Origin of the sequence: Vibrio hepatarius (assembly GCF_043642085.1) — a bacterium.
GTDB classification, from domain to species: Bacteria; Pseudomonadota; Gammaproteobacteria; order Enterobacterales; family Vibrionaceae; genus Vibrio; species Vibrio hepatarius_C.
Genome location: NZ_JBHZSA010000001.1, coordinates 533,600 through 591,270, shown reverse-complemented (window position 1 = coordinate 591,270; position 57,671 = coordinate 533,600). Strand labels below are relative to the sequence as shown.

Annotated in this window: 47 protein-coding genes (2 of these 47 running past the window's edge); 29 read left to right on the top strand and 18 right to left on the bottom strand. The window is 45.3% G+C overall.

Annotated elements, in window-relative coordinates:
• Nucleotides 1-1,021, bottom strand: the 5' portion of a protein-coding gene (locus tag ACHUFZ_RS02610) for an ATP-binding protein (RefSeq protein ID WP_394125750.1). The gene continues 932 nt to the left of window position 1, outside the view; 1,021 of the gene's 1,953 nt are visible here — the first part of the coding sequence; the start codon lies at nucleotides 1,019-1,021; its stop codon lies off the left edge, out of view.
• Between the two features lie 173 nt (nucleotides 1,022-1,194).
• Here ACHUFZ_RS02610 and ACHUFZ_RS02605 point away from each other — a divergent pair, with 173 nt between their 5' ends.
• From ACHUFZ_RS02605 to ACHUFZ_RS02550, 12 genes are all read left to right on the top strand, one after another.
• Complete coding sequence (locus tag ACHUFZ_RS02605) at nucleotides 1,195-2,460, top strand: DUF945 family protein (RefSeq protein WP_394125749.1); 1,266 nt, start codon at nucleotides 1,195-1,197, stop codon at nucleotides 2,458-2,460.
• 124 nt (nucleotides 2,461-2,584) lie between these two features.
• On the top strand, nucleotides 2,585-3,667 hold the full coding sequence (serC, locus tag ACHUFZ_RS02600; RefSeq protein WP_394125748.1) for a 3-phosphoserine/phosphohydroxythreonine transaminase: 1,083 nt from the start codon (nucleotides 2,585-2,587) through the stop codon (nucleotides 3,665-3,667).
• Between the two features lie 129 nt (nucleotides 3,668-3,796).
• Nucleotides 3,797-4,384, top strand: a complete 588-nt coding sequence (locus ACHUFZ_RS02595; RefSeq protein WP_394125747.1) for a hypothetical protein — start codon at nucleotides 3,797-3,799, stop codon at nucleotides 4,382-4,384.
• Between the two features lie 9 nt (nucleotides 4,385-4,393).
• Entirely contained in the window at nucleotides 4,394-4,759 is a 366-nt protein-coding gene (locus tag ACHUFZ_RS02590; RefSeq protein ID WP_134833918.1) for a response regulator, read from the top strand.
• Between the two features lie 12 nt (nucleotides 4,760-4,771).
• Entirely contained in the window at nucleotides 4,772-5,041 is a 270-nt protein-coding gene (locus tag ACHUFZ_RS02585) for an STAS domain-containing protein (protein WP_394125746.1), read from the top strand.
• Between the two features lie 8 nt (nucleotides 5,042-5,049).
• Nucleotides 5,050-7,155: a chemotaxis protein CheA gene (locus ACHUFZ_RS02580; protein ID WP_394125745.1), complete on the top strand. Its 2,106-nt coding sequence runs from the start codon at nucleotides 5,050-5,052 to the stop codon at nucleotides 7,153-7,155.
• 70 nt (nucleotides 7,156-7,225) lie between these two features.
• Complete coding sequence (locus ACHUFZ_RS02575) at nucleotides 7,226-9,211, top strand: methyl-accepting chemotaxis protein (RefSeq protein WP_394125744.1); 1,986 nt, start codon at nucleotides 7,226-7,228, stop codon at nucleotides 9,209-9,211.
• A 16-nt stretch (nucleotides 9,212-9,227) separates the two neighbouring features.
• Entirely contained in the window at nucleotides 9,228-9,713 is a 486-nt protein-coding gene (locus tag ACHUFZ_RS02570; RefSeq protein WP_394125845.1) for a chemotaxis protein CheW, read from the top strand.
• Complete coding sequence (locus tag ACHUFZ_RS02565; protein WP_394125743.1) at nucleotides 9,706-10,236, top strand: chemotaxis protein CheW; 531 nt, start codon at nucleotides 9,706-9,708, stop codon at nucleotides 10,234-10,236. The genes ACHUFZ_RS02570 and ACHUFZ_RS02565 overlap by 8 nt, the downstream gene beginning before the upstream one ends.
• Nucleotide 10,237: 1 nt before the next feature.
• On the top strand, nucleotides 10,238-11,041 hold the full coding sequence (locus ACHUFZ_RS02560; protein ID WP_394125742.1) for a CheR family methyltransferase: 804 nt from the start codon (nucleotides 10,238-10,240) through the stop codon (nucleotides 11,039-11,041).
• A complete protein-coding gene (locus tag ACHUFZ_RS02555) occupies nucleotides 11,038-12,111 on the top strand; it encodes a protein-glutamate methylesterase/protein-glutamine glutaminase (protein WP_394125741.1) in 1,074 nt (357 codons plus the stop codon). The genes ACHUFZ_RS02560 and ACHUFZ_RS02555 overlap by 4 nt, the downstream gene beginning before the upstream one ends.
• Entirely contained in the window at nucleotides 12,108-13,730 is a 1,623-nt protein-coding gene (locus tag ACHUFZ_RS02550; RefSeq protein WP_394125740.1) for an EAL domain-containing protein, read from the top strand. Before ACHUFZ_RS02555 ends, ACHUFZ_RS02550 begins: the two co-directional genes overlap by 4 nt.
• A 39-nt stretch (nucleotides 13,731-13,769) precedes the next feature.
• Here the strand turns inward: ACHUFZ_RS02550 and ACHUFZ_RS02545 are convergent, their stop codons facing one another.
• Complete coding sequence (locus ACHUFZ_RS02545) at nucleotides 13,770-16,079, bottom strand: YgiQ family radical SAM protein (RefSeq protein ID WP_394125739.1); 2,310 nt, start codon at nucleotides 16,077-16,079, stop codon at nucleotides 13,770-13,772.
• A 182-nt stretch (nucleotides 16,080-16,261) separates the two neighbouring features.
• Between ACHUFZ_RS02545 and ACHUFZ_RS02540 the strand changes: the two genes are divergently transcribed.
• From ACHUFZ_RS02540 to ACHUFZ_RS02525, 4 genes are all read left to right on the top strand, one after another.
• Entirely contained in the window at nucleotides 16,262-18,745 is a 2,484-nt protein-coding gene (locus ACHUFZ_RS02540) for an EAL domain-containing protein (protein WP_394125738.1), read from the top strand.
• A gap of 53 nt (nucleotides 18,746-18,798) precedes the next feature.
• Nucleotides 18,799-21,273: an EAL domain-containing protein gene (locus ACHUFZ_RS02535; RefSeq protein WP_394125737.1), complete on the top strand. Its 2,475-nt coding sequence runs from the start codon at nucleotides 18,799-18,801 to the stop codon at nucleotides 21,271-21,273.
• Between the two features lie 55 nt (nucleotides 21,274-21,328).
• Nucleotides 21,329-22,009 (top strand): hypothetical protein, encoded by a 681-nt coding sequence (locus ACHUFZ_RS02530; protein ID WP_394125736.1) that lies wholly within the window; start codon nucleotides 21,329-21,331, stop codon nucleotides 22,007-22,009.
• 86 nt (nucleotides 22,010-22,095) lie between these two features.
• Nucleotides 22,096-22,296 (top strand): DUF4250 domain-containing protein, encoded by a 201-nt coding sequence (locus ACHUFZ_RS02525; RefSeq protein WP_134833763.1) that lies wholly within the window; start codon nucleotides 22,096-22,098, stop codon nucleotides 22,294-22,296.
• 37 nt (nucleotides 22,297-22,333) lie between these two features.
• Here the strand turns inward: ACHUFZ_RS02525 and metR are convergent, their stop codons facing one another.
• On the bottom strand, nucleotides 22,334-23,245 hold the full coding sequence (gene metR / locus ACHUFZ_RS02520) for an HTH-type transcriptional regulator MetR (protein ID WP_394125735.1): 912 nt from the start codon (nucleotides 23,243-23,245) through the stop codon (nucleotides 22,334-22,336).
• Between the two features lie 276 nt (nucleotides 23,246-23,521).
• Here metR and metE point away from each other — a divergent pair, with 276 nt between their 5' ends.
• The 3 genes from metE (at nucleotide 23,522) to ACHUFZ_RS02505 (ending at nucleotide 27,970) form a co-directional block, all read left to right on the top strand.
• On the top strand, nucleotides 23,522-25,813 hold the full coding sequence (metE, locus tag ACHUFZ_RS02515) for a 5-methyltetrahydropteroyltriglutamate--homocysteine S-methyltransferase (RefSeq protein ID WP_394125734.1): 2,292 nt from the start codon (nucleotides 23,522-23,524) through the stop codon (nucleotides 25,811-25,813).
• Nucleotides 25,814-25,974: 161 nt separating this feature from the next.
• A complete protein-coding gene (locus ACHUFZ_RS02510; protein WP_394125733.1) occupies nucleotides 25,975-26,445 on the top strand; it encodes a TetR/AcrR family transcriptional regulator in 471 nt (156 codons plus the stop codon).
• A 178-nt stretch (nucleotides 26,446-26,623) separates the two neighbouring features.
• A complete protein-coding gene (locus ACHUFZ_RS02505; RefSeq protein WP_394125732.1) occupies nucleotides 26,624-27,970 on the top strand; it encodes a YadA C-terminal domain-containing protein in 1,347 nt (448 codons plus the stop codon).
• Nucleotides 27,971-28,131: 161 nt separating this feature from the next.
• Here the strand turns inward: ACHUFZ_RS02505 and ohr are convergent, their stop codons facing one another.
• On the bottom strand, nucleotides 28,132-28,554 hold the full coding sequence (gene ohr, locus ACHUFZ_RS02500; protein ID WP_394125731.1) for an organic hydroperoxide reductase Ohr: 423 nt from the start codon (nucleotides 28,552-28,554) through the stop codon (nucleotides 28,132-28,134).
• A gap of 124 nt (nucleotides 28,555-28,678) precedes the next feature.
• Here ohr and ohrR point away from each other — a divergent pair, with 124 nt between their 5' ends.
• Nucleotides 28,679-29,137, top strand: a complete 459-nt coding sequence (gene ohrR / locus ACHUFZ_RS02495; RefSeq protein WP_394125730.1) for a transcriptional regulator OhrR — start codon at nucleotides 28,679-28,681, stop codon at nucleotides 29,135-29,137.
• A gap of 19 nt (nucleotides 29,138-29,156) precedes the next feature.
• The gene (locus ACHUFZ_RS02490) at nucleotides 29,157-29,711 is read left to right on the top strand and encodes a GNAT family N-acetyltransferase (RefSeq protein WP_394125729.1); all 555 of its coding nucleotides are present in this window, start codon (nucleotides 29,157-29,159) and stop codon (nucleotides 29,709-29,711) included.
• A gap of 23 nt (nucleotides 29,712-29,734) precedes the next feature.
• Here ACHUFZ_RS02490 and ACHUFZ_RS02485 read toward each other — a convergent pair whose 3' ends face one another.
• From ACHUFZ_RS02485 to ACHUFZ_RS02455, 7 genes are all read right to left on the bottom strand, one after another.
• On the bottom strand, nucleotides 29,735-30,424 hold the full coding sequence (locus tag ACHUFZ_RS02485; RefSeq protein ID WP_394125728.1) for a DNA-3-methyladenine glycosylase I: 690 nt from the start codon (nucleotides 30,422-30,424) through the stop codon (nucleotides 29,735-29,737).
• A 136-nt stretch (nucleotides 30,425-30,560) separates the two neighbouring features.
• On the bottom strand, nucleotides 30,561-31,160 hold the full coding sequence (locus ACHUFZ_RS02480; RefSeq protein ID WP_394125727.1) for a thiol:disulfide interchange protein DsbA/DsbL: 600 nt from the start codon (nucleotides 31,158-31,160) through the stop codon (nucleotides 30,561-30,563).
• Between the two features lie 82 nt (nucleotides 31,161-31,242).
• Entirely contained in the window at nucleotides 31,243-31,587 is a 345-nt protein-coding gene (locus tag ACHUFZ_RS02475) for a hypothetical protein (protein WP_394125726.1), read from the bottom strand.
• A 110-nt stretch (nucleotides 31,588-31,697) separates the two neighbouring features.
• Complete coding sequence (locus ACHUFZ_RS02470; RefSeq protein ID WP_394125725.1) at nucleotides 31,698-31,961, bottom strand: hypothetical protein; 264 nt, start codon at nucleotides 31,959-31,961, stop codon at nucleotides 31,698-31,700.
• Between the two features lie 100 nt (nucleotides 31,962-32,061).
• Nucleotides 32,062-34,884, bottom strand: a complete 2,823-nt coding sequence (locus ACHUFZ_RS02465) for an Hsp70 family protein (RefSeq protein WP_394125724.1) — start codon at nucleotides 34,882-34,884, stop codon at nucleotides 32,062-32,064.
• Nucleotides 34,885-34,961: 77 nt separating this feature from the next.
• Nucleotides 34,962-36,893 (bottom strand): Hsp70 family protein, encoded by a 1,932-nt coding sequence (locus ACHUFZ_RS02460; protein WP_394125723.1) that lies wholly within the window; start codon nucleotides 36,891-36,893, stop codon nucleotides 34,962-34,964.
• Nucleotides 36,893-37,525: a DUF2760 domain-containing protein gene (locus ACHUFZ_RS02455; RefSeq protein WP_134833751.1), complete on the bottom strand. Its 633-nt coding sequence runs from the start codon at nucleotides 37,523-37,525 to the stop codon at nucleotides 36,893-36,895. Before ACHUFZ_RS02455 ends, ACHUFZ_RS02460 begins: the two co-directional genes overlap by 1 nt.
• 322 nt (nucleotides 37,526-37,847) lie before the next feature.
• On the opposite strand from ACHUFZ_RS02455, the gene ACHUFZ_RS02450 reads away from it, so the two are divergent.
• Both ACHUFZ_RS02450 and ACHUFZ_RS02445 read left to right on the top strand, forming a co-directional pair.
• Nucleotides 37,848-39,377 carry a sensor domain-containing diguanylate cyclase gene (locus ACHUFZ_RS02450; RefSeq protein ID WP_394125722.1) on the top strand — a complete coding sequence of 510 codons (1,530 nt, stop codon included), beginning with the start codon at nucleotides 37,848-37,850 and terminating at the stop codon, nucleotides 39,375-39,377.
• An 88-nt stretch (nucleotides 39,378-39,465) separates the two neighbouring features.
• A complete protein-coding gene (locus ACHUFZ_RS02445; RefSeq protein WP_394125721.1) occupies nucleotides 39,466-39,996 on the top strand; it encodes a 3'-5' exonuclease in 531 nt (176 codons plus the stop codon).
• 66 nt (nucleotides 39,997-40,062) lie between these two features.
• Here ACHUFZ_RS02445 and ACHUFZ_RS02440 read toward each other — a convergent pair whose 3' ends face one another.
• The 3 genes from ACHUFZ_RS02440 to ACHUFZ_RS02430 all read right to left on the bottom strand — a co-directional run bounded on the left by ACHUFZ_RS02440 (nucleotide 40,063) and on the right by ACHUFZ_RS02430 (nucleotide 42,863).
• Entirely contained in the window at nucleotides 40,063-40,515 is a 453-nt protein-coding gene (locus tag ACHUFZ_RS02440; RefSeq protein ID WP_394125720.1) for a tellurite resistance TerB family protein, read from the bottom strand.
• Nucleotides 40,516-40,592: 77 nt separating this feature from the next.
• Entirely contained in the window at nucleotides 40,593-42,494 is a 1,902-nt protein-coding gene (locus ACHUFZ_RS02435; RefSeq protein ID WP_394125719.1) for an alkaline phosphatase D family protein, read from the bottom strand.
• A gap of 3 nt (nucleotides 42,495-42,497) precedes the next feature.
• Nucleotides 42,498-42,863, bottom strand: coding sequence for a VC1380 family protein (locus ACHUFZ_RS02430; protein WP_394125718.1), 366 nt, complete (start codon nucleotides 42,861-42,863; stop codon nucleotides 42,498-42,500).
• A gap of 118 nt (nucleotides 42,864-42,981) precedes the next feature.
• On the opposite strand from ACHUFZ_RS02430, the gene ACHUFZ_RS02425 reads away from it, so the two are divergent.
• The 6 genes from ACHUFZ_RS02425 to ACHUFZ_RS02400 all read left to right on the top strand — a co-directional run bounded on the left by ACHUFZ_RS02425 (nucleotide 42,982) and on the right by ACHUFZ_RS02400 (nucleotide 52,935).
• On the top strand, nucleotides 42,982-44,307 hold the full coding sequence (locus tag ACHUFZ_RS02425) for a MipA/OmpV family protein (RefSeq protein ID WP_394125717.1): 1,326 nt from the start codon (nucleotides 42,982-42,984) through the stop codon (nucleotides 44,305-44,307).
• Between the two features lie 140 nt (nucleotides 44,308-44,447).
• Nucleotides 44,448-48,377 (top strand): ATP-dependent RNA helicase HrpA, encoded by a 3,930-nt coding sequence (hrpA, locus tag ACHUFZ_RS02420; protein ID WP_394125716.1) that lies wholly within the window; start codon nucleotides 44,448-44,450, stop codon nucleotides 48,375-48,377.
• 104 nt (nucleotides 48,378-48,481) lie between these two features.
• A complete protein-coding gene (locus tag ACHUFZ_RS02415; protein WP_394125715.1) occupies nucleotides 48,482-48,973 on the top strand; it encodes an outer membrane beta-barrel protein in 492 nt (163 codons plus the stop codon).
• A 172-nt stretch (nucleotides 48,974-49,145) separates the two neighbouring features.
• Nucleotides 49,146-50,936 carry an ABC transporter ATP-binding protein/permease gene (locus ACHUFZ_RS02410; protein WP_394125714.1) on the top strand — a complete coding sequence of 597 codons (1,791 nt, stop codon included), beginning with the start codon at nucleotides 49,146-49,148 and terminating at the stop codon, nucleotides 50,934-50,936.
• A gap of 74 nt (nucleotides 50,937-51,010) precedes the next feature.
• A complete protein-coding gene (locus ACHUFZ_RS02405) occupies nucleotides 51,011-52,324 on the top strand; it encodes an ABC1 kinase family protein (RefSeq protein WP_394125713.1) in 1,314 nt (437 codons plus the stop codon).
• A 161-nt stretch (nucleotides 52,325-52,485) separates the two neighbouring features.
• Nucleotides 52,486-52,935, top strand: coding sequence for a GNAT family N-acetyltransferase (locus tag ACHUFZ_RS02400; RefSeq protein WP_394125712.1), 450 nt, complete (start codon nucleotides 52,486-52,488; stop codon nucleotides 52,933-52,935).
• A gap of 69 nt (nucleotides 52,936-53,004) precedes the next feature.
• Here ACHUFZ_RS02400 and ACHUFZ_RS02395 read toward each other — a convergent pair whose 3' ends face one another.
• The 4 genes from ACHUFZ_RS02395 to trpCF all read right to left on the bottom strand — a co-directional run.
• Nucleotides 53,005-54,264 (bottom strand): dicarboxylate/amino acid:cation symporter, encoded by a 1,260-nt coding sequence (locus tag ACHUFZ_RS02395; protein WP_394125711.1) that lies wholly within the window; start codon nucleotides 54,262-54,264, stop codon nucleotides 53,005-53,007.
• A 338-nt stretch (nucleotides 54,265-54,602) separates the two neighbouring features.
• Nucleotides 54,603-55,409 carry a tryptophan synthase subunit alpha gene (trpA, locus tag ACHUFZ_RS02390; protein WP_394125710.1) on the bottom strand — a complete coding sequence of 269 codons (807 nt, stop codon included), beginning with the start codon at nucleotides 55,407-55,409 and terminating at the stop codon, nucleotides 54,603-54,605.
• A complete protein-coding gene (gene trpB / locus ACHUFZ_RS02385) occupies nucleotides 55,409-56,599 on the bottom strand; it encodes a tryptophan synthase subunit beta (protein WP_053438132.1) in 1,191 nt (396 codons plus the stop codon). Before trpB ends, trpA begins: the two co-directional genes overlap by 1 nt.
• A gap of 54 nt (nucleotides 56,600-56,653) precedes the next feature.
• Nucleotides 56,654-57,671 carry the 3' portion of a bifunctional indole-3-glycerol-phosphate synthase TrpC/phosphoribosylanthranilate isomerase TrpF gene (gene trpCF, locus ACHUFZ_RS02380; RefSeq protein WP_394125709.1) on the bottom strand. It continues 410 nt past the right edge of the window, so 1,018 of the gene's 1,428 nt are visible here — the last part of the coding sequence; its start codon lies beyond the right edge, outside the window; the stop codon is at nucleotides 56,654-56,656.

The window sequence follows — 57,671 nt, the reverse complement described above, 5'->3', positions numbered from 1 at the left end:
GCATCGCCATTTTCTCACGCTCAATCAGTTGCTGATGAGCATCTTCCAGTGACTCAAGGGTTTTTTGCAGCTCTAACTTGGTGTTGATACTGCGTTGTAAGCGGCGGTTAAAATGACGTAAGAGTAGGTTAGTGAACAGAGGCAGCAGCGAGGTGTCCGAATGCATCACCTTGGCAAATACTTTACGGTCGAGCTTAATGACTTCAGTTTCGGTAAGCGTTACTGCGGTAGAAAAAGAGGGCTCACCGGTGACAAACGACATACCACCAACAATGTTACCTTGCGAGTGGCGTACTACTTCTCGTTGGACACCTATGTCATCTTTCTTATATAGCGCGACCGTTCCCTTGGTAATGAACCACAGAAACTGGTTTTCTTCGCCTTCTGTGGTCAGGAGGTGGTCTGAAGAATAGGTCCGTTTCGCGCGGGTTTCGTCTTCTTTAGCAAAGAATTCTAATAGTGCTGTGGTGACTTGTTCCACTAACTGCTGATCGGAAAGGCTGTGATGGTCAGTGATAAATCCTTCACGATAGTGACGCATTTTTTGGTCAATATGAGTGCGAAGTAATCGGTGTTGGTCGAGGATTTGGCTGTAGGAAAGCAGATTCTCTTTGTCATTTTCAATGATAAAAGTGGTCAGTTCTTTCTGCGCGGTTTTGTGAACCAAGTTATCTTGCAAAGGTTTGGTCAAACAATGATCGAGTCTGCCGTCGTTGACCGCTGACAAAATTGCTTGGATGTCTTGGCCGCAACTGATCAGAATCTTTCGCGCCGTCTTAGTGTGTTGGTTTTTATCGAGTTGAATTAGGAAGTCGGCGCCGTTGAATGACTCATGATGACTGGCGATGACCAAGGCGACGGTCTGCTTTCGTTCGGTGCAAAAGGCTAGAGCGGCGTTTGCTTCCTCGATACATTCGGCACTATGCAAGTCGAACTTAGCGGCGAAAGGGCTAAGTTCGCGACGTAGTTGCTCAATACTAATCGGGTTACTGTCTAAACAGAGTACGGAAAATTGATTCACAAGTAGGCTACACTTTAAACACTGACACTAGTTACAGTAACAAGTATTCAAGGTAGGGACTGGGAGCTAGATATGAGATTTTTGATTGTTTTTGCTTGAAAGCCAATACACTGATTTATCTCAATGTTTTTTCGTGTAGACTGAAACAAATCTTAATATAAGAAATGAATACCATGGAACTAAAAAAACTCGGTGCCATCGGCGGTGCCATTGCGCTTGCATTGTGTTGGCCTCTCGCGGTTGGCCAAATTGGTCAGTCTGTGATTAAAGACGGTATTACGAACCTTTCTTCGGACTCAGTTAAAGCTGAAATTGTCGACTATGATCGCGGCTATCTATCTTCGACAGTCACCACGCGTTATACCGTGCTCGACCCAGTGTTAGCAGAACAACTGGCGATTGACGGCATACCTTCTGAGATTGTAGTAAACAGTGATATCAGCCATGGCCTATTTAGCTTAAGCGCTGAGTCGGTTTTACAAGACATGCCCGAGTTTCCTTTGACGCTGAATACCACTACCCAGCTCAACGGTAATACCGACTTCGACTTACAACTGAGTGCTTGGAACCAAGTCAGCGAAGGCGTGGATGGTGCAATTGTGTCAGTGACCCCATCGACACTGAAAGGCCACGTGAGTGTGTTAGGTGATATTACCTACGACTTAGACGTCCCATCGGTTGAGATTGATTTTAACTCAGGCGAAAAAGTCTTGATGTCTGGTCTGAGCGGTCAAGGCACAGGCAAGAAAATGAACAGTTTTTGGCTGGGCGAACAGACCCTTAAAGTCACCGAAGCTTCTGTAGTGAATATCGACCAAACGCCGCTATTTAGCATGCATGACAGCCAGTACACGTTCCGTAGTTCATTCGATGAAATGGCTAAGACGGTCAGCAGTCAGCACCAAGTTGATCTTAATGATCTACTCACAAGCGATGGTAAGGTGGATAGTGTTTCTATTGACCTTGCATTTGGCGACTTAGATAGCGAGTCGTTCGAGAAGCTGGTTAATCTGTATCAAAATAACCCAATGCTCACCAGTGCTGATATCGAAACGGCAATTCCATATGTAGAAAACTTATTCTCGAAAGGTTTTTACCTAGCGATGAATAAAATGGCGGTGAAGCTTAGTGAAGATAGCGAGTTTGAGTCTAAGTGGAAAATTACGGTTCCTGAAGGCACAAGCAATGTTACCCAAAATCCAGCAATGATATTGCCTGCATTAACGGGCGACTTAAATACCTTTTTCTCTAGTGGGTTGGTAACAGAATACCCATTTATCAAGCAAGGTATTGACGAAGCGATGGTGATGGAGCTGATTCAAGAGACCGAGCAGGGCTATCAAATCCAAGCTGAGCTAAAAGAAGGTAACTTGGTGTTTGAAAATGGTCAGCAAATTCCATTGATGGCATTACTTCTACCAGCATTAATGCAACCATAATTGCCACATTTGGCGGCTTAAAGTGAAAAGAGGTCTTAAGACCTCTTTTCTTGCTTTTTATAAGCAGTAAAACATGGTATTAATCGGGTAATTAGTTTATTGAATCATCTGCAAGGAAAGACAAATGGGCAATGTGTTTAACTTTAGTGCGGGTCCGGCGGCCCTACCTAAAGCTGTGATGGAAAAAGCGCAAAAGGAATTGGTTGATTGGAACAACCTAGGCACTTCTGTCATGGAGATCAGCCACCGTAGCAAAGAGTTTATTCAGGTGGCAGAAGAAGCAGAGCAAGATCTGCGTGACTTACTCAATATTCCTGACAACTACAAAGTTCTGTTTTGCCAAGGTGGTGCGCGCGCTCAGTTTGCGGCGGTTCCACTAAACCTATTGGGTGGCGCTAAAAAAGCAACGTATGTTGACGCGGGTTACTGGGCAGAAAGTGCAATTGATGAAGCAAGCAAATATTGTCAGGTTGATACCTTCGTAGCCAAAACGGAGATTGATGGTAAAGCTGCTGTTATCAATGCGTCAGATTGGAAAATTGACCCGGAAGCGGCCTATGTTCATTTCTGTCCAAATGAAACCATTGATGGTATCGAAATCTCAGAACTGCCTCAGACTGATAAACCAATCGTAGCGGACATGTCATCAACCATTCTGTCTCGTGAGATTGATGTTGCCAAATATGGCGTTATTTATGCGGGCGCACAGAAGAACATCGGTCCTGCGGGCATTTGTATCGCCATCGTTCGAGATGACTTGCTTGAGTTAGCTAACGACTTACTGCCTAGCTTTATGAGCTATAAAGTTCTGGCTGAGAAAGACTCCATGTTCAACACTCCACCAACGTTTGCTTGGTACCTTTCTGGCTTAGTGTTTAAGTGGCTGAAAGAGCAAGGTGGCGTGGCTGCGATGGAAAGCGTTAATAAGCAGAAAGCAGAACTTCTTTACCAACAGATTGATAACTCAGACTTCTATATTAACAACGTTCACGCTCAGAACCGTTCGCGTATGAATGTACCATTCCAATTGGCTAAGCCTGAGCTAGACGCTGCGTTCCTTGAGCAAGCAGCGGAGCGAGGATTGGTTTCGCTAAAAGGCCACCGTGCAGTCGGAGGCATGCGTGCATCAATTTACAACGCGATGTCGCTTGAAGGCGTACAGGCTCTTGTTGAGTTTATGAAAGAGTTTGAAGCAGCAAACGCTTAATTTTCTCTCTTCATATCAATGTAAAGGTCTAGCTCTCTCGGGCTAGACCTTTTTTATTGCTAAATCGCGCTCACTATTTATTTATGAACTAGGCTTATTTACTAGGTTATTGATAAAAGGGTCGTTAAGTTGGGGCGCTTTCCACTTTTTATTGGCCTTGGGGCCGCTATTTTTCTTATCCAAGTTGTGCTGGTGGGGTTTACTGTACCGGCGATGTTCTCTGCTGGCTTCATCACCGCTCTGTTCTATTTTCTACTGGTTGGATTCAACTTTACTACGAACAGCGCTTACCAAAAATCGACTCAATCTCTTGCCAGTGTGCTGCTGCCCAAAGTTCGCCAGCAGGCTGAAACCTCATGTGATTTTTCCCATCAAGCGATCAATGAATTGAGTACCAAAGTTCAATCGATGAGAACGCTTTCGAGCCGCATAAAACAAATTGATGACGCTCCAAGTGATGAGGTCAAGCAATACAGAGAGCAAATGGAGCAGGTTTATAAAGAAGTATTGGTGTTACTGCAATTTGGCGACCGCCTTCATCAACAACAAAGCGGAATCGTTGAAGGAGTACAGATCATTGAAGCTGCGATCGAACGGCTAGATAGCTGTGGCTGGGATGAAGATGAAATTCGTGAGGCGCTTGATGTCATCGAGCAAAAAACGCGAGTCGAGAGTAATAAGTCGCCTCATGATGAGGGTAGCTTAACGTTTTTTTAGGGATGGATGATGCAGAAAACAATCATGGTAGTCGATGACTCTGAATCGTTAAGACAGGTGGTCAGCATTGCTTTAGAAGGGGCAGGCTATCGAGTTATTGAAGCGAAGGATGGTCTTGACGGTTTAGCGCAGTTAACCGGCGATAAGGTGCATCTGATTATTAGTGACGTCAATATGCCCAACATGAATGGTATCGACTTCGTCAAACAACTAAAAACCTTACCTAAATACAAGTTTACCCCTGTCATTATGCTTACAACGGAGAGTCAGCAGTACTTAATGGAAGAAGGGAGAAAAGCGGGCGCCAAGGCATGGATGGTCAAACCGTTTCGCCCTGAGCAGATGCTAGAAGCTGTCAGTAAGCTATTGAGTTAGTGAGGGGTAGTAATGTCAATGCACGTCTACGTATTGCCAGCAGAGCTAACCATTTATGAGGTGGAGCAGACTCATAGTGAAATGGTCGCGGCCTTACATGAACATGAGGATGTCTCACTAGATGCGCAATACGTGACGGAAATGGATTCTGCTGGCTTTCAATTGGTTATTTGGTTTATCTGTCACCAAAGTCGGGTTGAGCATCAAACCAAGCTCCTAAACCTTGCCCCCGCAGTATGTGTTTATCTCGAGTTGTTTGGCATCACGGATCTCATTGAGTAGGTGGCAAAATGGCAGAGTTTGACCGAGCAATTCAAATCTTTATCAACGAGTCCTTAGAGCTAACGGATGACGTTGAGCAATCCTTGCTCAATCAGCAACTCCTTACGCACCACTTTTCCGATTGGATCGACGAGTTGTTTCGCGCCATACATACCATCAAAGGCAATGCGGGGCTGTTCGGCTTCGATGAAATCACCACATTAGCTCACGCGATGGAATCGGTATTGGATCAAGTCCGCCAACGTACTACACCAGTTGATGAGCCACTGCTGGAAGTCTTAATGGAAGGCAATGATGTTATTCGTCAGCAGGTCATTGCAGTGAGTTCCAGCAGCCCAATGCCAGATGCTGAAGATGTGCTCGCTAAAGTTCTGCCGTACTTAGTTCAAATCGCCACTGACCGCGCCGCTATTGAAATTAATAAGCCGTCTGATAGCAATTCTGATAGGCATGAGGGTATTTGGCACATTTCGCTCCGCCCTAATATGACGGTATTTCAAGAAGGGTTAGATCCCATCGGTTTCATTCAATATTTAGGCACCAAAGGTGAGCTACAGCGCGTCGCCCTTGTGACTAATGCATTGGAGAAGAGTATTAATGCGGAGGATATGAACGACGGTTTCAAACCGGAAAACAGTTATTTGGGATACGAAATTCGCTTTAAAGGAGAAAGTTCTGAGGAACAAATTTTAGATGCGTTTGAGTTTATTGTTAATGACGCCACGATCGAGATACTGCCGCCGAATAGCCCTGTGGAGCGTTACTATGAACTCGCTCAGCGCCTACCTGAACCCACAGAAACCTTGATTGAAAAGTTTGCCCAGTTAGGTGCAATCGACGCCGAGCAATCTAAGCAGTGGCTCGAAGCCCATCAAATTCCGTCCGGTATTGAAGCTACGTCTTCCTCAATCCCATCGCCAATTAAGAGTTCAAAAACGTTAAGGGTGGAAGCGGAAAAGCTCGACCAACTGATCGACTTAGTTGGAGAGATGGTGATCATGGGCGCAAGAACCAATCTACTCGCTCATCAAACGGGTAACGAACCCTTGATTGAATCGATGGCGCTGCTTGAGAGATTAGTTGAAAACATTCGCGATAGTTCTTTGCAACTTCGAATGGTGCAAATTGGAGATACCTTCAGCAAGTTTAAACGCATTGTTCGCGATACTTCGCTTGAATTGGGCAAACAAGTTGAATTAGTGGTGAGTGGTGCAGATACCGAACTGGACAAGACCTTCGTTGAGAAACTGAGTGACCCGCTTACCCATCTAGTGCGCAATGCGATTGACCACGGAATCGAGTCAACCAGCAAGCGGGAAAAGGTCGGTAAACCGAGCTGTGGCACGATACGCCTTAATGCTTACCATGACTCTGGTTCGATTGTGATTGAGGTGGTCGATGACGGTAAAGGTATCGATGAACAAAGAGTGATAGAACATGCGCGAAAATTGGGGTTAGTCAGGGCAGAAGAGAGCTTAACAAAGCGCGAAATATGGAAATTGGTGTTTGAGCCGGGCTTCTCGACTAGTGATCAAGTGACGGATCTTTCTGGCCGTGGTGTAGGTATGGATGTGGTGAAGCGCAATATTGAACTGCTGAGAGGCAGCATTGAGATTGAGAGCGAAGCGGGGCAAGGTAGCCGCTTTATCATCCGTTTGCCGCTGACGCTATCCATTGTTGATGGCTTCATGTTTAAGGTTGGTGGCGGAGACTATGTTATCCCTCTTGATAGTGTTGTTGAGTGCTTGGAGCTCAATGAAGTGAGTGAGTCCAATAGCAGCAGAGACAAAAAATACGTCAATCTTCGTGATGAAGTGTTGCCGTTCTTACGGCTCTCAGAATGGTTTGGGCTTGAGTCATCAACACCAATCGAGCAAGAAGCGCTGATTGTTATTCAACTGGGCTCGTTAAGAGCTGGGTTGGTAGTAGATAGTTTAAGCGGAGAGTTTCAAACCGTGGTTAAACCGTTAGGTCCATTGTTTGAAGGACTGGAAGGGGTCAGTGGGGCAACAATACTCGGTAGTGGTGAAGTGGCCATAATCCTAGATATTTTTGCCTTGATTCAAACCGCATTGAGCCCAACGGAACGAATAAATGCAGAGCGCTTTAACTGATGAGCTGAGCGCAATTTTAAATGTTGCAACAGGCTACGAATAAGTGGTTTTTGTTGCTAGGGAGAGCAGCATGATTGGTAAGTTATCGATCAAGAACAAGATAATTGTTGCTATGTGCACAATGGGAATTCTGCTACTTGTGATTGCAGTTTCTGTGCAGTTAAAAAATCGAACCATTGAAACTTATGCGATTAGTGTCGGCCAAGAAGAGATTCCGAAAGTTATCTTGTCCTTGAGCATGCTTGATGAGTTAGGGGACATGAACTCAAATGTGCTCGAGTTCATTACCGGCGAAGCAGAAGAGAAAGTCGACTTTTTGGAAAATTACACTGAATTTGTCACCTTCTTTGAAAGCTTGAAACAGCTAGAGTCTATCGATCCCGTTGTGATTCGTCAGATAGACGATCTTTCTCAGCGTTACTATGAAGACATGCTTGACCTAGTGTTCAATAAGTTTGATCCCAGCCTAGAAAGCCGTGCGGTGGATAAGTACAACTATCTCATCAATGAGTTCGCTGACCCCTTAGAAGCCAAGCTCGATACGTTGAAAGAAGAAGAGGTGGCAGACGCAGGTCGAACCGGTGATTTTCAAGAAATCCTCAACGACGATTTACCCGGTGTGCGACTTTATCTAGAGCTCATTGATGAAGAAGGCGACATGATGTCTGCACTAAATGCGTATATGCGTGGTGAAGTTGGTGCAGTAAATGCGTTTGAGAAAGAAGCACGAAATTTTGCTCAGTACTTAAGTGAAATCAAGCCATTAGAACGCAAGCCAGAAGAGATAAAAAGCCTAGCCTTTGTCGAACAAATGTACCTTGAGCTCTATAACGGTGGTAAAGATATTTTCGCTACTTATAGCCCTAGAGATAAGCTGGTGGCAGCAGAACAAATCGATAAGTTAGAGCATGAAGTATTCAGCAAATTGGAGAAGATCCTCGATGAGATCAGTATCAGTGCCAACAATCAAAGTACTGAGTCGTTAGATCAACTTGTCGACCAAGCACGCGAAAGTATCTCATTAGTGTGGGGCTTGTTGGGCGTAGCCGTACTGTTGGCATTTGTCACTGCAATGTTCTTGATTAAAGGTATTGTATTGCCGATTAAAGCGCTGTCAGAAGCCGCTGAAGACCTGCGCTCTGGGGAAGGGGATTTGACGCGCCGAATCCCAGATTTTGGCCGCGATGAGATTGGTGAAACAGCGAAAAGCTTTAATGGCTTCCTCGATAAGTTGCAAAACATCATGTTAGATATTCAACGCTCAGTTGAAGCCATTGCGCACAGTACCAATGAAGTCTCAACGACTTCGCAGATGTTAAGCACGACCTCAAGCCAGCTTGCTTCCAGTGTCGAAGAGACCAGTGCCTCGCTAGATCAAATGAGCTCGTCCATTTCGATGAATACTGAGAACTCTAAAGTGACCAATGGAATTGCAACACAATCCAGCTCGGAAGCGAATGAAGGGGGCAAAGCAGTAAATGATACGGTGAACGCAATGACTGCGATTGCGGAAAAAATTGGCATCATCGAAGACATTGCGTACAAGACCAACTTACTGGCATTAAACGCGGCGATTGAGGCCGCAAGGGCGGGTGAGCACGGCAAAGGGTTTGCTGTGGTTGCTGATGAGGTGCGTAAGTTAGCAGAGCGAAGTCAGATTGCTGCGCAAGAGATCAGTACATTGGCAGACAGTAGCGTGAAAGTGGCTCAGCACGCCGGTGACATGCTTAACCGCATGGTGCCAAATATTCAACAAACCGCCGACTTGGTCCAAGAGATCACCGCAGCGTCTACAGAGCAAAGTACCAGTGTTGCCGAAATCAATCGCACTGTATCTCAGCTTGATGAAATCGCCCAACAAAATGCTTCCGCATCGGAAGAGCTTGCGTCGACGGCGGTGATGGTCCAAGAGCAAACCAATGAAATTCGCAGTACGGTGAGTTTTTTCAAGTTAGTCAAAGTTGAAGAAGAACGTTTGAGCGTTAAGAGGAAAAAAGCGCGGACACAAGTAGCGCCGACTCAGCAAGAAAGTGGCTATGTTCCTTTTGATGACTAACAAGTGATGCCGAGTGATGAAAGAAAAATATCTTGAATTCAAAGTGGCAGGAAAGTACTTCGCTTATCCAATCGAAAAGATACGCGAGATCATGGAGTACCCGCAAATCGAAGCTATTTCCGGCGCGCCATCTCAGTTACTAGGTGTGATGAACCTGCGCGGCAGATTGGTTGTCGTGTTCGATATTGCTGCTTGTCTAGGCGAAGAGGTACGCCCCGTTTCAAGCAAGACTTGCGTGATCGTTACCGAAGTGGTGAGAGATGGCCAAACGTATGTGATTGCAAATAAAGTCGATCTCGTTAGACAGGTGATTGATGTTTCGAAAGCGGATCTAGAGCCTATCCCCGAGCTTGGAGGGTACATAGAGTCGCCAATGGTTGGCGGGGTAGCCAAGCTCGAACAGCGTCTGCTTACTATACTTAATGTTGATGCGCTGCTTTCAAACAAGCAATGGTTTTGGGTTTTGGATCAGAATAATCGCTCAGAGGTAAAGCATGAATGAAGCTTTAGATATTGAAGGTTCTCCGGCTCTAGAGATGCTATTGGTTGAGGTAGCAAGTGAGGTGGTTGCTATCCCCATTGATATGGTTAACGAAGTCATTGAGTATGCGAAGATCACCCAAGTTCCCATGTGTGACAAGGAAGTGTGTGGTGTAATTAATGTACGAGGCAGTGTTGTGCCTGTCGTTGATGCGGGGATTCGCCTTGGTATCGGTTCACAGCAAAAATACGACAAGTACAGTTGCATCATCTTGTATGAGTCAATCAGCGATAAGCTACAAGAAAGCGTCATGATTGGTTTAGTGGTTTCTAGGGTGCGCTCGATTAAGTCGATTTCTTTAGATCGCGTATTTGAAAAACCCGCATTCGGGGTTCACATTCCTAACCAATACGTCGCCGATATGGTGGAAGTCGATCAAGATACCATTCCTCTACTGGTCATGTCCGAATTGCTCAACGGCAAGCAAATCAATCAACGCATGCTTAAAAATCAACAAGTGATGTTGTCGCATTGGGAGTCATGAGATGAACTGCGCCCTTAATCGCGAACAATTCCGCTCAATCCAAACTTTAATGGAGCGAAATACCGGCATTCGGTTAGGGGAACATAAACGAATAATGGTGGAGAATCGTCTAGCTTCTAGGCTCAAAGAGACTTGCTGTAATACCTATGATGATTACTTGGCAGTTCTAACGTCGAGTAAGGACGGTATTGAATTACAGCGCTTTATAGATAGGTTGACCACGCATGAAACGCGCTTTTTCCGCGAATCATTCCAGTTTGAACAATTAGCAATGTTACTCGAACAATGGCAGGAAACCTTACCCATAAAAGTGTGGAGTGCTGCATGTTCGACCGGAGAAGAAGTCTACAGTCTCGCCATGGTACTGGAGAAAGTCTTGGGCAATGCGAAATGGTCGGTGTATGGCACTGATATTTCTGAGGCTTCGATACAGCAAGCGATTCTCTGTCAATACGATATCTTGCTTGCAGAGCAAATTCCAACTGACTTGAGGCGAGCCTATTGCTTAAAAGGCGTTGGCGATTATTCAGGGCACTTTACCATTAGCCAATCTCTGCGGCGCTTTTGTCATTTTTCTAAACAAAACGTGCTCAATCCTGATTATGACTTACGCTTTGATATTATATTTTTGCGTAACGTACTGATTTATTTCGATGTCTCAAAGCAAAGAAGCATTATTGAAAATGTCATTGCTCGTTTGAATACTGGCGGCTATCTGTTTCTTGGTCACAGCGAAAACATTCTTAAAGGCCACCCTAAGATGATGTTTGTCGAAAACTGTATCTATCGCAAGGTGGCAGAATGAAACCAATTAATGTGTTTATAGTGGATGACTCAGCGGTTATGCGGCAAGTGCTTGGTGAAGTGATTGAACAAGACCCTCAACTTACCGTGTGTGGCGCTGCGCCGGATCCACTGATTGCCCAGCGGAAAATGAATAAGCAGTGGCCAGATGTCATTGTCCTCGACATCGCAATGCCAAAGATGGATGGCATTGCATTTCTACGTCAAATCATGTCGACTCAGCCAACCCCAACCATCATATGTTCCGCTAAGACAGAAGAAAATCCTCAACTCAGTTTAGAGGCTCTCTCATCAGGGGCGATCGAAGTGATCAATAAGCCTCAGCATCAATTAAATGATTATCTTCATTCTCAGCAAGTGCAGTCTATTCTCAATGCGATTAAGCATGCTGCTAAGGTCAAAGTGAAGCAGTTAAAGTATCTTGGCAGCGAAAGCTATCGAACAAAACAGAATGCCGATGCAATACTAGATTACGAACTCTGTGCCAAAGGGTCTGGAGCAATGAAGGTGATTGTCATCGGTGCATCCACTGGTGGCACGGAGGCGGTTCGTCAATTCTTAAGTCAAACCTCATCAAATACCGCCCCCATTGTCGTTGTCCAACATATGCCAGAAAAATTTACCCGTGCATTCGCCAAGCGGCTTGATGATGAAGTGGCTCAACATGTGGTTGAGGCGGAACAAGGGATGCAGCTTCAGACTGGCTGGGTTTATATCGCGCCGGGCTCCATACACACCATGATAAAACGCATAAATGACGGATATTACCTAGAATTAAAAGACGGCCCGTTGGTCTCGCGACATAAGCCTTCGGTGGATGTGTTGTTTCGTTCTGCTGCGCAAGCCGTGGGTGAAGATGCCATTGGCGTGATCTTAACTGGCATGGGAGACGATGGGGCACAGGGGATGCTGGAGTTACATCAGTCTGGCGCAAGCACATTTGCTCAAAATGAAGAGAGCTGCCTTGTATATGGAATGCCAAAAGAGGCGGTCGAAAAAGGTGGTGTGTCTGGTGTTTATGCTTTGGAACTCTTACCTTACCAAGTACGTAAGTCTTTGGAGACGCGATGAAGAATTTGAGTGACCAAATTGAAGCAATGAATATCGCTTATGTCGTCGTAAATAGTGAAATGCAGGTGTTAGAAATTTCTACCCAAGCGTCGGAGCTATTTAGGGTCGACGGCGGGCAATATCTGTTTGGCTCAAATGTTAGCTTTATTGATGAAGAATTCAATTTTATCGATTTACCAGAGCAGTTGCGCCGCGCAATAGAAGAGCAAATGGAAATCGAGCTAGAGGTTGGCTTGAGTTATCCCGACAAAAATGTGGAATGGGCTAAGCTATCGCTTATTCGCTATAAAGATTTCTATATTATTTCTTTGATAGACCATGGTGAGCTTATCGCCGCTCGTCGTTTGAACCGCCAGCTGTCGACTCAAGACCCTCACACAGGGTTACTATACCGTGAAGCCTTCCTTTCCAAACTCAACCTTCTTGAGCAGAACGGCACCGTCTGCTGCGTAAGGATTTGCAATTATCAACGCATCAATGAAATCTGGGGAACTGCAGTTGCCAATTTAGTGTTCATGGAAGTGCTCTCACGAGTACTGAGTGAGTTGCCTTCAGCGCTGTGCAGTAAGCATTCGACTGACAGTTTTAATCTGTTTATACCCCCAGAGACGGCGTTTGATATTGAGCGGTTTTATTCGCTCCTCAATGAGCCTTTTCATTTTAACCACCGCCACTTCTTCAGCAACGTTGCACTTGGCTATTACGTTGAAAAAGAGGGCGATTCACATGAGCTGAGCCTAAATAAAGCCGAAATGGCGATTCTAGACGTGTTAACCGAACGCGTGCGGCTTGCCGAGTTCCAAGAAGAGCTCGCACGGCAAATTGAGCATCAAAACAACCTAGAAACTGAGTTTAGAGCTGCGTTAAACAAAGACAGGTTAGAGGAAGATTTCTATGTGCTTTTTCAACCTGTCCATGAGACGGATTCACAGCGAGTTGCTGGCGCAGAATGCCTGATACGCTGGACGCTCAATGGGCAATTTGTCTCACCGGTGGAGTTTATTCCCATCGCCGAACGTATCGGTGATATTGGCTTACTGACGCAATTCAATATAGGTCAATTGTCTCGCTTAGTACTCAAATTGGAACAGAAGGGCATTGATACCCAAACACTGTTATTCGCATTAAATATTAGCGTGGTCGAGATCTTGGATGTCGAGTTTATTGATAAGCTAATGTCTTCAATAACTAAGCATCAACTGTCGCCGAACCAAATTAAGTTAGAGTTAACGGAGTCGGCGCTGATCGACAACTTCAACTACGTCAATCAAACCTTAGAAAGACTCCAAGGTTACGGATTTAGAATATCGATTGACGATTTTGGTACCGGTTTTTCGAGCTTAAGTTATTTGTGCCGACTAAGCTTTGATGAGATAAAAATTGACCGAGCGTTTGTAACCAATGTTGTTGAGGATACCAAGCTACAGACGGTGTTTAATTCTGTCGCATTGTTAGCGCAGAATATGATGAAGCCTGTTGTGGCCGAAGGGGTCGAGACGGTTGAACAGCTTGTTTATGCCAAGGCTAAGCAAGTGGAATACATTCAAGGTTTTTACTTTAGTAAGCCGCTTCCAGAAGAGGAGTTCATCAACTATCTACTGGACAGACAGCATACTTGAAACAAAAAAATCGCAGCCTGAGCTGCGATTTTTACTAAGTTAACGATGTTTTGGTTTGCGTCCTGCTGGTGGCTTGTTATTGCCTTGGCCAGCTGGCTTACCACCACGAGGTGTATTTGGTTTTCCACCTGGTTTGCCGTTACGGTTACCTTTGCTCTGACTATTATTGTTACCTTGAGCATTAGGTTTACCGCGACCTTTACCATTAGCACGTTGCTCACCATTCATCTTCTCGAATCCCGGTTGACTCTTAGTATGTTTGGTCGCAAAACGTTGTGAACCATGACGGCCTGACTTTCTGCGCTGAGCTGGCGTTTTTGCATCAACGTCTTCAGCAGGAACAAGACAGTTTGGTTTATCACCAATTAAATGCTTCTTACCCATGCTGATTAGAGCTTCGCGGATGATAGCCCAGTTATCAGGATCATGATAACGCAGTAGCGCTTTATGCAGTCTACGTTGACGCTCACCTTTGGCTACCGGTACCTCTTCACGCTTTTTGTACTTCACGCGCTTAAGCGGGTTAGTTTCCGAGTAGTACATTGACGTCGCGTTACACATCGGAGAAGGGTAGAAGTTTTGTACCTGATCACATTCGAAGTTGTTCTTCTTCAGCCAAAGCGCCAAGTTGAGCATATCTTCATCTTCGGTACCTGGGTGCGCTGAGATAAAGTAAGGAATTAGGTACTGCTTTTTACCTGCTTCAGCACTGTACTTTTCAAACATCTCTTTGAAACGATCATAGGTGCCCATACCTGGTTTCATCATCAGATCCAGTGGGCCTTTCTCAGTGTGCTCAGGTGCAATTTTAAGGTAGCCACCTACATGGTGAGTCACAAGTTCGCGTACGTATTCTGGCGATTCAATGGCTAAGTCATAACGGACACCAGAGGCGATCATTACCTTCTTAACGCCTTCGACTTTACGTGCTTCACGGTAAAGGTCGATGGTGTGTTGGTGATCGGTATTGAGTTTATTACAGATACCCGGGAACACACACGATGGTCGGCGACAGTTGGCTTCTGCCTTAGGATCGCTACAACCCAAACGGTACATGTTAGCCGTTGGACCACCAAGGTCTGAGATGGTGCCAGTAAAGCCAGGTACCTTATCGCGGATCTCTTCTAACTCGTTCAGGATCGATTCTTTTGAACGGTTTTGAATAATACGACCTTCGTGTTCGGTAATCGAACAGAATGAACAACCACCAAAGCACCCGCGCATGATGTTCACAGACGTTTTGATCATGTCATAAGCTGGGATCTTCGCTTTGCCATACATAGGGTGGGGTACACGTGCATAAGCGAGACCGAACACATGGTCCATCTCTTCAGTCGATAGTGGGATCGGCGCTTGGTTGACCCAAAGCTCACGATCACCGTGACGTTGTATCAATGCACGGCCTGAATACGGGTTGGTTTCAAGGTGCATAATACGACTGGCATGAGCATACAAAATACGGTCGTTGTTGAGCTTTTCAAACGGCGGGATTCGTACCGCTGTTGTCGCTGCATCATGGCGCGAAGGGCGAATAGTAATTGGTTTCGCTTCCGGCTCTTCTGTTTTAGCCTTTGTGTCACATTGCTCTTCAACCGCATATGGGTTTGGCGGAATAAAGGCTTCTTTACGCGGCTTTTCGATGCGCGAAGAGTCGATGATGTTATAGCCTTCAGGCTCGGCAGCTAGGTTTACTGCGGTACCACGAATATTGGTTAGGGTAGAAATATCTTCGCCATCAGCTAGACGGTGAGCAACCTCAACCAATGCACGTTCAGCATTACCGAACAGTAGAATGTCCGCCTTTGCATCAAATAGTACAGAGCGACGGACTTTATCAGACCAGTAGTCGTAATGAGCAAGACGACGCAAACTTGCCTCGATGCCGCCCAAAACAAGTGGAACACCTTTGTAGGCTTCACGGCAGCGCTGAGAGTAGACAAGAGTCGCGCGATCAGGACGTTTGCCACCTTCGTTGTTAGGCGTATACGCATCGTCGTGACGAAGTTTACGGTCGGCGGTATAACGGTTGATCATCGAGTCCATGTTGCCCGCAGTAATACCAAAGAATAGATTTGGTTTACCAAGCTTCATGAATGCATCTTTATTGCTCCATTCTGGCTGGGCAATAATACCGACGCGAAAGCCTTGAGCTTCAAGCAGTCGGCCAATGATCGCCATACCGAAACTTGGGTGATCAACGTAAGCATCACCAGTAACAATAATAATGTCACAGCTGTCCCATCCTAGGGCATCCATTTCTTTTCGGCTTGTAGGAAGAAATGGCGCAGTGCCGAAGCATTCTGCCCAATATTTTTTGTGCTCATGAATAGGAGTAACGTTGCTGTACATATTTTGCTCTCAGTTTCAAGGAGCGCGAATTATAGCGACTTGGACGGCGACTATCTACCTCAAATATTTGTGATCTAATAGGCAGAAAGTACCCATAATTTACCTATGGAAATAGCCGAGTGTTGAAAGTGTTAACCAAATAAAACATTGCTTCTATAAATTTCGCTACATTATGAGTCTGAGTGCTTATTTTGTCTGGGGGTATCGTGCCTAACGCGATCAATCAAATATCGAAGTCTCAAACCGCTCCGGTTCAGTGGGATAAATCTAGTGTTTATGATTGGCAAATTGATATAAAAAGCCAGTTATTACAATGCGATGAAGCGCTTAAGGCTTTGTTGTTTGGTGACGAACAACATGAATTAAGTGCAGGGTTGTTGTTTGATTTATTGCCTAAATCGCAGCGTGCACAGATCAAACAAGCTTTTAAGTTGGTTTTAGAAGGCGGTAATTCGCAACGAGTGAGTTGTTGCTTATTAGCCCCAGATATTCTTTTTGCCTATGTTGAGATTAAGATTGATCGGGTTAGTCCGCATCAACTTTCAGGCACCTTGTCCCCAAGTCTGATCATCAATGATAAGCACCAATTAACCGAAGTATTCTACTTTCTGTTCGAAAATCACCATCATGGCATTCTTGTCGCAGATGAGTTGACCAAAATCTTGGTCTGCAATCATCACTACGAAGAGTTAACGGGTTACGCCAATAACGAAATTACCGGACTGAAAACCAGCATCTTCAATGCAGAAAAGCACAGTGATGCCTATTACGATCATCTATGGGGACAGTTAAAACAGCAAGGCCACTGGAGCGGAACAATTCTTACCCGTCGTGCCGATGGTAGTGTTTTTCCGCAGGACCTGACCATTCAGAAGATTCAGTCGACTAACCGCGCACCATTTTTTATCGGTATTTCCGCCGATCTTTCCGGTAAGTTAGAAAGAATCGATGACATTGAAAGTGGTGGTATCGATTTACTCACTCAATTGCCAAATCGAGAAGGATTTCTAGCACTGTTGACGCATTCGTGTAATGACATCCAAAAAGGGCAAGGTCTAGTCGTTGTTGCGCTGCAGCCAAAGCTAGATTCCACAGCGGAAGTGAAAAGGCAGTTTGCCAGTTATCTAAAAGACAATGCGCACACTCTTTGCTGTGGTTACCTAGGTCACGACTGTTTTGCTTTGTGTTTACCGTTTGAATATCAGAGTAACCAGCATGTGGTGGCTCAAATCGGCCGTTCAATTACCAAGCTATTCCATAGTTTTAAGCACGCCCAATTGCCGGTCGCCATGGCTTTAAAGTCTGGAATCACTGGTGTGTCTGTGTTTCAGGCTGATGCGACCACACCGAGCCAACTTGTTTCTCATGCTTATCAGGCGGTTTTGGAACTTCACTCAGGCCATGAGCGAAGGATTAACTTTTATGATCGCCAGATCCATCAGCAGATTGAGCGCAAGAAACGCATTGAAGAACATGTCATTGCTACATTGAGCAAAGGAAACATTGAAGTCTACTTTCAGCCGATTGTTGACTTGAAGATGCAGCAGGTCGTGAAGTTTGAGGCGTTATGTCGTTTTCCTGAGCATGAGGAGTTTGTCGCTTCAACCCAAGAGATGGTCGAGGCCGTTGAAGACCTAGATAAGGTGGTTGAGCTAGACGACCTTGTCTTAGTCAGTGCACTGCAGCAGTTTCCAGATTTACAGCAACGTTTCGGTAGTCATGTTTCTTTGTCCGTTAATCGTTCATTGAAAACCACTACAGAGCTGACCGACATTCTTGAGCGGGCAGCTAAGATCCTTGATGCTCAGGGAACGGAACCTGAACTTATCACCTTTGAATTTACCGAGAGTGCTTACTTTGATAGTGACGAAGAAAACAGAGAGATCTTGTCACTGTTAAGAGGCGCTGGCGTGAAAATAGCGGTTGATGACTTTGGTACGGGTAGCGCTTCATTTCGCTACTTGAAAGAGTGCTACTTCGATACCCTTAAAATTGACCGCACGTTTATTCAAAATATCACGCCTGATTCAAGGCAGTACAATATCGTCAAGGCATTGGTACATTTATCCGAGAAGCTCGATTTGGAAGTGATCGCGGAAGGCGTTGAAACCGATCAGGAGCTAGATGCACTGAGAGATCTTGGCGTCAACTTGATACAGGGTTACTACTTTTCTAAACCGCTCCCTTTAGCTGAACTACCTACAAACCAAGATTGTTATCGAGTCGCGGAAAAGGAACAACCAGTATCAGAAGAGTCACTTGGTCAGATTGTAGAGGTTTCGCATCATATTGATCCCGGAGAGCCGCTTTCACTAATTTACCAATACTTCAATGAAGGCGAGCACGAATGTTTTCCAGTGGTTGAAACGAAAGAGTGTGTCGGCTTTATCGACCTACCAAGCATCAATTTGCACCTTACTCCCAATATGGGGACGGATTTAGAATCAAACAAAGAAAACGCCTATTGGAATAAACCAGCAAATAGAGTCATGCAGCCGATTGTGACGACTTTGCATTGGCAGACACCTCAGGCGGAAATTGCTCAACTGGTCGCGAATGAGAGACCTTTCCCTTGGTGCTTAGTTGATGACAAAGGCATTTTTAAAGGGTTGGTCAGTCAGAAGTCAGCGTTGAAGTGTTTAGTTAATAATAGTTATGTTAGTTAGCCACTAATGTTCTAATCTTTAGTAGTAGTTATAGCTAAACTAAAGAGGCGCAAATGGCCCAAGTGCAAGGCTCTAGCACCAGTACTCCGGTTTTGTCGCGGTACTCTCACCATTTGTCTATCGAGTGGCGGTGGGATATTGCTAAACACCGACTGGATATTGATGAAGAACGCTGCCGACAAGTTCTAAATGCTGACTTGCCTTCACTGACTGGCAATGTGTTAATGCCTTGCATGAGCTATCACGATCAAACCATCTTATTAGAGAAGTTGACCAATCTTAATCCACAAAAGGGGTTGCAACGATTTAATTGCTGTTTGAGGTTGGAAAGTGATCAATGCTGCTACGTTGAAATGACCTTTAAAACCGATGACGGAAAGCTGGCATCTGGACATCTCACTCCCTTATTTTTCTTTCAAGCAACCGCTCTGAGTATCGGAGCCTTGTTTGGTCAGCTGTTCAATAATGCCCATCATGGGGTGTTATTAATCGATGCAGAACGTAGCATTATAGTCTGTAACGACAATTTTCTGTCTTTGTCGGGTTATGCCAACTCTGAGTTAAAAGGGCAGCCTTTTGCGTCATTGCAATCAGATAGGCATAGCGCCAATTTTTACACAAAAATGTGGTGTGAGATTGAGCAGTCAGGTCATTGGTCAGGGGTGATGTTACTCCAAAGCGCCGAAGGTAGAGCCTATCCTCAAGATGTCACGATTCAACGTATCATGCTTGAAGAGGGCATCTTTTATGTCACGGTGCTGCTCGATCTTTCCAATAATATCTACCGTATTGAAGATGTCGAACATGGCGGGATCGATCTACTGACTCAACTGCCTACTCAAACTCAGTTCATTCGTGCAGTTACCTACCGAAGCCAACGCGAAGGGAGTCAAAAGGTGACCATGGTTGTTGCCTTCCAACCTCCGTTTGACCATACCGAGGACTTTGAACTTAAGGCGCTTTTATCTGAACACCTGACCAAAGAGCCGCAAGCGGTTGAAGTAGGATATCTAGGCAGTAACCATTTCGTTGCTTGTGTGGAATGTAATAAAGTCAAAGGTCCATCGCAGGTGCGGTTGATTCACCAAGCGATACGGCGCTTTTTTTCCTCTATCAACCATCATGTCGGCACCCAGATTTACAATGCGATTATGACAGGCCGAATTGGCGTATCAGTGTTAGGTCAAGATACCCATGATCCCAAACTGCTGGTGGCTCATTCTGTTCAAGCAATGTTAGAACACAGCGCAACGAGTCGGGGACAAATTACGTTTTATCACGGCGTACTTCATAAACAAGTATTACGCAGAAAAGAGCTAGAGGAGTGGGCGGAAAAAACGATCAAAACCAAAGACGTAGAGGTGTATTACCAACCGATAGTCGATACCAAAAATTGGGACGTGGTGAAATTTGAAGCATTGAGTCGTTTTAAAGGACCAAATGGTAAGATGCTCAATACACAAGAGATGGTCAATATCGCCGAAGACCTAGATTTGGTTGCCGATTTAGACTGGTGTGTGGGGCAAAGAGCACTGCAAGACCTTAACCATATCCAAGAACGATTTGGCCAACACTTAGGCGTAACGATTAATCGCTCTCTCAACACTAAGTTAGATACTGATGAAGTGCTCGCAAGCGCGGATTCGTTGGTCCATAAATACGCCAAACGTCCGGAAACCGTGACGATTGAGTTAACCGAAAGCGCCTACTTTGACAGTGAATCTCGTCAGTCCTCTTTGATAAGAAATATTCGCCGTCGAGGTGTGCAGGTCGCGATTGATGATTTTGGTACCGGGTACAGCTCATTTTCTTACTTGAGTGACAGTAATTTTGATGTGATAAAAATTGATAAAGAGTTTGTCACTAACCTCATGGAAGGGACCAACAAATATTATATAGTCAAAATGATCACTCAATTAGCCCATACGCTTAATGTCAAAGTGGTAGCCGAGGGAGTAGAAACTCGAAATGAGCTTGAAGCGGTCTGCTCGTTAGGGGTTGATTACATCCAAGGATATTACTTTTCAAAACCGTTACCGATTCAAGATCTTGAAAAGGCGTGGGATTATTGTGAAGAGCTTGAGCAGTTTCTCTCTGGCAAAGGCCGCAAATTAAAGTCCAACATATTGAGTATTACTCAGGTGCACCTGCCGTGTTTATCGCCCGATGATACGATTGAAAGAGCGCGCTCGTTACTCACCTCAGAACAATATAACTTAGAAGTGATTCCGGTTCTCGATCGCAATGTGTGCGTCGGAGTAGTGGGGCTTGAGGAAGTGAATCTACATCTCTCGCCAACAGCGGGGACCAAGTTTGAAACCCGCAATGACATTGTAAATAGTCGCAAAACGTTAAATCAGGTCATGCGGCGAAATATCCATACTTTGGCTCTGGAAGAGAACAATGATCAAGTGACGGAAACATTAAAGCAAGGGATTAGCCCACCGTGGCTTGTGGTCAATTCGGTCGGAGAATATCTCGGCCTTGTGACGCACCAAGATATAATGTCTTACTTCACTGATAGCTAAAATTAACCAGTCTGCTATTATCCGCAGCCAGTAATAATTTTAGTTTGATGACACCATGATCCAGCAGCTACTTGCCGTGTTTGCGCCAATGTTATTGGGCGCTCAACTTCTCTTGACCCTTATTCTTGTTAAAGGTGATATTTGTCCCGGTCAACGAGGCCGTATCCATAAAATGTTGCCTTCTCTAGCGATACTTTGGCTTGCCGTTGCTTCACTGCGAATTGAAGCCATGATGATAGTGTTTGCTCTTGCTTATTTTTACTCTCAAGTGCAAACCAAGAAGACGCGTGACCAAGGTCCTATGTGGGTGATGTACCTAGCCAATGGTCTTGCTTTGGCTTATGTCGGTATTGAGGTCAGCGCACAAACTTCGATTGCTGCGGGTTTAAGTGTCCTATTCCAAGTGTTTTTGCTGGGCGCTTTGCTGGCGCATTTATTACTTACTATCGCGCGTACACGTTTGCAGGCATTTCATCGTATTTTACCTGTCACGGGTGTGGTTGCTGCAATGATGATGTCATTAGCTATCTTGCTTAAAGCCTATGGCCTAGAGAGTGACGTGCTAACGTCTGTGACTCAGCCTCTGTTAACCAGTTTTGCGCTGCTGATTACTGCTATCGTTGCATGGGCTTGGCACTTGCTTGCATCGAAAGAGATCAACAAAGGCCAGCTTGCTATCGCACTGGTATTTTTGCTTCTATCAGCAACGTCAAATCAGGCGTTATTTGTTCTGTAATCAGTTAAGAGTTTGAAGCTAGTTCACTTCAAGGCGGTGACTTTGCGTCTACTATAAAAAGAGTAGATGTGGAATAGGAGGCCGCCATGGACCTGAGCAATGTGAGCAACTTTGATAGCATCATCTTGTTAGGCATAGTGAATGAAAAGCTGCGTCTAGAGTGTGATAGCTTTGAAGAGCTTGTTTCTATGTATGAAATGGATGTAGAAACGGTGATTGGTAAGCTGGATGTGCTGGGTTATCAATACGATCCATTGACCAATCAGTTCAAATCTTATGAGAGATAGCAAAAAGGAGGCTTAGGCCTCCTTTTTAATTTTCTGCTTAAACAGTTTTGATCCCATCAAGGTGACTTTGAGACTGCTGCCTCGCGGTATTAAAGAAAGCCTGCAAATAGCGTTTATCTTTGTCTGCATGACGTGTCGCTGCAAATAGGCGACGCCACAAACCACTACCCAGTGGAATACTACTGATTAAGCCTTGCCTCGAAAATTCACTGATTGCCCAGTTCGGCAAGGCAGCCACACCTAATCCAGCAGAAACCATCTGAATTAGCATCAAGGTATTGTCGGCCTGTTTCCATTTTGCGGGTTCAATGCCAACCGGCTGTAAAAAGTGTTTAACCACGTCTAAGCGGTTTTTCTGCACTGGATAGGAAAGCATGGTTTGATCGGCTAAATCCTCTGGCTCAATGCACTCTTTTCCAGCCAGTGGATGCGAGATGGAGGTAACTAAACGCATTTCAAAATCAAACAGCGGCTCATAATGCACTTCAGAACGTGGTTGAATGTCCGAAGTGATCACTAGATCCAGTTCGCCTGCCATTAATGCTGGTAAGGGCTCAAAGCCAAAACCGGATGAAAAGTCGAGCGTCACACTCGGCCAAGCAACTTGGTACTCTTTAAGCGCTGGCATCAACCACTGAAAACAAGAGTGGCACTCGATCGCCATATGCAGTCGGCCGTTCACATCCTCTTTGAGACTGGCAATTTCATTCTCGGCTTTAGCCAGTCGTGGCAGCACATCATCAGCGAGCTTAAGTAAGATCTCTCCTTCCGAAGTGAACTTAACCGGTCTAGTTTTACGCAAAAACAGCTGCCCCCCAATTCGAGCCTCCAAATCTTTAATTTGGTGAGAGAGGGCGGATTGAGTCAAATGTAAAGTCGTCGCCGTTGCCGTGAGCGACCCTGTATCTCTGAGTGTGGTGAGTGTTCGTAAGTGCTTTAGCTCTATCATGAATTCCCTTCAGTCAGACTGTTTAAGCATGAATAATATTAACCTAACGTGTTTTTATAGGAGTGTAAACATCTAGACGTCTGAAAGTTCAAGAGAGTTTAATTATTAGTTAAGTAGTTGAGAAGAAAATCATCATGAATATTTTTAATAAACAAGTTGAATATTTGTCGATTGTCGATTGTCCGGTTTAGCGAGATAGTTTAGCCATCCAGACATCCTAAGTGATGAGCTGAACAGAATAACAGATTAGAACTTGCAGAATTAAGGATGAACACAATGACTACAACGACGCACATACTTGGTTACCCTCGCATTGGTGACAAACGAGAGCTGAAATTTACCCTTGAGAAATATTGGCGCGGAGAAATCAGCCAAGCTGAACTGAAATCTGTCGGCAGCGAACTGCGCAACAAAAACTGGCAAACTCAGGCCGACGCGGGTTTAGACTTTGTCGCCGCAGGTGATTTTGCTTGGTACGACCATGTTCTAACCACGACACTGTTACTTGGGCATGTGCCTAAGCGTCACCAAAGCGGCTTCCCGGATCTAGATACCTTATTTAAGGTCGGTCGCGGTCAGTCTCAAGCAAGCTGTGATTGTAGTGGTCACGCTGCATCAGACATGACTAAATGGTTTAACACTAACTACCACTATATTGTTCCTGAGTTTAGCAAGGACGATAGCTTTGAAGTGAGTTGGCCGCAGCTGTTTGAGGAAGTGAATGAAGCAGTTAAAGCGGGTCATAATGTAAAACCAGTGCTACTTGGCCCTCTGAGCTATTTATACCTAGGTAAAGAAGTTGAAGAAGGTTTTGACCGATTGTCATTATTGCCACGTTTGTTGACTGCCTACCAAGCGATTCTGGCGAAACTCGCCAAACAAGGCGTTGAGTGGGTGCAGATTGACGAGCCTATTCTAGCGCTTGAATTGGACAAACCTTGGTTAGATTCATTTAAGTTGGCCTATCAGGTGATTCGAAGCGATGTAAAAGTATTACTGACCACGTATTTTGATTCAGTGGTCGATTCTCTCGATAAAATCGTCGAACTGGCAGTAGACGGCCTGCATATTGATTTATCGGCTTCTCCACAGCAACTAGAACAGGTTGCGGCGAAGTTACCAAGCAATTGGGTACTGTCAGCTGGCGTGGTTAATGGCCGCAACGTGTGGCGAGCAGATCTTAGTAAACAACTTGAACTCCTCAAGCCGCTGAAAGAGAAACTAGGTGACAAGCTTTGGGTGGCAAGTTCATGTTCATTGCTGCATAGCCCGGTCGATTTAGACCTAGAGCCTGCTTTAAGCGACGAGGTTCAGAGTTGGTTTGCGTTTGCGAAACAAAAAGTGACCGAAGTGGCGTTACTCGGAAAAGCGCTGGATGGGAGCCAAGAAGCGATCCTAGCCTGTGATACCTACAGCGCGCCAATTCAGGCTCGTAAGACTGCAACCCATGTGAACAAACCTCAGGTGCAAGCCCGTTTAAACAGCATTACAAAGTCACTGACAGAGCGAAGTGCGCCCTATGCAGAGCGTGCAGCGCATCAGAATGAAGTGCTTGGTTTACCTCTGTTCCCGACCACGACCATTGGTTCTTTTCCTCAGACGAGTGAAATTCGAGTTCAACGCAGTGCTTATCGCAGCGGAAAGCTGTCCGAGCAAGAGTATCAAACTGCACTAAAAGGTCACATTGCAGATGCGGTAAAACGCCAAGAAGCACTAGATCTCGATGTCCTAGTGCATGGTGAAGCAGAGCGAAATGATATGGTGGAGTACTTCGCGGAAAACTTAGCAGGTTTCCAAACCACCAAGTTTGGTTGGGTACAAAGCTACGGATCTCGCTGCGTGAAACCAGCCATTGTGGTTGCCGATATTGAACGTGAAAAGCCGATCACGGTTGAGTGGTCTACCTACGCGCAATCATTAACTTCAAAACAGATGAAAGGCATGCTGACAGGCCCGGTTACGATTTTGTGTTGGACCTTCCCGCGTGAAGATATCACTCGTAAACAAATCGCTGACCAGTTGGCATTGGCTCTGCGTGACGAGGTGTCAGACTTGCAAGATGCAGGCATCAACATTATTCAAATTGATGAGCCAGCAATACGCGAAGGCCTACCGTTGAAAAAGCGTGACCACAAAGCGTACCTAGAGTGGGCGGTAGATGCCTTTAAGATCTCGGCAGCGAGCGCTAAGCCAGAAACACAAATCCATACTCATATGTGTTACTCAGAGTTTAATGAAATCATCGACTCCGTCGCTGCATTGGATGCCGATGTGATTACCATTGAAACATCACGTTCAAACATGGAGCTACTTAAAGCGTTTGAAGAGTTCAATTACCCGAATGAAATTGGCCCAGGTGTGTATGACATTCACTCGCCTAACATTCCAACTAAGGAGTGGATCGAAGGCTTAATCAATAAAGCAGCAGAGAAGATCCCGGCTCAGCGCCTATGGGTAAACCCAGACTGCGGGCTTAAAACACGAAACTGGCAAGAAACAGAAGCATCACTAGCTAACATGGTTCTTGCAGCGAAACAGTTACGTAAAGAGCATGCCGAAGAAGTCTAATATATCTATGAGCATTTAACGCAAAAGCCGACCTGACTAAGGTCGGCTTTTTATTTACTACCCTATAAGTGTTAATTGTACGTCAAACCTATCGCCTTCGTTTTACATGGCTGCCGCTTTGCGTATTATTACCCGAACTCGAAAACTAGGGGAATCACAATATGGCACGTATAAGCGCAGAAGAACGAGAACGTAAGAAGAAAGCGATGGATGCCATCGTATTTCAGATCTTCATGACAGAAGGGTGGGATCATGTCACTTACGACCGATTAGCTAAAGAAACCGGTATGGGTAAGTCGAGCGTACAGCGTTATTACGAAAGCAAAATGATGTTTGCAACTGCCTTACAAGGAAAGGTGTTTCCCCTAGCAGTTCAAAAGCTTAACTTCACATCCAGTGAGGCATTTATTGAATCTTGGGATAGAGCATTCCATGATCCAGAGTCGCACGTCTTCCGAGAAGTAGTGCGCATGCTAATGACGAACATAATGAATCTAGGCACATCACAACACTCCCGTGTAGCTGTTATGAAGATCGTTCAAATGCTTGCACAAAGCATTGGCGAAGAAAAAGCACAGCAATCAGTACAAATGGTATTGGGCCGCACAATTTTTTCTTATATGGATCATTAATTAAAACAATGGCTTATAATTTTAAATTAAATTAATTGAACTTTTTTGCGTACCAGTACTTGATTAAAGTCATGCGTTCCCTATAATGCACCCCGTCAACAGCGAAACGGTATGCCGTCTCGCTTTATTTTGAAATTAAATGCGTACTAATACGCTTTGTTTTTGTAGGGTACAAAAAATGAAAAAGACTATTCTAGCTACTTTAATCGCTTCGACTTCTTTTGGTGTTGTTGCTGAAGAAGCATCGTATCGCGTTAACTTCGATTCATGGGATGCGTTTTACGAATACGTTCAAGAAGATGCTTTAGTTGAAGATAAAATTGCAATGGTTGAAGCATGGGCAGCACACAATGAAATTCCTTTAACTTTCGGTGTTGAAGATGGTGATGTAGTTGTTTACATCAAAGAAGGCAAGAAAGGTCAGAAAGAAATTAACCTTTCAGCAATTCACCGTGGCGATACTGATGACCGCACTACGAAAGACCTTGAACAACTTCAGAACCTGAAAGATTTTGTTATTGAACACGGTGAATACCTTGAAAAACTTCCTGAAGGAATCAACCCACCTGTTGAAGAAATCACTATTGATAACAAGATCGAAGCATTCAACGCTGCAATGGAAAAAGCAGGCCACAAAGTAATGATTTACCGTGACGATAACGGTAATGCAGTTCTTATCCGTGAGGGGCACGATCCTGTTGGTCTTGATACCGACAACGCACAAGATTTCATTGATGCACTTCGTAGTAATGCTAAAGGTAACGGTGTAAAAGAAGCTTTTAAAATCGCTATCAAAAACGAAGGTGAGAAAAACGGTTATGAGCGTGTTAAACAGATTGCACGTGATAACAACTTCGAGCGTATCAAGCAAGAAGCCCGTGAACTGGCTGAAGAAAACAACTACGTTCGCATTAAACAAGCAGCTCGTGAAATTGCTGAAGATAATAATTATGAACGTGCAAAAGAATACGCACGTAATAACAATGGTGATTTAATTGTTGAGCCAATCGAACCAGAACAGCCTATTGACAACCCACCACACGTTGACCCAATCGAAGGCGAACAACCTGCACCTGCGCCGATTGAAGATACTCCAGTAATCGAACCGGATAACGAAACAGTTAAAGAAGCAGTTCAAGAGCTTGTTGAATCAGGTCAGAACTTAACAGCCTACCAAGCACAACAAGCTGAAATCTACGCTACAACTTACGCTTCACAGCAACAGCAAATCGATGCCAACAAACAAGACATCGCTACACTATTCGGTGAAGTTGACCGCCTAGACGAGAAAATGGACGGTGTAATGGCGGGTGTTCACGCTGTAAACAACGCGCGTCCTTACCTATCATCTGAAGGTGATACTGCAATCGGTGCTGGTGTTGGTTACGCAGGTGATGCTGGTGCAGTCGCATTTGGTGCAGCGCATGCTTTCACTGATTCACTATCTGCTTCAATGACACTAAACGTAACGACTGGTTCTTACTCAGAAGTTTCTGGTGGTGCAGGTGTTCAGTACAAGTTCTAACGAATACCCTACAAACATCTAATACGTGTTTACCCCTACCACTGCGGTAGGGGGTTTCTGAAAATGTATTATATGAACTGTTTCAAATGGTTGCCGATACATATAGTGCATTTTCAGAACCTTCCAAATTCCTTTTCTTTCTCCTTTTACAGCACTAGCGCTTAAATCGCTTCACCATTGACAGTCACAACCACATCAATGTTTCCGCGTACGGCATTTGAGTATGGACAAACTTGATGAGCGACACGCACTAGCTCTAGCGCTTGTTCTTGAGGCAACTCGATAGCTGCGGCCAGGCTAACCGTTAGTGCAAAACCACCTTTGTCATTAGGGCCGATACCCACTTCAGCAGTAACTGGTGCTTCTTTGAGTGCAATTTTACCTTCACGAGCGACGTGTAAAATGGCGTTTGAGAAACACGCAGAGTAACCTGCAGCAAATAGCTGCTCAGGGTTTGTTGCTAGACCAGAACCGCCCATTTCTTTCGGGTACGATAGTTCAAGATCTAGAAGACCATCGTCAGTTTTTACCTGGCCATTTCGACCAGCTAGTGCAGTTGCTTGAGTTTTGTATAGAGTAGCCATGATGTCATCCTTATTAATTTAAGTTGTGCGCAATTTAATTGTTTGCAATATTAGATCGAGAAATGGCTTGAATGCAAGTATATTGTGCGCAATTTATTTTTTAATTACTTATTAGGGGTTGAGTATGGTCAGTTGCGACAGTGACATGATTGGCGCTCAAGAAGAGAGTTTACGATTAGATAATCAAGTCTGTTTTCCTCTTTACAGCGCAGCAAATGCAGTGATTCGGACATACCGTCCGCTACTTGATGCGATTGACCTGACTTATTCGCAATACCTAGTGATGATGGTATTGTGGGAAAGTGATGGTATTAGCGTAAAAGATATCGGTGCTAGATTGCACCTAGACTCAGGCACCTTGACACCTTTACTGAAACGACTTGAAGCGAAAGGCTTTGTTAGCAGAGGTCGCAGCGAGCAAGATGAGCGAGTAAGGGTATTAAAACTCACCGACTCTGGCGTTGATCTGAAGTCGACAGCGCTGTCTGTGCCACAAGCAATGAAATGCAAAATAGAGCTTGAGCTGGAAGAGTTGATTCTTTTAAAGAAGCTGTGCGAAAAAGTTATCGCGACACTCGATTAATGATTAAGGGCAGGGAAGCATGTTAGAAACCGAACGTTTACGATTAAGGCAATGGCAAGATAGCGATGTTGAGCCATACATTCGATTGAATGCTAACCCAGTGGTCATGCGCTACTTTCCATCAGTGATGACTGAAGAGGAAACTATAGCCCAAATTGGCCGTGCGAAAGCTTACATTGAGAATCATGGCTGGGGATTTTGGGCATTAGAGCTAAAAGAAACGGGAGAGTTTTTGGGCTTTGTCGGTTTGCTTGGGCAAGATGAGCAACGAGAAATACCTAACACACCGTTTGTTGAAATCGGCTGGCGTTTAGACGAACAACATTGGGGTAAAGGTTACGCGCCAGAGGCTGCCAAAGCTGCGTTAGATTTTGCGTTCAACCAACTCGACTTGCCTGAAGTTTACTCGTTTACCGCGCTACCTAATCATCCTTCGCAGCGGGTGATGGAGAAAATTGGTATGGTGAATACCGAACAAGATTTTGACCATCCGAAACTAACCAAAGGACATGAGTTAGAACGCCACTGTTTGTATCGAATCACTCAACAACAATGGCGAGAGTCTAGTAAGTAATAAAACCGGATTATTGAACCCAGTTATAAAACTCGGTTATCGCCTGTACTGTAGGCGATAACTTGACTGATCTGAGTTAGACCACGGCCACTTTCTTGTTGCCACTGAGCAAATGCCTCATTTGTCGCGGCCAGCGAACGTTGAGTATCTTTTCCGCCTTCAATAACTTTGCAGTTTCGTAGATAACTTTCTACATCTCCAGATAAAATGAAGGTATCTACACCTAATTGACGCAAACTATACGGGCCAGTGTTGCCACCTAATCGGTTACCATGTTTCTTCAAATAGAGCCACAAACCGGTGATATCTTCACTTGGCCAGTTGGCGACCATATTGGCGAAAGAGCCGTGCTCGATAGAGGCCTCATGAATCATTTGAGCATTGGCCAAAATGGATTTCACTTTAGCGTGGTGGCGAATGATTCGAGTATCCGCTGCTTTGTTATCCCATTGTTCTTCTGACAGCATTAATAACGGTTCAATCTTAAAACCGAAAAACACCTCTTCAAAATTTGGCCATTTGTTTCTAACCACTTTCCAAGAAATACCGCTTTGAAATACCTTCATGCTGAACGCAGCTAACCAGCGGTCATTGGGGATTTCTAACAGCTCCTCTCGACTTAAAGGAGTAGCCAATAGCGACTCTAAGTTCGCTTCTCCACCTTTTCTATCCGCGGCTCGATGGTAGATATCATCAAATTTTTCAAGTGTCATGGGGCGCTCAGTCTCGGAAGTTACTATTGGTTTGCAGATATCCTACTACAAGTGATGACAGTTTCTTAGTAGGAAATAAGTAAACAAAAGCCAGAGCGAATGGCTCTGGCTTTTATCCCATTAGTCATGACGTTAGTTAAAGAGTCAGCAGGTAATTTACTAGCTTGTTGTACTCTTCAAATGAACGAATTTGATCGGGTTTAACAATGTATTTGTCGTTGACCAAAACGCCTGGCACGCCAGTTAAAGTACTTTTCTCGAACTGCTTATCGAAGCCACGTTGCATCGAGTTGACGACAAAGCTGTTATAAGCTGAATCAAACTTGTCTGCATCAACGCCATTGTCGATAAACACTTGGCGTAGAGCCTGCTCATTTTTTGGTGCACTGCTTAGTTCATGGATCTGTTTAAACATGGCTGGAACCATGGTCTTTTCAGCATCAAGAGCGACCATAGTGGCATATGACTTCGCCATTGGAACAGCCATGTCGCTGCCCATAAACGCGACGTGTACTTTTTCAAATGTCGCGTTGTCAGGAAGTGACGCTTTAAGGTTATCGATCACTGGTTCAAATTTGTAGCAGTGCGGGCAATAGAATGAGAAAAACTCAGTTACTTTTGAGGTTGCTGATTTCTCAACATCCAGCACCTTGTAGTGAGTACCTTCTTCAAATTGGGCCGCATGGGCAGAGAGTGACAGCGCCATAGTCGCGATAAGTGCGAATAACTTCTTCATTAGTGAAATCCTAAAATAATTCAGATAAATAGTGTTTAGACTCAATCAATTGATGGAGTCGAATCGTGGATTAGATTTAGGGTTACGCTATAGGAGGGCGGAAAAGCGTTTGAATACGAGAGACGGCTTTAGCAAATATATCTTGTCCTATCAGTGCTAAAGAAGCTGAGAGGGGGTTGGTTAGCGATACAGATTGCGAAAGTGGCATCTTGAATAAGCATACTGAACCACAGCAGTGATGGCTTATGTTTTCGTTACCGTGATCGGTTTGAGGGCATTCTGCCGGATGAAGCTGCCCGTTAACAACTTTGCTTAAGTCATTGGGTAAGTAGGAGAGCTCGTTTGTTTGTGCACTAGCAGCAACACCAGTAACAAAAACCAGTGCGAACGACATAAACAACGAGATGACTATTTTCCGATTGATCAAACTAGTGTTCCTAACCTACCTAGGCTGTAAGCTAACTAAAATCACACCTAATGAGAAGAAAAGGTGTTTGAAGATGTTAACTTAAGGCCATTTTTCACGCTTGTGAGCGGTTACGAATTACGTGTTAACAGTCGAGATAGTTTATGGCCGATGGCAAAACAGACCACCATCACCGTCACAATGACAAGAACAGCGTAGAGATGGCCAACCAGAGTTGATACGCCAAAGCCCCATACGAAAGAAAATACCAGACCTTGGAACGCTTCATACGGCCATTGTAAGATTGGGAAATGTGAATCGGAGACGAGTAGCATCACCAGCCCGAAAAGCCCAAGTAAAGAAGTGAAACTACCAAAAATATTATGCTTATTCATGATTGTACTGTTGTTTGTTATAACGCCTTCAAGGGTACTTCTTGATTAAGAAGTATCAATGAAAAAGCATGCCAAACGAGACGTCGGCATGCTTTATCGGTTAATGTTGAACTAAGGTCAAACCGCTCGGTAAAGCGTCACCAAAGACTCGCTTCGATTCACTTTCTGACAACTCTTTCACTTGTTCGACGAGTGAGAGCCAAGAATCTGGAACCTTACTTTGTTTAAGCTTGGCGATGACTTGATTACGGAAGTCATCAGAGATATCAAATAGGCGATCGCCAGTCTTACGACAAATCATCACAGCCGCGAAGGCAATCATTGGCTCTTTCTGCCAGTTTTGCTCTAGCAGTTTTGGTAACCATTGTTCAGCTTGCTCGCGTGGAATAACACTGTGCTGACTGCCGTACAGAGGCGTACGTGATGCTAGTCGACCCAATGCCCACCAATGCGCTTGTTCAAACTGGTTGTGGTTGATGGCCTTACTTAGACACCAAGAAGCGAGTAGTACTTTATCTTCGACTTCTAAATGTTCTAATGACGCAGCCAAACGCACCATAGACTCGTAACCCATCTCTTGCGCTGCTTTGGCTGATTGTGGATTTTTCATCGCACCGGGGTGAAGGTACTTGGCAATATCAGCTAGAATCGTTTCTTGTTGCTCTTGGCTAAGGCCGCCAGCGATGCGACGCCAGAATACCCACCAGTCCGTCCAGCCTTGGTGGTTCTTAAACTGAATCCCTTGTTGATAGAGTCCCCAAACTTGTTCTATACGCCATGAATCAGTGGCATCACCAAAGCCGGGACGCAGTGAAAACCCAGCCAATCGTAACCAGTTCTTTTCATGCGGCTCAGAGCGGCGGCGACGTTTACGACCAAGAGCAAAGGCATCAAATAGGTGGCGTAAAGTCGTGAAATCCCACTCATCACGTTTACCGAGTTTTTTCTCTAGCTCTTTGGCCAAAGTCTTAATTTCTTTCGAGTCCGCGCTCTTCTTATTGCTGCTGTAAATGCGAGAAATCAGCTCTTTACACTCACCAAGGCGAGGGTGCAGATCTTGCTGTTGTTCATCATCCGCTTTCTGATTGCGAACTTCAAATTCTAATGCCCAACGCTTCGAATCATCATCGACATGAACACACTCCATCTTAAGTGTGCCGACCTCAGTCAATTGACATGCGAGTTGAACTTCGACACGTTCTTTTTGGTTGGCTTGAAGTTCGGCACCTGCACCTTCTAATGTAGAGATATAAGGTGGGAGAGGGGAGAACAAGTCAGGATCTACATCGACCATCACGCCATTTTGAATCGCGGTGTTATTCGATAGCGTATCGTGAGTCGTTGTCAGTAGGTTGAAACGAACCGGTTCACCTAGAGTTAGCGAGAAGCGACGTCCACTAAGACGAATTTCTTGACCTTCTTCGGTCCCTTTTGAGAGTAGGCAAAGCGCCTTACCCATTTTGTTCTTCTCTTGAAGATGCAAGAAGTAAGAGCGAGCTGCACCACCACCGATTTTTAGTTGCGCACCTCGACGAGCTTTACCAAAAGCCACCGCACCAAGCGCAACCGACCAGTCTGGGTGTGGGTTATCTAATACCGTGACAGGAGCGCCGCGCCAATTGCCGAGTAACTTGGTGACGCGCTCAGTAACCAGCTCACTGTTAAATACACCGCCATTGAGCAACAAGCCCACTGGTATCGCTGGCTGCGATTGGTCTTCTTGACTCAGCGCAGAGTAAGAAACTTGCTGATGCTGATTCAAAAACTCCGCAACGTGTTTACTCACCGCTGGGTCAGCAACGTAAGGCAAGCCAAATTCGACTACCGCACTGCGGCGTTTATCTGGTGTGTCATTAAAATCGCTGAGAGGGAAGAAACCATCTAGGGCGATTTGGTGCACTTCTTGTTTTGAAAGGCCGATACTCTTGGTGCCACCCAGCAATTTTGAACCACTACCAAGCATAGTGATTTTTACTTCTTCTGGGGCATCTGCAGAAAGTAGGTTCTCTTTCGCTTTTCGGGTTTGCTGAATAAGCTTGGTCAAGCTGGCTGCGTTGAGCTTTTTCGATTGGTTAAAGCGAGTTTCCGCTAGGTGAGCGAGGGCAAGGTCAAGATTGTCACCGCCAAGCATCAGGTGTTCACCGACACCGATACGATCCAGTGACAACTCTTCTTGTGCGCCACTTTCAGCATTAAAGCGTGCTTCAATTAAGCTCAAGTCAGTAGTACCACCGCCGACATCGCAAACCAGAATCAAAGGCAATTGTTTTAGCTCATCAGCAGCAGTGTGCTGGTGGCGTGCGTACCAGTCGTAACAAACGGCTTGAGGCTCCTCTAACAATACAATCTTGTTGAGGCCAGCGAGTTGCGCCGCTTCTAGTGTCAGTTTACGCGCCGTTTCATCAAATGAGGCTGGCACTGTCACAACAACATCTTGGTCTTCGAGTTTATTACTTGGATTACGGTAGTTCCAAGCTTGGCGAATATGGTTGAGGTAACTCGCGCTAGCAATGACCGGAGAAACTTTATCGACGTCTGTAGCACCTGCCCAAGGCAGAATGTCACTACTGCGATCGACGCCTTGGTGAGAAAGCCAGCTCTTAGCACTAGAGACCTGACGACCTTCCACTTTAGCGCCTAGCTCACGTGCCCATTCACCAACGATAACGTTGCGGATGTCTCCCTCTACGGGTTGATCTTCCCAGGGTAGAGTGAGGTCGGATGGTGAAATTTGGCCTTGTGCAGGGTGGTAGCGAAAGGAAGGTAGTAGAGGTTTACGTACCACTTCGCCGGGGCCAATTAACTGATCAATGTTAAATAGGGATACATCGGATTGTTGTAAGTCGTCGGTGATTTCACAGAATGCGACAACCGTATTGGTTGTACCTAAATCAATACCGACAAGAAAACGAGGAGATGCCATACAAACCCTTATTTTGCCAATGTGATGACGAATTCTTATTATAAAAGAGCGGCACCCAAGAGGGTGCCGCACATTGATTAAATTTGCTCGTTGTCAGCTGCGTTAGCGTCTTCGCGGACATCGAACTCAACGTGCCATTTTTGACCGTTGTCGGTTGCGATGGCTTCTAGGTAGAGTGTACCGAGCTCAGTTACGCGCGAGGCCAGAGTGACAGGAACCACTTCACCTTCACGGCGGCCTTCTGACACAGGAAGCGTCACTTGAATTTCTGGTAACTCATCAAGCTCTTCAGGGCCCCAATGGTCGAGGTGTGTTCCTGCGAAATCTTCACGACGAACCGTTGAACCGAAGAACTGGAAGTTAACTGGCTGACCGATGATCAAACCGAACTCTTGACTCGGTACGTCAACACTTGAACCTTCTTCCATACCAAATGGTGCCACACATAGAGCTTCCATTGGCGGCGCCATACCTGGGATTGCTGGCATCGCACTTTCAATGCCCACGTAGTAGCTTGATGCGATACCGCCGCGGATACGAACACCTTGACCACGACGTACAGAACCGTAGTACGAAGCACCACTTGCTACTGCAAGATCTAGGTCAACACCAGTGAGACGTTTTGCCATTTCTGCGTCAGCAGTAAGTAGCCACTCATTGATGGTATCTTCTAAACGAGTAGCCAGTAGACCAGACTTAAGCACACCGCCGTTAAATAGGATTGCGGTAGGCTTGATGAAGTCTGCCGCAGCTGATTCACCGCCCATCCCCGGCATGTTAGCAAACGGATTAAAGTCTTGTGCTGGAGCCGCGTCACCGTTCTGCGCGTTAGCTTGCTTGGTTAAGAACGCAGCAATATGACGAGTAATACCTGCATCTTGAGCGTACGGCAGACCCATTTGAGTCAAAGCGCCGCGATTGCGTTGAACAGGGTGCTCGGTTACTGCCACTTGCGGGAAGAAACCGTCGACGAGCGTCTGTTGTACTTCTTGCTGAGTTAATTCAGTTTTTAGCGTAGCACCCAGCAATTTAGAACCACGGCTAGGTACGACGATTGGTACCGACTGAAGCTCACTGTCGTTTAGCAATGCTTCTTTCGCATCACGACAAGCGTGAGTCATCGCCTGAACTTGCCACGGTTGAAGCTCTTTACCTTCTTGGGCTAGCTTCATTTTTAAGCGGTACGCAAGAGCTAAGTCCATGTTGTCACCGCCAAGTAGGATGTGCTCACCTACAGCGATGCGGTTTAGTGTTAGATTGCCTTCGTCTTCAGTTACTTCAACTAAAGAAAGGTCCGTGGTACCACCACCGATATCGACAACCAGAACAATATCACCGACAGCAACTTCATCACGCCACTTGTCATTGCTGTTATCGATCCAGTTGTAAAGCGCCGCTTGTGGCTCTTCAAGCAAGGTTAGGTGAACAAAGCCGACATTGCGCGCTGCTTCAGCCGTTAGGTCACGGGCTGCAGGGTCAAATGACGCAGGCACCGTGATAGTCACATCTTGATCAGCGAGTGGGTTATTTGGATTCGTATGGTCCCAAGCTTGCTTTAGATGCTCTAGGTAGAGCTCAGTTGCGCGCAGTGGTGATACTTTTTCAACTTCTTCTGGGCTACCAGCTGGTAGGAATGCGTCACGGCGATTCACGCCAGCATGGCATAGCCAAGATTTTGCGCTGGCGATAAGGCGAATTGGCGTCTTCGCACCAAGGTTACGTGCAATTGCACCAACCAAAGCAGTTGGCTCTGATGACCAAGGCAATACGCGCGATGACGGATTCATTTCATGTTCGTGTGGTTGGTACAAGAATGAACCAAGTTGGCTGCGTGTTTCAACTGTTCCCGGCGCTGTTAGCTGCGGGATAGGCATGACTTGGACGCGCGAATCTTCTTGCGTTGTATCCACATAAGACAACACACAGTGGGTGGTACCTAAGTCGATACCAACGCTGAATTTAGGTGTATTAGATACAGGTGATTGTTGTGCTAGATCTTGGTGTTCCATTACAGCTCAACCTCAGCTGGAGCAATAACAGAAGCATCATAATTCTCAGCCAGTTTAGGCAGGTTCATTGAACTTGCTTTCCAACCTTTGTGAACAAGTGTGCCGTTGAAAGGCGCGCTGCCAGTAACGTTACCAGTTAAACGTACTTCTTGTGGGTTGAAACCTTCTTGGACAGTGATGCGAGTTTCTTCATCTTCACTGCGGATGTGCTCTAGCGTTACGTAGTCAGCAAGAACTTTTTGTCCGCCGGTATGAATAACGCGAGCCGCTGCGCCGACTTCTTCGTCTGAGAATGACGTTAGGTCTTCTTTCAGGAAGTCAATTAAGCGAGCTTCTTGTTGCATGATTGAAAGCAACTGCATTGCAGAGTCTGTTGATGCAGTTGCTAGCTTTGATTCGACTTCAACGACTTTCTCGATTACTTTCTCTACTTCGACCACTTTTTCAACTTCAACGATCTTTTCGACAGGCTTTTCAACCTCAACGATCTTTTCTACTGGTTTTTCGACCACTTTCTCAACCACTTTTGACTTGCGTGAAACAGCGATTAGAAGCAGAAGAACGCTTGATGCAGTCAAACCTGCATGAAGCATATCGAACGTTTGAGGGATCATTTGTAAATCGACAATCATGACAATTCTCTTTTGTTTAAGTGTACTGAGAGATTGGCTCAATCTCTGCTGTGGCTCTACTAATAAATTAAGAGCCAATTTATTCTGATAAATTGGGGCTGATAGTAGCATATTCAAGGTGCCATCCGGCTACAAAAACAGGTCTAATCTTAGGTTTAAACGGTTAACTGGTTTGTTTTTGAGCGAATCGCCAAGCGTAAAAGCGGCGAAGATCATAGAAACGAAGGATTTTGTTTCATCTGGTTAATAGTTCTTTCAGTCAATAAACCGATGTGGCTAAAATGAATGGTCATTTTCGATAGGCTAAAACTGATCACGCCTTATGCAACGATTTACTCAAAAGAAATTCTTATACCCAATACTTACTTTTGTTATCACGGTCTTGGTGACTACCTACGCGGTGCATTTTGTCTATAAGACCCAATTTGATCATACCGTATCCATGGTGAACAAATTAGCTGAACAGCAATCTGAGAACTTACAAAAAGTGGTCGAGAGTGATCTGCACTTTATCGGAGCGGGTGCGAATTTCTATCACTCAACTGAGCGAGACAACTGGAGTCGCTTTCCAGTTTTTGCCGAAGAGTTGGTCTCTAAATCAGAAACCTTAATTGCTTTGCAGTGGATGCAGCGAGTCGAAAGCAATGACATCGCTGAGCATACTCTGAAAATGCGCCGCACGTTTCCGAATTTTGAACTTTACACTATCCCTAAGGATGGACCTAAAACATCCGGTTATGTCATGGAAGATAATCAACCGATTTTTGTTGCCTCTGATATCTTCCCGCGTAGTGAGGCCAACCTAGGTCTATTGGGCTTTTATTCGTCACGTTTACGCTTTCAACTTATTCTTGATGGGCTAATGGCAACGGGCGAACCCAATGTCTCTGATAAAGTCCGATTGCTACAAGATGGTCTCGACCAAAGCCTCAAGAAGACCGGAATGTTGGTTTATCACCCGGTGTTTGATATCGAAAACAAACAAGAGTTAATTGGTGTTGTTGTCGGCGTCATTAGAACGACTCGTTATTTTGAGGGATTAGTAAAACGCACCGCAACAGAGCAAGATTTACTGATTAAAGTTATTGATATGGGGTTTGACGCGGAAGATGATCCGGTCCTTTATCAGAGCGAAGGGTGGGAAAGCTCCTCGGGTATTGAAATTACTAAGCGCGTAACGCTACCAAACCGAGAGTGGTTAGTGGATTTTAAGTTAGTTGATAGCGTCACCGAGAACGAGCGCTTTGTACTGACTTGGATTGCGCTAGCAGGTGGTGTTATCGCCGCCTTACTTAGCTATATCGTTTTATTGCTAGTACGAGAGAAAGAACATCTTGCGTTTCTGCTTGATGAGCGCACACAAGAGCTACAATTTATGGTTGATCACGACTCTTTGACTGGCCTATACAATCGACGTGCATTTAATCGCTTTTTATCGGATCTGGTTGAGCGGGAGCAAAACTTTGCTCTGGTTGTTTTTGACATTGATAAGTTCAAGTCGATCAACGACTACTTTGGTCATGTTGCCGGAGATGATATGTTGAACTTCGTTGCTAACACTGTCCAAGCGCAGCTGGATGAGAGCGATATTTTTGTTCGTATGGGCGGTGATGAATTCTGCGTTATTACCCGTAAGATTGATCGTGATGAGTTGTTTACTTACTTGAACAATGTGTGTCGAGTTGTGGCGAATTCAGTGCATGAGCTGGGCAATCACAAAATTCGCTGTACATTGAGTATCGGTGTCGCGGTGAGAATGCTGGAAAGTGAAGAAGAAATACTTCGCACGGCGGATGCTCAACTGTATAAGAGCAAACAAGCGGGTCGAAATTGTGTCACCGTTGCGGATTAACTGACCAGTTAACGGATCAAAATTCGAGTTTTGCACGATTCTCATGTAGAATTTTGCGCTTTCTCAATTGTTTGAACATAGGCGAATCATGAACCATAACCGTGTAGTTTGTTTCGATTTAGAGATGTGCTGTTGGAATGAAAACGGTGTCGGTACGACTGGCGAAATTATTGAAGTAGGGCTAGCTGAGATTGATCTTGTTAATGGCGAGATCGTTAAGCGTGCTCAATATTATGTAAAGCCCGAGCATGATGAAGTATCGCCATTTTGTTCTCAATTAACAGGGATTACGCCGCGTAAGGTGGAAAAGCAAGGTCGACCTCTTGAGGAAGTGCTCAAGTCGATGGTTAAAAATTTCGGCGGCGCAAACAAAATCTATGCGGCCTGGGGACGCGATGACCGTATCTTGATGAAAGAGTGTCAAGACAAGGGTATCGAGATGCCTTTCAATGAATTTATTAACTTAGCGACCCTATATCGAATCCAAAATCGTCTCAAAGACAAACGCGTTGGCCATAAGGCGGCTCAAGAAGCAAAAGGTATTGAGTGGGAAGGTCGTCAGCATTCAGGTTATGTTGATGCGTACAACCTAGCGAAACTGGCTTTAACCATGTTTTAAAATAGATAAAAAGATCATAAAAGGGAGCATTGTGCTCCCTTTTTGCTATTTTGCGTTTTGATTCGGTTAGTGCTTTGATTCGGTCACGTCTAACTTGGCGCGAATAAAGTCACCGTGGTCCACGTAGAGTAATTCGGCTGTCTTACGAATCACTGAATCTTCAAGTGGGTCGATTTCACCATCGGCATGAGCCACTTCCCACATCGCCTTGATTAACTCAAAGCGCGTTTCTTGGCTTAGCTCGCGCAGCTGCGAAGTAAAATCATACAAAGAGGCGGAGTCTTTGCTTTTTGCTTCAGCACGAGATAGCAATGCGACCGCGTCACTCTCTTCAATATCCAATAATCTTGCTAGCAATAACCTCTTCGCTTCAACTTCTACTTGTTCAATTTGATGGTCTGCACCGGCAACCTCACACAGCAAGCAGGCAATGGCGAGATTGCTGTCTGCATGAGTGGCGTGGCCTAAATCGTTCCCTTCAAGGAGCTGTTTGAATAGTGAAGTAATAGAGTTGAGCATATAACGAGCCTTTATTGGGGTGTTATTGATATAGATAGTGCTTATCGAATCACAACTCAAGGCTCTTTACAGAAACCTTACTTTTCTTCTATCGGTGGAAAGTCCCATTCAACGCCTTCACCGGTCAATATAGAGATACGCTGTGGCTTGCCGTGGCTATCGAGTTTTAATTCTCCAATAGCGCTGGTATTGACTAATCTACGGCGGCCTGGCGTGTTTGGATCTCTTTTCTTAATCTTAAGTCGCTTACGCTTAGTTAAAAAGTTAAGTGGAGAGCGAGGCGAGTAGAGTAGGCGGTCTGCGTGGTCACATCCGGCCAGTAGCGGTTCTGGGAATTGATTCTTAAAGCCGCTACAGGTTATTTGGTAGATGTTAGGGCTACTGCGTCTAAATCTTAATTTGATGTCATAAGCAAACGAGTAGTGGACGTCTCCGGAGAGAATGACAAAGTTAGTTGGCGTTTTAGTGTGAGTAAAAATACTCAATAAGGTATTGGCACTACCCGGGTGGGCCATCCAGTTTTCAGCATCAATTAACAGTGGCTGAGCCGCTATTGTTGCCGCCTTTTGCATCGCCTCTATGACTTTAACACCAAACATTGGCGCGGCGGAGACCACCACCACTTTGTCTTGGTGCATCAGCTCATGTTGAAACTCGATGAGAGCTTCCCAGTCCATCAGGCCCGAAGGCTTATTCATACGTGACTCTGAGCGCCAACGACGGGTGCGCGTATCAAGTACTACAACCTTTGGCGAAGTATGAATGCTGTAATGCCAGCGCTCAAAGGTGTACAGGTATTGAATAAACTCATCTTGATAACGCTCACCTGGTTCCGATAAGAAGCGTGTCGCGACCGACATAAACTCTTGATTGAAGTTGTCAGGTTCGTTCCCCCAACCTTGGCAAAGCCAATAGGCGATCAGACCGTTGCCGATGATGCGGTTAGAGAAAGGATTGCTGTAAGCCGCTTTTTCCCAACCAATGGTGAGGTTCCAGTCATCAGTGACATCATGATCGTCAAAGATCATATACGTAGGAATGTGGGCGAACAAGCGTTGTACCTGAGGCAGGCCACTAACGAACTGGTCAATAATGGCTTTTTCGTCACGCCACTTTTGCTGCCATTTAGGCTCAAGCTCTTGACCTGATTGGGTGAACTTGTTGTCGTGTAGGCGCGAAGTATTTAGCACTGGCCACAATGTTGGCGACCAGACCAACAGGTACATGGCAAAAAATTCAGAGAAGCTCACTAGATGATTCTCTGCTTCGCGTGAGCTGAAAATAGGCGTGTTGCGATGCGGGAACAGCTTGGTTAATAAGCTTCCATCATCGACATAGTGTGGCAGGATTTTATCGCGACCGTAATAACAATCAGCATGGCTGAACAGTTCCGTTGCTGATGAAATCGGTGCTTCACCATATCGCTCATCTGGTAGACCCAGCAATTCAATGGTTTGAATAATTGCATCGAGTGTCGGTCCAGCAACATGATCGGCATAGATTTGATCGCCACTCATCATCAATAGATCAGGACGCTCTTCAATTGGCAGCGTTGCGACCTTGTTGTCAGCACTGACTAACGCGTCAGGGCTAGGGTGGTGAGGGTTGCGGCAAGAACCATGCAAAATGTAGTCGGCTTGCGTAGATATCTTAAAGGTCAGCCGAGTTTCATCGCCATACAGCAGCTCTGGATAAAGCTCACTTAAGGAACCTTGGTCGGTGTGGAACTCATAGCTGAGTGCGACATTAGCAGGGAAGTCACCTCGAAAGTGGGCCAGCGTAAGATAGCAGTGGCTGCCGATTTGTAATTGGCTGCAGCTATTTAAGTCTTCACTAAAAATTTGTCCTTGGTCAGGCTCTAGATTAAGCGAAAAATGGCCTTTAAGTGGCTGACTGGTGACAAGCCAGAAAACCAGCTCATTGGGAGTCACTTTACGTAAAATTGGGCCTGCAATAAGAAAAGGTAAACTCGTTTTCATTCACTACTCGGTTGGGTCTTTAGGTACGTCAGGATCTTCGAGTATTTCGATGATTTCGGAGCTGGAAAGTTCATGTCCCATTAAAAATAGCGCCAACATCGCGTCCGCTTTGGTTTTGATGTCCTCGCTATCCATCAAGATTTGCTCAAAACGGTATCGAATCATGTCAATTTCATGTTCAACGAACCCTCGTCCTTCTTCATCGCCTTGGATATCTTCTGGCGCAGAATCGAATTCGAGAAACATCAGTTCGCCGTCGAGTTTTGCATCGACTAAACGTTCAGGTAGCCACTCTTCGCCCACTACAATTTCTGGGTCGCTATCGTCCGGTAAGGAGTCGAGTAATCTTTTTAATTCTGAGGCTTTCACTATTTTTAGATTTGATGGATTATATATTCATATTTTAACGACCAATCGCCAATAAACATAAGTATTAACGGGATTAATTGGTCAGAATTTGAGTGTCTTCGGTACTTTTGAGTAAAAAATGTCAAATTATAAACGTCTAGCAGGCTTATTTTTAGCCAGTAGTGGGTTAGTAACAACGTCAGCACAAGCGGAAGAAACCTCTGCAGTGGCAGAACAGGAATGGGGTATCGCCGCGGTTTATCGTACCGCTTCAATTCCATTTGATACTCAAGGTGGGGATCAAACGGTCGGTACATTCGTGCCTATGATGTTTTTCGAGAACGAGCATGTTTTCATTAATGGCTTGGAAGGTGGCGCGTACCTTTTTGAAACCGATGACGAACAGTTTCAGCTAAATGCACTTATGCGTTTGCGCTTCGTCGATATTCCAGCATCGGCGCAAAATGCTAATGAAGGTGATTCTGTCGACTTTGGTGGTCAGATCCGGTACCGGATCAATGATGAGTGGACACTTGATACTGAGCTATTAGCAGACAAGGACTTTCGTTTTCACGGTAATTTAACCGCAACTGGTGATTATGAGTTTGGCGACTGGGAATTAAAGCCGCACGTTACTTTGCGTTACAAAGATGCGGACTTTAATAGTGAGTACTACGCGTTTAACACTTATAGTGGTGAAACGGTAGGTGCGGGCATCGATATGAATGTCGGGGTAAGTGCACGCTATCATGTTACTTCTAACCTTTATCTGCTTGGCGCAACCAGCGTGACGCGCCTTGACGACAATGCGTATGATTCCTCGATTGTTGAAGACAGATATCAAGGCGAGTTTTATCTTGGTTTTGGTTTCTTCACTGATAAGAGTAAAGAGAAAAAATCAGAGTTAACCAATAAACGTTACGTTCGAATTGCGCATGGCTGGGCTACCCCTTCTAATATCGGCGATATCATGAAGTTTAACGCCGAAAAAGACCCTTACAATAACCAGCTGACGTCGTTTTTCTATGGTCATCCGTTAACTGATGAACTGTTTGGCTTACCAATTGATATCTACCTGACGCCGGGTATTGTTCATCATTGGTCGTCAGACGTTCAGTCTTCATCCACCGAGTATATAGCAGCAATCAAAGCGTACTATACGTTTAATTGGCCGACCAAATGGCGCTTTGGCGTCGCGGAAGGTATGTCGTACATCGATAACATCACTTATATCGAAGGCAGCGAAATGGAGCGTAAGGGGTATACGGCGAGCAACCTTCTTAACTACTTAGACTTTTCGTTTGATATGAATGTCGGCGACTTAATTAATAATCGCGATTTAGACAGTATGTGGGTCGGCTACTCACTTCACCACCGCAGTGCTATCTTCGAACAAGCGTCGCAATACGGCCGAATCAAGGGCGGAAGTAACTACAATACCATTTACGTGCAGTTCGACTTCTAACGAGTTACTGCTAGTGACATTAAAAGCCGTGAGTTAGATGCCCACGGCTTTTTTGTTTTCCAATTATCTAGTTAGGCGATTATTCGCTGATATGTGATACAATTCACGCAGTTTTATCGATAAAAAGAATAGGTAACGCTTTGACTTCGTCACAGCCAGAAAAATTGACCGTAGCTGAGGGTAAAGCTCAGGCCAATAATGCGGCGTCACTTCGCAAAGCACTTAACCAGTGCATGATCAAAGACAGATTCCGTTTAAGTAAACGTATTTCCGGCGCAAATAAAATTAAGAAAGATGCCGCGAGAAACGCCGTTTTCGACGAGATCGCATTAGATATCGCTAAGTCCATGATGGATGCTGAGCAGCGCGGTAACTATACCCCGACCATTGAATACCCAGAAATTCTTCCTGTAAGCCAGAAAAAAGATGACATCGCTAAGGCGATTGAAGAAAACCAAGTAGTAATTGTTGCCGGTGAAACGGGTTCAGGTAAAACCACCCAGTTGCCGAAAATCTGTGCTGAACTTGGCCGTGGTAAGTTTGGCTTAATTGGCCATACGCAGCCTCGTCGTTTGGCGGCTCGTTCTGTAGCGAATCGTATTGCAGAAGAGATGGAAACTAAACTGGGCGAGTTTGTTGGTTACAAGGTTCGATTTAACGACCAGATCTCTGAAAATACCCAAGTAAAATTGATGACTGACGGTATCTTGTTAGCAGAGATTCAACATGACCGTTTCCTCAATCAATACGACACCATCATCATCGATGAAGCGCACGAACGCAGCCTGAATATCGATTTCATCTTGGGTTACTTAAGAGAGCTATTACCTCGTCGCCCAGATCTAAAAGTGATCATTACGTCAGCGACCATTGATCCTGAGCGTTTCTCTAAGCACTTTGATAATGCACCGATTATCGAAGTGTCAGGCCGAACTTACCCAGTTGAAACACGTTACCGTCCACTTCGCGGTGATGATGATGTTGATCGTGACCAGCTTGACGGCATTTTCGAAGCAGTTGATGAGCTGTGCGATGAAGGGTTAGGTGACATCCTAATCTTTATGAATGGTGAACGTGAGATTCGAGATACCGCTGATGCGCTGAGTAAACGTAACTTGAAGTCGACAGAAATCGTGCCGCTATACGCACGTTTGTCGGCGGGTGAGCAGAACAAAATTTTCCAACCTCATGCAGGTCGTCGAATTGTACTGGCAACCAACGTTGCTGAAACATCGTTGACGGTTCCGGGCATTAAATACGTCATTGACCCGGGCACGGCGCGTATTTCTCGCTACAGCTACCGCACTAAGGTTCAGCGCTTACCGATTGAGCCAGTTTCGCAAGCGAGTGCTAATCAGCGTAAAGGTCGTTGTGGTCGTGTTGAAGAGGGTATCTGTATTCGTCTTTACTCTGAGGACGACTTTAACTCACGCCCTGAGTTTACCGATCCAGAAATTTTACGTACCAACCTAGCATCGGTTATCTTGCAGATGACGGCATTGGGTTTGGGTGATATCGAAGCTTTCCCATTTGTTGAAGCGCCGGATAAACGCAACATCCAAGATGGTGTCCGCCTGCTAGAAGAGTTGGGTGCAATCAATGCGGAAGCGAAAGACAGCAAGAAGCGCCTGACCAGCATTGGCCGTCAACTGGCGCGTCTGCCGATCGACCCTCGTTTGGCGCGCATGGTGCTTGAGTCGCCAAAATACGGCGCAACCAAAGAATTGATGATCATTGCTTCAGCGTTATCGATTCAAGACCCGCGTGAACGTCCAAGTGACAAACAGCAATCGTCAGATGATAAGCACAAACGATTCTTCCATGAAGAGTCAGACTTCCTAACGTTTGTGAACCTGTGGGACTACATTCAGAAGCAGCAGAAGAATCTTTCAGGTAATCAGTTTCGCAAACAGTGTAAGCAAGACTATTTAAACTACTTGCGAGTTCGTGAGTGGCAAGATGTCTACTTCCAAATCCATCAATCAATGCGTGAGATGGACTTCAAACTTAACGATGAACCAGCGTCGTACCAAGGCGTTCACTCAGCGATCCTGGTTGGTTTGCTGTCGCATATTGGTATCAAAGACCAAGAGAAGAATGAATATCAAGGTGCGCGTAATGCTCGCTTCCATATCTTCCCTGCATCTGGCCTATTCAAAAAGCAGCCTAAATGGATCATGTCTGCTGAGCTGGTGGAAACGTCCAAACTTTGGGGGCGAATTATTGCCAAGATTCAACCTGAGTGGATTGAGCCTTTAGCAAAACACCTGATTAAACGTAGTTACAGCGAACCGCATTGGTCGAAGAAGCGCGCTGCAGTTATGGCTCACGAAAAAGTGATGCTTTATGGTGTGCCAATTGTACCAAAACGCCTAGTCAACTATGGCAGTATTGATGCAACGGTAAGTCGTGAGATTTTCGTTCGCAGCGCACTGGTTGAAGGTGAGTGGGAAACCAAACATGCGTTCTTCAAGCAAAACCGCAAGCTATTGCGTGAGGTTGAAGAGCTAGAGCACAAGTCCCGTCGCCGCGATATCTTGGTTGATGACGATGAGCTGTTTGATTTCTATGATCAACGTGTCGGTACTGAAGTGGTATCTGGCAAGCACTTTGATACTTGGTGGAAGAAAGCATCGAAAGAAAATAGTGAACTGCTGAACTTTGAAAAAGAGATGCTGTTCAAAGGCGATGCGAGCCACGTTACCGATCTCGATTATCCAAACTTCTGGCATCAGAATGGACTTAAACTCAAGTTAAGTTACCAATTTGAGCCGGGTGAAGACAATGATGGTGTGACGGTTCACTTGCCGCTGCCGATTCTTAACCAAGTCGAGCCGGGTGGCTTTGATTGGCAGATTCCAGGGCTTCGCCACGAATTGGTCGTGAGCTTAATTAAGTCTCTGCCAAAAACCATCCGTAAGAACTTTGTTCCTGCGCCAAACTACGCCGACGCATTCTTAGCACGAGTAACAGCGATGGAAGCTCCGCTTCTAGATTCGTTAGAGAAAGAGCTGCGCCGTATGACGGGTGTCGAAGTACTGCGTGAAGATTGGAAGCTTGACCAAGTGCCAGAACACTTGAAGGTCACGTTCCGAGCTGTGGATCACCGCAATCGCAAGCTGAAAGAAAACCGCGACTTGCACGAGCTTAAAGAGAGCCTAAAAGACAAGGTTCAAGAGACGTTATCTAAGGTTGCCGATGATGATATTGAGCAACAAGGTTTGCATACGTGGAGCTTTGGTGAACTGCCTAAAGTGTATCAGCAGAAACGTGGTGGCTACGATGTAAAAGCGTACCCAGCACTGGTTGATAGCAAAGATAGTGTCGAAATTAAGCTTTACGAAACTGAGTATGAGCAAGTCACTGCCATGAAAGCAGGTCAACGTCGCTTAATCTTGCTCAACGTGCCATCTCCGATTAAGTACTTACACTCGAATCTACCGAATAAATCGAAGCTTGGTTTGTACTTTAACCCTTATGGCAAGGTACTGGACCTCATTGATGACTGTATCGCTTGTGGTGTTGATAAGCTTATCGAAGAGAAGGGCGGTATCGTTTGGGAGCCAGAGCAGTTTGAAGCCCTAAAAGAGCACGTAAGAGCGGAATTAGGTGACACTGTGGTGGAAATCGCTCAGCAGGTTGAGACTATTCTGACAACTGCATTTAACATCAACAAGAAGTTAAAAGGTAAAATAGATTTCACGATGGCTTTTGCCTTGTCTGATATCAAAGCTCAAGTTGAAGGGCTGATATTTAAAGGCTTTGCAACTGAGTGTGGCTGGAAACGTTTGACAGATATTTTACGTTACATGAAAGCAATAGAACGTAGAATGGAGAAGCTACCAATCGATCCAAATAAAGATCGTTTGCACATGCTCAAAATTGAATCAGTAGCTAACGATTATAAAGAGTTACTGAACAAAATACCAAAAGGTGTCGCGGTACCTGACAATGTTAAAGAGGTTCGCTGGATGCTCGAAGAGTTGCGAGTAAGCTATTTTGCGCAGCAACTTGGAACACCTTACCCAGTATCAGATAAGCGCGTGAAAATGGCCATAGACGCTTGTTAGGCACATTAGTTGCATAATTATTGGGTATCAATCGGAATTTTGACTATACTGGCAGAGGTTTGCCGCAGCGAACTTCTGTTTTAAATAACTAGAGAAGGTTTATTATGAAAAAGACACTACTAGCGCTAGCTCTAATCGGCGCATCAGCTACAGCTTCTGCTGATTCTTGGATTTACGGTAGCGCAAGTGTAGGTCAGGCGGATCTGGGCAATGAGTCATCAACGTCATACAACGTACACGTTGGTACTGGTATTCTCCCTTTCATTGGTCTAGAAGCGGGTTACCAAAACTTTGGTGACTTCGACAACGTTAATTACGGTGGTGTAGTTCGTGACCTAGAAGGTTCTGCAGTGTACTTCGCAGCGAAACCAAGCATTGATTTTGGTCCACTGCATGTATACGCAAAAGCGGGTCTTCACTCATACGAGCTAAGTGGCGGCAACTTTAAAGAAGACGAAATCGACATGATGTATGGTGTTGGTGCTGAGTACTTCGTAATGGGCCCTATCTCTCTAGGTGCTAGCTACAACGTATTCTCTATGAAAGAAGAAGACGTGAAGAACTTCTCTCTAAACGCGACATTCCACTTCCTATAATGAATTCGCGGTTGTGATTTAAAAAGCCTGACTTCGGTCAGGCTTTTTTTATGCTTAGTTATTTCTAGCGGGTGTATCACAACGCACACTATTCGCCCACACGACTTGCGAAAGTTATATATGCCCCAATAACTTATGTTAGAGCGTTAACGTATGGTGAAAAGGTATCTAAATGCAATCAGCATCAAATCTTGAATCAGATAATCCCCAAGTCACCAAGAAGAACCTTGGAATCCTTTTTGAGCTGTTAAAGTTCATTAAGCCCTATCGAGTAAAAGTTGGTGCAGCATTGGTTGCTCTGATCTTTACAGCGTCATTGACGCTTACCGTTGGTCATGGCGTGAGAATATTGATCGACCAAGGTTTTGCTCAGCAATCAACGTCTGAACTTGGCAGTGCCATTGGCTTTATCCTGATAGTTACCGTCCTTATCTCAATCGGTACATTCTTTCGCTTCTATTTAGTGTCGTCAGTGGGAGAAAGAGTCAGTGCTGATATCCGCTTAGCCGTGTTCAATCATATTGTCACGCTTCATCCAAGCTACTTTGAGACCAATGGCAGCGGTGACATCATGTCTCGTATCACCACTGATACCACCTTACTGCAAAGTATCATTGGTTCGTCATTCTCGATGGCAATGCGCAGCGCGCTAATGTGTGTTGGCGCAATCATTATGCTGTTTGCCACCAACATCAAATTGACCCTCATCGTGTTGGCTTCAGTGCCGTTTGTTTTGGTTCCGATTCTGTTTTATGGCCGCAGAGTTCGAGCGCTGTCTCGCCAAAGCCAAGACTCTATGGCTGATGTGGGTAGCTATGCTGGCGAAGCGATAGAGCACATCAAAACCGTACAAAGTTATAGCCGAGAAGCTGAGGAAAAAAGTTACTTCTCGCAAGAGGTAGAGAAAGCATACGACATTGGCCGTAAACGGGTAAAGCAACGCGCGATCTTAATTTCTGGTGTGATTGTTATCGTATTCAGTGCGATCTCCGGCATGCTATGGGTAGGCGGCAGTGACGTCATCAATGGCACAATGTCAGCCGGTGATTTAGGCGCCTTTGTCTTCTATGCAATTATGGTTGCCTCTTCGTTAGCAACGATTTCTGAGGTGATGGGAGAGCTACAACGAGCGGCTGGAGCAACCGAACGATTGGTCGAAATCCTTCAGGTGAAAAGTGACATTGTCGCGCCGAATGTGTCGACTAAACCTTCGTCATCTTTGGCTGCCGAAGTCAGTTTCAATGATGTGACGTTTCATTATCCATCACGACCAGATACTCCCGCATTAGAGCAGTTAACCTTACAAGCGGAAGAGGGCAAAGTGCTGGCGCTCGTTGGCCCTTCTGGGGCGGGTAAAAGTACTCTGTTTGAGTTGTTGCAGCGTTTCTATGATCCGCAAAAGGGTAAAGTTACGTATGGTGGTGTGGACGTGCGAAACTTTGCCCCAAGTGAGCTTCGTGAACAGATGGCCCTTGTTCCCCAGCAACCCGCATTGTTTAGTAATGATGTCTTCTACAATATTCGCTACGGAAATCCCAATGCTACCGACGAGCAAGTCATTGAGGCAGCGAAGAAAGCACACGCCCATGATTTTATAATGAAACTGCCGGAAGGTTATCAGAGCTTTTTAGGAGAGCGAGGCGTACGGCTATCTGGTGGGCAACGTCAACGTATTGCCATTGCAAGAGCTATCTTAAAGGATCCAAGTATCCTGCTGCTTGATGAGGCGACCAGTGCGTTAGACAGTGAAAGTGAACACCATGTCCAACAAGCCTTAGATGAACTGATGCGCAATCGAACGACGATTATCATCGCACACCGACTCTCTACTATCCAACATGCCGACAAGATCGCAGTCTTTGGCCACGGAAAGCTGGTGGATGTTGGTAACCATCAACAGTTGATGGGCAGTTGCGAGCTGTATCAGCGTTTGGTTGAACTTCAATTTAAGCACCTTAACTGAGAACAAATCGTTGCTAGTTAAGCCAAAGTGGTCTGTTGAACGTATACAAGTGTGAATCATTAAAGAGATAGTTCATGTCGACAAAACAGAAAAACATACCTACCCATCGAATCTCACGCTTCGGAAAGCTTGCGTCACTGGCCACTCGTGTTGCGGGTAACGTTTTAACAGAAGGGACTAAGCAGTTAGCAAAGGGTCAAAGGCCTAAGACGAAAGATCTGATTCTGACACCAGCGAATATCTCAAGACTCACCGAACAACTGGCACACTTACGTGGAGCGGCGATGAAGTTGGGTCAAATGCTATCTATGGATGCTGGTGACGTTCTTGAACCAGAACTCGCGGATATTCTCGCAAGGCTTCGCTCGGATGCCGACCCACTACCTGCGAAGCAGCTCAATCAGGTATTAGAAGGTGCGTTAGGGGCGGATTGGAAGCTCCAGTTTGCAGCTTTTAACTTTAAGCCAGTAGCCAGTGCTTCCATTGGTCAGGTTCACCAAGCCTATAGCGACGATGGTGAAAAGCTGGCGGTGAAAGTTCAGTATCCGGGAATCAGAAAAAGCATCAATAGCGATGTCGATAACGTGGGGACATTGCTCAGTATCGTTGGCCTGATTCCAGAGTCTGTTGATTATAAGAGCCTGCTCGAAGAAGCGAAAAAACAGCTGCACGATGAAGCGGATTACCAGCGTGAAGCGAACTTTGCACAGCGTTATCATCAAGCCCTGCAAAATACTGATCACTTTGTAGTGCCTAATATTCATAGTGACATAACCTCCGAATCTGTCTTAGCGATGGATTTCCTTGAAGGTATTTCAATAGAGAATGTCGAAACCCTAGCACAGCCTGAGCGTGACCTTGTAATGCACCGTTTGCTTGAGTTGATGTTCAGAGAGTTGTTCGACTTCAAGATGGTTCAAACCGACCCTAATTTTGCTAACTACCTTTACATGCCAGAAACAAAGCAAATCGGCTTACTCGATTTTGGCGCGACACGTGAATACAGCGACAGATTTAGTGACGGATATCGCAAGGCTTTTTCATCGGTGGTGCAGGGGAGCGAGTCGGGCTTGAACGATGCCTTGGAACAAATCGGTTTTTTCAGCCAGGACATTTTACCGGAGCAGCGCCAAGCCATTCTAAACTTAGTTAAACTTGCTTGTGAGCCTATGCTGGTGGATGAAGAGTATGATTTCAGAGCCAGTGGCTTAGCTATGCGTTTAAGAGAGGCCGGAACGATATTAAGTATGGAGCAAGATTACTGGCACACACCTCCAGCTGATGCACTGTTTTTACACCGAAAGATTGGTGGTATGTATTTACTGGCTGCGCGATTAGGAGCAAAAGTGAATATCCATCAGTTAGCTGCACCTTACTTACACGTATAAAGGGATCTATCTAGAGCGTGTTTCACCTGATTACTTAGACGATATAAAGATCAAAGGCTTAGCTTTGAGACATGCCTTTTAAACTTTGTATTTAGCGTTGAGAATTGTTGGTTGGATTGACATTATCTAATGCATTCTAAACAAGGAATGTGAGAACGCCATTGACTACTAACATTATTAGAGCCACAGTCGAGCAACTGGACTTAGTTGCTGACCTATTCAATCAGTATCGAGTTTTTTACGGTCAAGATAGTGACCTCAAACTCGCTCATCACTACATCAATGAAAGACTTTACAATGAAGAGTCAGTTGTATTTCTAGCAGTGAATGCCGATGGTGAGGCGTTGGGCTTTACCCAGCTTTACCCAATTTTCTCGTCAGTGTCAGCACAGCGTAGCTGGATCTTAAACGATCTGTTTGTCACAGAGAGTGGACGTTCGGGTGGAGTAGGCAGAGCATTAATGAATGCCGCTACACAACACGCGATAGACACAGGTGCGAATGGGTTAAGCTTAGAAACCGCCCATGATAACCTTGTCGCTCAAAGCCTTTATGAATCATTAGGCTATAAAAGAGAGACCGCCTATTTTAGCTACTTTTTGAGCGTATAGATTAGTGCGGTATAGAATTAAAAAAGCCACTCAAACGAGTGGCTTTTGTCTATCTAGAACGAGGAGCGATTAAGCTTGTTGCTTTTGCAGCTCCGCTTCTTTTGCTTCGTCTTCGATTAGTGCATCAACGATAACCGCACACGCTGCATCACCAGTGATGTTAAGTGCTGTACGAATCATGTCGAAGATACGGTCAAGAGCGAACAATAGTGGTAAACCTTCGATTGGAATACCAGCCGCTAGAAGTACTGCAACTACTAGGAAAGATGGACCTGGAACACCTGCTTGACCTACCGCACCTAGTGTAGAGGTTACGATGATCGCGATGTATGCGCCCATACCTAGATCAATGTTGAATAGCTGAGCAAAGAAGATAGCAACCAAACCGTAGTAGATTGCGTTACCGCTCATGTTGATTGTTGCACCTAGAGGAAGAACGAACGACGCCGTAGAGTTTCTAACACCTAGCTCGTGTTCAACTGTATCAAGTGTTACAGGTAGAGTTGCCATAGATGACGCTGTTGATAGTGCAACCGCTTGAGGTTTCTTCATTGCAACTAGGAACTTCTTCGCAGAAGTCTTAGTGAAGATGTGCACCATTAGCGGGTAAGCAACAAAACCGAAGATAAGAATAGCAGCAACGTAAACAACGAATAGTTTGAACACCACCATTAGTGCGCCAAAACCAAACGTACCAACAGCTTCAGCCATTAGACCGAATACGCCGATTGGTGCAATGATCATTACTTTATTGATCATCCATACCATAGCGTCAACGATAGCGTTTACACCGTTGATGATTGGCTCACGCTTTTCTTTCGCTTGCTTAGAAATCGCAATACCAAAGAACATACAGAATACTAGGATCTGTAGGATGTTTGCTTCATTCAGTGATTGGAAAACGTTGGTTGGGATCATACCAGTGATGGTCGCCCAGAAAGTAGGAAGTTCACCTTTTGAAGCGTATTCAGCTGAGAACATGCCTTCAACGCCAGATACGTCGATGCCCATGCCAGGCTTGAATACTTCACCCATAAATAGGGCTAGTGCTACTGCTAGTGCAGATGTTAGGCCGAAGTAGCCCAAAGTCACCACACCAACTTTACCTGCTGATTGGCTATTACCAAGGCCTGCTGCACCAGAAATCAGTGCAACGGCTACCAATGGGATAACCAGCATTTTAATTAGGTTGATGAAGATCGCACCTAGAGGAGCGAACATGGTTGCGCTCTCGCCCATGAAGGCACCAACGGCAGTACCGATAATCATGGCGATGACAACTTGTACACCAATATTGCTTAGCAAACTCTTTTCTTTTAACACTTCCATAACCTCTGTGCTAATAAAATTTAAAAATCCAGAATTACCATCTGAGTTAAAACTCGAACATGGTTAATAATTTCGTCTCGCTTTTTACACTTAAATTTTACAATTAGCAATACGTGTCAGTAGCAATAGAGGGATTTAAAAACAGTTTTGTTGATAAGTGACAATTTTTTGCTCGATGGCAAACGTTTGCTTATGAATTTGTGACTCTCGGATGTATTGGAGTTTATAGAATCATTTGGTATTTCAATGATGGGAATGGTGTGGTGAATGTTAATAAAAAGATCGATTTCTTGCGGTATTAAGAAATCGATCTCATAGAAGTTTAGATGGCTAACACGTTACTTTTGTGTCGCAGCCTTCATGGATGAAACAAAGTTTGCGAGCTGCTGTAACATGTTGTCTGGTTGTTCAACGTTGTTTTCGATGATTTTCACAACCGCTGACCCAGAAATAGCACCTGCTGCACCAGCATTGATAGCTTGTTTTACTTGCTCTGGTTCAGAGATACCAAAGCCCAATAGCGCTGGTGGTGCATCAAACTGGTTTAGGCGATCAAGCAACGTACTGACCGGCATGTTAGCTTTGGTTTCTGCACCAGTCACGCCGGCACGTGAAAGTAGGTAAGTGTATCCACCACCCAGTTTTGCCACTTGGTCTAGAGTTTCGTCAGAAGCGGTTGGTGGCGCAATGAAAATTGGCTCAACACTATGCTTTCTCGCCGCTGCAACAAACTCTTCACTCTCGTTAGTCGGAACGTCAGCAATAAGAACTGAGTCGATACCGGCTTTGGCACAGCGCTCGTAGAAGTTATCAATGCCACGAGAGTAAACAAGGTTGGCGTACATTAGCAGACCAATCGGAAGGTCTGGGTACTTAGCGCGAATTTGGCTAATCAGATCAAAACAAATATCAGGAGTTGCCCCCGAATCTAAAGCACGGATGTTTGCACCTTGAATCGTTGGGCCATCCGCTAATGGATCGGAAAACGGAATACCAAGTTCTAGGGCATCAGCGCCGGCCTCGACCAAGGTTTCCATAATTTGTAGGGACTGCTCAGGATTCGGATCGCAAACTGTTACGAACGGAACGAAAGCACCTTGATTTTTATCGTTTAGGCGCGCGAATAGCTTTTCATAACGGTTCATTAGATCGCTCCTTTTTGTTGCAGAATGTCATGTACAGTGAAGATGTCTTTGTCGCCGCGGCCTGATAGGTTAACCACCAGTAGTTGTTCTTTCTCTGGGTTCTCACGAGCCATACGCAGTGCGTGTGCAAGAGCATGAGATGACTCAAGAGCAGGGATGATACCTTCGCTACGCGCTAGTTCTTGGAATGCATCCAGCGCTTCATCATCAGTGACGTTGTCGTATTCAGCGCGACCAATTGCGTTAAGGTGCGCGTGCTGTGGACCAACTGATGGGAAGTCGAGACCTGCTGATACTGAGTAAGATTCTTCAACCTGACCATTTTCATCTTGCATCAATGGTGCTTTCATACCGAAGAAGATGCCTGTTTTACCGTGTTTTAGCGGCGCGCCATGTTGATCTGTATCGATACCTTTACCTGCTGGCTCAACACCGATTAGGCGAACGGTCTCTTCTTCAATAAAGTCAGCGAACATACCGATAGCATTTGAACCACCACCCACACAGGCGATCACTGCGTCAGGTAGGCGACCTTCGCGCGCTAGAATTTGGTTCTTAGTTTCTTCACCAATCATACGTTGGAAATCGCGAACGATGGTTGGGAATGGATGAGGGCCTGCTGCCGTACCTAATAGGTAGTGAGCGTCTTCATAGCTTGCTGACCAGTCGCGCAGAGCTTCGTTACAGGCATCTTTGAGTGTCGCAGAGCCAGAATGAACAGGAATAACTTCTGCGCCCATTAGCTTCATACGGAATACGTTCGGGCTCTGACGTTCAACGTCTTTTGCGCCCATGTATACGCGGCATTTAAGGCCAAGTAGGGCACACGCTAGCGCAGTAGCAACGCCATGTTGACCTGCGCCAGTTTCAGCGATGATCTCTTCTTTACCCATACGCTTGGCTAGCAGAGCTTGACCTAATACTTGGTTAGTTTTGTGTGCGCCACCGTGAAGAAGGTCTTCACGTTTTAGGTACAGTTTGGTTTTTGTACCTTTAGTTAGGTTACGAGTCAGTGTTAGAGCGGTAGGACGGCCAGCGTACTCTTGCAGTAGAGTCATAAACTCGCTGCGAAACTCTGGGTCTTCCTGCGCGTCAATAAACGCTTGCTCTAGTTGCTCAAGAGCAGGGACAAGAATCTGTGGTACATACTGACCACCGTATTCGCCGAAGTAGGCATCTAATTTAGCCATGGTGTAAATCCTTCATTTTGGGATAGCGCCAGTTATCACTCACGCTACAAATAATTAGTAGTTTCGAATTGCTGCAAAAGCTTGTTCAAGTTTTTCTGCGTCTTTCTTACCAGGAGAAGACTCAACGCCGGAGTTTAGGTCTAAGCCCAGACAACCCTGCTCTGAAGCTTTTTGGGCGTTGAACGGAGTAATTCCACCTGCCAGCATTACCTTAGATGGGTCGCCAATCAGTGACCAATCAAATACAAGGCCTGTACCGCCGACTTGTTTACCAACTTTAGTGTCCAATAAGTGACGGTCGATATATTCAGCAATCAGCGTAGGCGTAGACTCGCTAACACCATAGGCTTTCCAAATTTCAACATTTTGTGGAAGTTTAGTTTTGAGCTCGGAAACAAAGGCTTGGTCTTCGTCACCGTGCAGTTGCACTCCAGTCAGGCCTAGTTGCTCGGCAGTTTCTGTAATTTGCTCGATACTGTGGTTTTGGAATACGCCGATGTATTTTAGCGGAGCACCACTCATGGTTAAGCGCGCTTCTTCTAAAGTAACGAAGCGTTTAGACGCTTCAACGAAAATCAGGCCACCAAAAATCGCCCCCGCTTTGTATACCTTAGCGGCATCATCTGGGTGAGTCAGGCCGCACACCTTGTTCTCCCCTAATGTCACTTTGCGTACTGCAAGTTCTAAGTTGTCTTCAGCCATCAGTGAACTACCAATGAGGAAGCCGTCAGCGTATGTAGCCAGATCTCTCACTTGCTGATGAGTGTAGATGCCAGATTCTGAAATGATGGTCGCTTCCGGTGCTAGCTCGCGAATAGTTGGCGCAAGCTCTTTGGTACGATTTAGGTCAGTCGAAAGGTCACGCAGGTTACGGTTATTAATACCGATAACCTTGGCACCTAACTTAACGGCACGGTGCAGCTCTTCTTCGTTGCTGACTTCGGTCAACACGCCCATTTCAAGTGAGTGGGTAACTTCAGCAAGTTCCGCATACTCTTGGTCGTCGAGTACAGAAAGCATCAGTAGGATTGCATCCGCTTGGTAGTGGCGAGCCAAGTAGACTTGGTAGCTA

What these genes read in the sequence shown, in the direction of transcription:
- ACHUFZ_RS02605 (WP_394125749.1), top strand. Translation starts at nt 1,195, where the DNA reads ATGGAACTAAAAAAACTCGGTGCCATCGGCGGTGCCATTGCGCTTGCA.
- serC (WP_394125748.1), top strand. Translation starts at nt 2,585, where the DNA reads ATGGGCAATGTGTTTAACTTTAGTGCGGGTCCGGCGGCCCTACCTAAA.
- ACHUFZ_RS02590 (WP_134833918.1), top strand. Translation starts at nt 4,394, where the DNA reads ATGCAGAAAACAATCATGGTAGTCGATGACTCTGAATCGTTAAGACAG.
- ACHUFZ_RS02585 (WP_394125746.1), top strand. Translation starts at nt 4,772, where the DNA reads ATGTCAATGCACGTCTACGTATTGCCAGCAGAGCTAACCATTTATGAG.
- ACHUFZ_RS02580 (WP_394125745.1), top strand. Translation starts at nt 5,050, where the DNA reads ATGGCAGAGTTTGACCGAGCAATTCAAATCTTTATCAACGAGTCCTTA.
- ACHUFZ_RS02575 (WP_394125744.1), top strand. Translation starts at nt 7,226, where the DNA reads ATGATTGGTAAGTTATCGATCAAGAACAAGATAATTGTTGCTATGTGC.
- ACHUFZ_RS02570 (WP_394125845.1), top strand. Translation starts at nt 9,228, where the DNA reads ATGAAAGAAAAATATCTTGAATTCAAAGTGGCAGGAAAGTACTTCGCT.
- ACHUFZ_RS02565 (WP_394125743.1), top strand. Translation starts at nt 9,706, where the DNA reads ATGAATGAAGCTTTAGATATTGAAGGTTCTCCGGCTCTAGAGATGCTA.
- ACHUFZ_RS02560 (WP_394125742.1), top strand. Translation starts at nt 10,238, where the DNA reads ATGAACTGCGCCCTTAATCGCGAACAATTCCGCTCAATCCAAACTTTA.
- ACHUFZ_RS02555 (WP_394125741.1), top strand. Translation starts at nt 11,038, where the DNA reads ATGAAACCAATTAATGTGTTTATAGTGGATGACTCAGCGGTTATGCGG.
- ACHUFZ_RS02550 (WP_394125740.1), top strand. Translation starts at nt 12,108, where the DNA reads ATGAAGAATTTGAGTGACCAAATTGAAGCAATGAATATCGCTTATGTC.
- ACHUFZ_RS02545 (WP_394125739.1), bottom strand. Translation starts at nt 16,079, where the DNA reads ATGTACAGCAACGTTACTCCTATTCATGAGCACAAAAAATATTGGGCA.
- ACHUFZ_RS02535 (WP_394125737.1), top strand. Translation starts at nt 18,799, where the DNA reads ATGGCCCAAGTGCAAGGCTCTAGCACCAGTACTCCGGTTTTGTCGCGG.
- ACHUFZ_RS02530 (WP_394125736.1), top strand. Translation starts at nt 21,329, where the DNA reads ATGATCCAGCAGCTACTTGCCGTGTTTGCGCCAATGTTATTGGGCGCT.
- ACHUFZ_RS02525 (WP_134833763.1), top strand. Translation starts at nt 22,096, where the DNA reads ATGGACCTGAGCAATGTGAGCAACTTTGATAGCATCATCTTGTTAGGC.
- metR (WP_394125735.1), bottom strand. Translation starts at nt 23,245, where the DNA reads ATGATAGAGCTAAAGCACTTACGAACACTCACCACACTCAGAGATACA.
- metE (WP_394125734.1), top strand. Translation starts at nt 23,522, where the DNA reads ATGACTACAACGACGCACATACTTGGTTACCCTCGCATTGGTGACAAA.
- ACHUFZ_RS02510 (WP_394125733.1), top strand. Translation starts at nt 25,975, where the DNA reads ATGGCACGTATAAGCGCAGAAGAACGAGAACGTAAGAAGAAAGCGATG.
- ACHUFZ_RS02505 (WP_394125732.1), top strand. Translation starts at nt 26,624, where the DNA reads ATGAAAAAGACTATTCTAGCTACTTTAATCGCTTCGACTTCTTTTGGT.
- ohr (WP_394125731.1), bottom strand. Translation starts at nt 28,554, where the DNA reads ATGGCTACTCTATACAAAACTCAAGCAACTGCACTAGCTGGTCGAAAT.
- ohrR (WP_394125730.1), top strand. Translation starts at nt 28,679, where the DNA reads ATGGTCAGTTGCGACAGTGACATGATTGGCGCTCAAGAAGAGAGTTTA.
- ACHUFZ_RS02490 (WP_394125729.1), top strand. Translation starts at nt 29,157, where the DNA reads ATGTTAGAAACCGAACGTTTACGATTAAGGCAATGGCAAGATAGCGAT.
- ACHUFZ_RS02485 (WP_394125728.1), bottom strand. Translation starts at nt 30,424, where the DNA reads ATGACACTTGAAAAATTTGATGATATCTACCATCGAGCCGCGGATAGA.
- ACHUFZ_RS02480 (WP_394125727.1), bottom strand. Translation starts at nt 31,160, where the DNA reads ATGAAGAAGTTATTCGCACTTATCGCGACTATGGCGCTGTCACTCTCT.
- ACHUFZ_RS02470 (WP_394125725.1), bottom strand. Translation starts at nt 31,961, where the DNA reads ATGAATAAGCATAATATTTTTGGTAGTTTCACTTCTTTACTTGGGCTT.
- ACHUFZ_RS02465 (WP_394125724.1), bottom strand. Translation starts at nt 34,884, where the DNA reads ATGGCATCTCCTCGTTTTCTTGTCGGTATTGATTTAGGTACAACCAAT.
- ACHUFZ_RS02460 (WP_394125723.1), bottom strand. Translation starts at nt 36,893, where the DNA reads ATGGAACACCAAGATCTAGCACAACAATCACCTGTATCTAATACACCT.
- ACHUFZ_RS02455 (WP_134833751.1), bottom strand. Translation starts at nt 37,525, where the DNA reads ATGATTGTCGATTTACAAATGATCCCTCAAACGTTCGATATGCTTCAT.
- ACHUFZ_RS02450 (WP_394125722.1), top strand. Translation starts at nt 37,848, where the DNA reads ATGCAACGATTTACTCAAAAGAAATTCTTATACCCAATACTTACTTTT.
- ACHUFZ_RS02445 (WP_394125721.1), top strand. Translation starts at nt 39,466, where the DNA reads ATGAACCATAACCGTGTAGTTTGTTTCGATTTAGAGATGTGCTGTTGG.
- ACHUFZ_RS02440 (WP_394125720.1), bottom strand. Translation starts at nt 40,515, where the DNA reads ATGCTCAACTCTATTACTTCACTATTCAAACAGCTCCTTGAAGGGAAC.
- ACHUFZ_RS02435 (WP_394125719.1), bottom strand. Translation starts at nt 42,494, where the DNA reads ATGAAAACGAGTTTACCTTTTCTTATTGCAGGCCCAATTTTACGTAAA.
- ACHUFZ_RS02425 (WP_394125717.1), top strand. Translation starts at nt 42,982, where the DNA reads ATGTCAAATTATAAACGTCTAGCAGGCTTATTTTTAGCCAGTAGTGGG.
- ACHUFZ_RS02415 (WP_394125715.1), top strand. Translation starts at nt 48,482, where the DNA reads ATGAAAAAGACACTACTAGCGCTAGCTCTAATCGGCGCATCAGCTACA.
- ACHUFZ_RS02410 (WP_394125714.1), top strand. Translation starts at nt 49,146, where the DNA reads ATGCAATCAGCATCAAATCTTGAATCAGATAATCCCCAAGTCACCAAG.
- ACHUFZ_RS02405 (WP_394125713.1), top strand. Translation starts at nt 51,011, where the DNA reads ATGTCGACAAAACAGAAAAACATACCTACCCATCGAATCTCACGCTTC.
- ACHUFZ_RS02395 (WP_394125711.1), bottom strand. Translation starts at nt 54,264, where the DNA reads ATGGAAGTGTTAAAAGAAAAGAGTTTGCTAAGCAATATTGGTGTACAA.
- trpA (WP_394125710.1), bottom strand. Translation starts at nt 55,409, where the DNA reads ATGAACCGTTATGAAAAGCTATTCGCGCGCCTAAACGATAAAAATCAA.
- trpB (WP_053438132.1), bottom strand. Translation starts at nt 56,599, where the DNA reads ATGGCTAAATTAGATGCCTACTTCGGCGAATACGGTGGTCAGTATGTA.